This window comes from Shewanella sp. KT0246, assembly GCF_019654955.1.
GTDB classification, from domain to species: domain Bacteria; phylum Pseudomonadota; class Gammaproteobacteria; order Enterobacterales; family Shewanellaceae; genus Shewanella; species Shewanella goraebulensis.
The window spans coordinates 1-57,671 of the sequence record NZ_BPEV01000018.1 but is presented as its reverse complement, the minus strand read 5'-3'; the positions used below and the strand labels follow the sequence as shown (position 1 = coordinate 57,671).

General features: G+C 40.9%; 41 protein-coding genes and 1 riboswitch (1 of these 42 running past the window's edge). Of the genes, 25 read left to right on the top strand and 16 right to left on the bottom strand.

The genetic code is table 11. The annotated features are described in order from the left end of the window. The 3 genes from K5Q58_RS10665 to K5Q58_RS10655 all read right to left on the bottom strand — a co-directional run. Positions 1 to 363 carry the 5' end (the start) of an L-serine ammonia-lyase gene (locus tag K5Q58_RS10665; RefSeq protein ID WP_220753913.1) on the bottom strand. The gene continues 1,005 nt to the left of window position 1, outside the view, so only the first 363 of its 1,368 coding nucleotides appear in the window; it begins with the start codon at positions 361 to 363; its stop codon lies off the left edge, out of view. 130 nt (positions 364 to 493) lie between these two features. Then, positions 494 to 1,786: a serine/threonine transporter gene (locus tag K5Q58_RS10660; protein WP_220753912.1), complete on the bottom strand. Its 1,293-nt coding sequence runs from the start codon at positions 1,784 to 1,786 to the stop codon at positions 494 to 496. 323 nt (positions 1,787 to 2,109) lie between these two features. Beyond that, on the bottom strand, positions 2,110 to 2,898 hold the full coding sequence (locus tag K5Q58_RS10655) for a ribonuclease H family protein (protein ID WP_220753911.1): 789 nt from the start codon (positions 2,896 to 2,898) through the stop codon (positions 2,110 to 2,112). Positions 2,899 to 3,018: 120 nt separating this feature from the next. Here K5Q58_RS10655 and yjjX point away from each other — a divergent pair, with 120 nt between their 5' ends. The 5 genes from yjjX to K5Q58_RS10630 all read left to right on the top strand — a co-directional run bounded on the left by yjjX (position 3,019) and on the right by K5Q58_RS10630 (position 7,879). Next, positions 3,019 to 3,561, top strand: coding sequence for an inosine/xanthosine triphosphatase (gene yjjX / locus K5Q58_RS10650; RefSeq protein WP_374758496.1), 543 nt, complete (start codon positions 3,019 to 3,021; stop codon positions 3,559 to 3,561). A gap of 81 nt (positions 3,562 to 3,642) precedes the next feature. After that, complete coding sequence (locus K5Q58_RS10645; protein WP_220753909.1) at positions 3,643 to 4,683, top strand: NADP(H)-dependent aldo-keto reductase; 1,041 nt, start codon at positions 3,643 to 3,645, stop codon at positions 4,681 to 4,683. Between the two features lie 131 nt (positions 4,684 to 4,814). Beyond that, positions 4,815 to 6,038 (top strand): cysteine desulfurase, encoded by a 1,224-nt coding sequence (locus K5Q58_RS10640; protein WP_220753908.1) that lies wholly within the window; start codon positions 4,815 to 4,817, stop codon positions 6,036 to 6,038. A gap of 145 nt (positions 6,039 to 6,183) precedes the next feature. Beyond that, positions 6,184 to 6,648 carry a SufE family protein gene (locus K5Q58_RS10635; RefSeq protein ID WP_374758495.1) on the top strand — a complete coding sequence of 155 codons (465 nt, stop codon included), beginning with the start codon at positions 6,184 to 6,186 and terminating at the stop codon, positions 6,646 to 6,648. 40 nt (positions 6,649 to 6,688) lie between these two features. Then, the gene (locus K5Q58_RS10630; protein ID WP_220753907.1) at positions 6,689 to 7,879 is read left to right on the top strand and encodes a membrane dipeptidase; all 1,191 of its coding nucleotides are present in this window, start codon (positions 6,689 to 6,691) and stop codon (positions 7,877 to 7,879) included. A 227-nt stretch (positions 7,880 to 8,106) separates the two neighbouring features. On the opposite strand, the gene katB is transcribed toward K5Q58_RS10630, so the two are convergent. The 4 genes from katB to K5Q58_RS10610 form a co-directional block, all read right to left on the bottom strand. Next, positions 8,107 to 9,570 carry a catalase KatB gene (katB, locus tag K5Q58_RS10625; RefSeq protein ID WP_220753906.1) on the bottom strand — a complete coding sequence of 488 codons (1,464 nt, stop codon included), beginning with the start codon at positions 9,568 to 9,570 and terminating at the stop codon, positions 8,107 to 8,109. A gap of 520 nt (positions 9,571 to 10,090) precedes the next feature. Next, on the bottom strand, positions 10,091 to 10,333 hold the full coding sequence (locus K5Q58_RS10620) for a YgjV family protein (protein ID WP_220753905.1): 243 nt from the start codon (positions 10,331 to 10,333) through the stop codon (positions 10,091 to 10,093). Positions 10,334 to 10,416: 83 nt separating this feature from the next. Beyond that, positions 10,417 to 10,866, bottom strand: coding sequence for a PaaI family thioesterase (locus K5Q58_RS10615; RefSeq protein WP_220753904.1), 450 nt, complete (start codon positions 10,864 to 10,866; stop codon positions 10,417 to 10,419). A gap of 144 nt (positions 10,867 to 11,010) precedes the next feature. Next, positions 11,011 to 13,512: a S8 family serine peptidase gene (locus K5Q58_RS10610; RefSeq protein WP_220753903.1), complete on the bottom strand. Its 2,502-nt coding sequence runs from the start codon at positions 13,510 to 13,512 to the stop codon at positions 11,011 to 11,013. A gap of 520 nt (positions 13,513 to 14,032) precedes the next feature. Here K5Q58_RS10610 and K5Q58_RS21145 point away from each other — a divergent pair. Together K5Q58_RS21145 and K5Q58_RS10605 are read left to right on the top strand one after the other, a co-directional pair. After that, a complete protein-coding gene (locus K5Q58_RS21145) occupies positions 14,033 to 14,158 on the top strand; it encodes a hypothetical protein (protein WP_259651315.1) in 126 nt (41 codons plus the stop codon). Positions 14,159 to 14,172: 14 nt separating this feature from the next. Further along, positions 14,173 to 15,711: a curlin gene (locus K5Q58_RS10605; RefSeq protein WP_220753902.1), complete on the top strand. Its 1,539-nt coding sequence runs from the start codon at positions 14,173 to 14,175 to the stop codon at positions 15,709 to 15,711. An 85-nt stretch (positions 15,712 to 15,796) separates the two neighbouring features. On the opposite strand, the gene K5Q58_RS10600 is transcribed toward K5Q58_RS10605, so the two are convergent. Both K5Q58_RS10600 and K5Q58_RS10595 read right to left on the bottom strand, forming a co-directional pair. Continuing rightward, positions 15,797 to 16,462 carry a response regulator transcription factor gene (locus tag K5Q58_RS10600; protein WP_153912682.1) on the bottom strand — a complete coding sequence of 222 codons (666 nt, stop codon included), beginning with the start codon at positions 16,460 to 16,462 and terminating at the stop codon, positions 15,797 to 15,799. A gap of 229 nt (positions 16,463 to 16,691) precedes the next feature. Further along, positions 16,692 to 17,297 carry a DUF2238 domain-containing protein gene (locus K5Q58_RS10595; RefSeq protein WP_220753901.1) on the bottom strand — a complete coding sequence of 202 codons (606 nt, stop codon included), beginning with the start codon at positions 17,295 to 17,297 and terminating at the stop codon, positions 16,692 to 16,694. 151 nt (positions 17,298 to 17,448) lie between these two features. Between K5Q58_RS10595 and serA the strand changes: the two genes are divergently transcribed. Next, positions 17,449 to 18,678 carry a phosphoglycerate dehydrogenase gene (gene serA / locus K5Q58_RS10590; RefSeq protein WP_220753900.1) on the top strand — a complete coding sequence of 410 codons (1,230 nt, stop codon included), beginning with the start codon at positions 17,449 to 17,451 and terminating at the stop codon, positions 18,676 to 18,678. A gap of 152 nt (positions 18,679 to 18,830) precedes the next feature. Continuing rightward, a complete protein-coding gene (ygfZ, locus tag K5Q58_RS10585; RefSeq protein ID WP_220753899.1) occupies positions 18,831 to 19,790 on the top strand; it encodes a tRNA-modifying protein YgfZ in 960 nt (319 codons plus the stop codon). Between the two features lie 164 nt (positions 19,791 to 19,954). On the opposite strand, the gene K5Q58_RS10580 is transcribed toward ygfZ, so the two are convergent. Both K5Q58_RS10580 and K5Q58_RS10575 read right to left on the bottom strand, forming a co-directional pair. Beyond that, entirely contained in the window at positions 19,955 to 20,974 is a 1,020-nt protein-coding gene (locus K5Q58_RS10580) for a two-component system response regulator (RefSeq protein ID WP_220753898.1), read from the bottom strand. A 27-nt stretch (positions 20,975 to 21,001) separates the two neighbouring features. Next, positions 21,002 to 26,293, bottom strand: coding sequence for a PAS domain S-box protein (locus K5Q58_RS10575; protein ID WP_220753897.1), 5,292 nt, complete (start codon positions 26,291 to 26,293; stop codon positions 21,002 to 21,004). A gap of 390 nt (positions 26,294 to 26,683) precedes the next feature. Between K5Q58_RS10575 and K5Q58_RS10570 the strand changes: the two genes are divergently transcribed. From K5Q58_RS10570 to K5Q58_RS10550, 5 genes are all read left to right on the top strand, one after another. Beyond that, on the top strand, positions 26,684 to 27,364 hold the full coding sequence (locus K5Q58_RS10570; RefSeq protein ID WP_220753896.1) for an ABC transporter ATP-binding protein: 681 nt from the start codon (positions 26,684 to 26,686) through the stop codon (positions 27,362 to 27,364). Then, the gene (locus tag K5Q58_RS10565; protein ID WP_259651314.1) at positions 27,357 to 29,993 is read left to right on the top strand and encodes an ABC transporter permease; all 2,637 of its coding nucleotides are present in this window, start codon (positions 27,357 to 27,359) and stop codon (positions 29,991 to 29,993) included. The genes K5Q58_RS10570 and K5Q58_RS10565 overlap by 8 nt, the downstream gene beginning before the upstream one ends. Continuing rightward, positions 29,990 to 31,153, top strand: a complete 1,164-nt coding sequence (locus K5Q58_RS10560) for a lipocalin-like domain-containing protein (RefSeq protein ID WP_220753895.1) — start codon at positions 29,990 to 29,992, stop codon at positions 31,151 to 31,153. The genes K5Q58_RS10565 and K5Q58_RS10560 overlap by 4 nt, the downstream gene beginning before the upstream one ends. 429 nt (positions 31,154 to 31,582) lie before the next feature. Further along, positions 31,583 to 34,066 (top strand): nitrate reductase catalytic subunit NapA, encoded by a 2,484-nt coding sequence (gene napA / locus K5Q58_RS10555; RefSeq protein WP_220753894.1) that lies wholly within the window; start codon positions 31,583 to 31,585, stop codon positions 34,064 to 34,066. 101 nt (positions 34,067 to 34,167) lie between these two features. Continuing rightward, positions 34,168 to 34,593: a nitrate reductase cytochrome c-type subunit gene (locus tag K5Q58_RS10550; RefSeq protein WP_220753893.1), complete on the top strand. Its 426-nt coding sequence runs from the start codon at positions 34,168 to 34,170 to the stop codon at positions 34,591 to 34,593. A 101-nt stretch (positions 34,594 to 34,694) separates the two neighbouring features. On the opposite strand, the gene K5Q58_RS10545 is transcribed toward K5Q58_RS10550, so the two are convergent. From K5Q58_RS10545 to K5Q58_RS10535, 3 genes are all read right to left on the bottom strand, one after another. After that, positions 34,695 to 35,159: a GNAT family N-acetyltransferase gene (locus K5Q58_RS10545; RefSeq protein WP_220753892.1), complete on the bottom strand. Its 465-nt coding sequence runs from the start codon at positions 35,157 to 35,159 to the stop codon at positions 34,695 to 34,697. Positions 35,160 to 35,358: 199 nt separating this feature from the next. Then, positions 35,359 to 37,443, bottom strand: a complete 2,085-nt coding sequence (gene fusA / locus K5Q58_RS10540; RefSeq protein ID WP_220753891.1) for an elongation factor G — start codon at positions 37,441 to 37,443, stop codon at positions 35,359 to 35,361. Positions 37,444 to 37,897: 454 nt separating this feature from the next. Further along, positions 37,898 to 42,454 (bottom strand): biotin carboxylase N-terminal domain-containing protein, encoded by a 4,557-nt coding sequence (locus K5Q58_RS10535; RefSeq protein ID WP_220753890.1) that lies wholly within the window; start codon positions 42,452 to 42,454, stop codon positions 37,898 to 37,900. A gap of 124 nt (positions 42,455 to 42,578) precedes the next feature. Between K5Q58_RS10535 and K5Q58_RS10530 the strand changes: the two genes are divergently transcribed. The 11 genes from K5Q58_RS10530 to K5Q58_RS10480 all read left to right on the top strand — a co-directional run bounded on the left by K5Q58_RS10530 (position 42,579) and on the right by K5Q58_RS10480 (position 54,537). Further along, positions 42,579 to 43,490, top strand: coding sequence for a LysR family transcriptional regulator (locus K5Q58_RS10530; RefSeq protein WP_220753889.1), 912 nt, complete (start codon positions 42,579 to 42,581; stop codon positions 43,488 to 43,490). Between the two features lie 57 nt (positions 43,491 to 43,547). Then, the gene (locus K5Q58_RS10525) at positions 43,548 to 44,717 is read left to right on the top strand and encodes a hypothetical protein (RefSeq protein WP_220753888.1); all 1,170 of its coding nucleotides are present in this window, start codon (positions 43,548 to 43,550) and stop codon (positions 44,715 to 44,717) included. 159 nt (positions 44,718 to 44,876) lie between these two features. Beyond that, positions 44,877 to 45,464: a SprT family zinc-dependent metalloprotease gene (locus tag K5Q58_RS10520; protein WP_220753887.1), complete on the top strand. Its 588-nt coding sequence runs from the start codon at positions 44,877 to 44,879 to the stop codon at positions 45,462 to 45,464. A gap of 191 nt (positions 45,465 to 45,655) precedes the next feature. Then, entirely contained in the window at positions 45,656 to 46,408 is a 753-nt protein-coding gene (locus tag K5Q58_RS10515) for an endonuclease (protein WP_374758494.1), read from the top strand. 9 nt (positions 46,409 to 46,417) lie between these two features. Then, positions 46,418 to 47,152 carry a 16S rRNA (uracil(1498)-N(3))-methyltransferase gene (gene rsmE, locus K5Q58_RS10510; RefSeq protein ID WP_220753885.1) on the top strand — a complete coding sequence of 245 codons (735 nt, stop codon included), beginning with the start codon at positions 46,418 to 46,420 and terminating at the stop codon, positions 47,150 to 47,152. A 37-nt stretch (positions 47,153 to 47,189) separates the two neighbouring features. Next, on the top strand, positions 47,190 to 48,143 hold the full coding sequence (gshB, locus tag K5Q58_RS10505) for a glutathione synthase (protein WP_220753884.1): 954 nt from the start codon (positions 47,190 to 47,192) through the stop codon (positions 48,141 to 48,143). A 79-nt stretch (positions 48,144 to 48,222) separates the two neighbouring features. Further along, positions 48,223 to 49,731 (top strand): alkaline phosphatase, encoded by a 1,509-nt coding sequence (locus tag K5Q58_RS10500; RefSeq protein WP_259651313.1) that lies wholly within the window; start codon positions 48,223 to 48,225, stop codon positions 49,729 to 49,731. A 192-nt stretch (positions 49,732 to 49,923) separates the two neighbouring features. Beyond that, positions 49,924 to 50,958 (top strand): methyltransferase, encoded by a 1,035-nt coding sequence (locus tag K5Q58_RS10495; protein WP_220753883.1) that lies wholly within the window; start codon positions 49,924 to 49,926, stop codon positions 50,956 to 50,958. A gap of 175 nt (positions 50,959 to 51,133) precedes the next feature. Then, positions 51,134 to 52,801 (top strand): DUF342 domain-containing protein, encoded by a 1,668-nt coding sequence (locus tag K5Q58_RS10490; protein ID WP_220753882.1) that lies wholly within the window; start codon positions 51,134 to 51,136, stop codon positions 52,799 to 52,801. A gap of 54 nt (positions 52,802 to 52,855) precedes the next feature. Beyond that, positions 52,856 to 53,233 (top strand): DUF4144 domain-containing protein, encoded by a 378-nt coding sequence (locus K5Q58_RS10485; RefSeq protein ID WP_220753881.1) that lies wholly within the window; start codon positions 52,856 to 52,858, stop codon positions 53,231 to 53,233. A gap of 173 nt (positions 53,234 to 53,406) precedes the next feature. Next, positions 53,407 to 54,537 (top strand): site-2 protease family protein, encoded by a 1,131-nt coding sequence (locus K5Q58_RS10480; protein ID WP_220753880.1) that lies wholly within the window; start codon positions 53,407 to 53,409, stop codon positions 54,535 to 54,537. Between the two features lie 64 nt (positions 54,538 to 54,601). Here K5Q58_RS10480 and K5Q58_RS10475 read toward each other — a convergent pair whose 3' ends face one another. Continuing rightward, positions 54,602 to 55,738: a succinylglutamate desuccinylase/aspartoacylase family protein gene (locus K5Q58_RS10475; RefSeq protein WP_220753879.1), complete on the bottom strand. Its 1,137-nt coding sequence runs from the start codon at positions 55,736 to 55,738 to the stop codon at positions 54,602 to 54,604. 40 nt (positions 55,739 to 55,778) lie between these two features. Then, on the bottom strand, positions 55,779 to 57,128 hold the full coding sequence (gene lysC / locus K5Q58_RS10470) for a lysine-sensitive aspartokinase 3 (RefSeq protein WP_220753878.1): 1,350 nt from the start codon (positions 57,126 to 57,128) through the stop codon (positions 55,779 to 55,781). Between the two features lie 140 nt (positions 57,129 to 57,268). Next, positions 57,269 to 57,445: riboswitch (Lysine riboswitch) on the bottom strand. Positions 57,446 to 57,671 lie beyond the last annotated feature (226 nt).

Here is a 57,671-nt window from a genome sequence, read left to right as displayed (position 1 = left end):
CAAAGGTAACGTATCGCTATGGAAAATAAGCGCATCATGTGGAAAATCAACGTGATGAATCGCATCACCAATTATAATTTCCTGAGTTTTCTCAACCTGAGCAATAAAAGGTTCAATACTGTCGATTTCAACCGTTTCAGGCTCGTTACCAGCAAGGCCCATAATAATCGCAATATCAGTATGGTGACCTTTACCAGTCAAAGACAGTGAACCGTATACATCGACGGTAAACTTAGTGATTTGTGTTAGTTGACCTTGCTCGATTAAATCATTAATAAAACAATTTGCCGCTTTCATAGGCCCAACGGTATGAGAACTAGAAGGACCAATACCAATCTTAAAGATTTCAAATGCACTAAACATAAATAAACCTCAATGCTTTACTGCTCAAAACAACAAAGCTAAAAACAAGAAAAAGAGGAGCACGCACTGCACTCCTCGAATCACCACTCACTTGAGTGAGTGGTTTAACTTTATCGACGAATACGAGCGATTAGCTCATTAAACCGAATAGAATTGCTGTCATGGCCAGTAAACCAGCAATCACAACAAACACATTGCTGATACGACCACGGTAAGCTTTTAAAGCAGGCACTTTATGTACAGCGTACATAGGCATAAGGTAAAGAATAGCAGCGATAATTGGACCGCCTAAGGCTTCAATCATACCTAGGATGCTTGGGTTAATTACCGCGACAATCCAGATACTGAAGAACATGAAGGCTAGGATGAACTTGTTCAATTTAGCATCAGAGACTTCTTTATTGCTGCTACGTAATTGCTTAGTGATCATGCCTTTCAAGCCTTCAGTCGCACCTAAGTAGTGGCCAAAGAAAGAAGAGATAATCGCAATGAATGCAATGATAGGACCGAAGTAGCTCACAAAGCCGCTTGAATGTACGTTGGCTAAGTAAGATAAAATCGCTAAATTTTCACTTTTTGCTTCAGCAAGTTGCGCAGGGCTTAAAGACAATACACAAGAGAAAACGAATAACATAACGAAGCCAACCAGCATCATCGATGTATTACGTAAAATCACGTCCGCTTTTTTAGCAGCATTGTTGCCATGTTCACGTTTAAGTGACACAGAGAACTGTGAAATAGCAGGAGAATGGTTAAATGCGAACACTAATACCGGAATAGTTAACCATACAGTACCTAAGAATTCACCCGTTGAAGGAACCACTTGCAATGCATCCATCTTCCAATCTGGAATTAAATAGAAAGACATAAAAGCAAGGATTGCTACTAATGGGTAAACCAAGAATTGAGTCACTTTCAACATGAATTTTTCACCCGCTACCATTACTGACATCATGCCAATAATAAGAACCGCAGATAAAAGAATACGTGGAGGTGAAGCAAAACCAAGTTGGTTAACAATGAAGCTGTCTACCGTGTTAGTAATACCAACACCATAAATAAGCACAATAGGGAAAATAGCAAAGAAATATAGAACTGTGATTGCTTTACCCGCACTAACGCCAAAATGCTCTTCAACCACTTGAGTGATGTCACTACCAGGATTTTTAGAAGAACAAACAAAGCGAGATAGACCACGGTGAGCAAGATAAGTCATAGGGCCAATGATGATTGCCATTAATACTAACGGCCAAAATCCACCCATACCTGCATTGATAGGTAAAAACAAAATACCTGCACCAACAGCAGTACCGAATAAACTAAGCATCCAAGTGGTATCTTGACGTGACCAGCCTTTTACTGAGGTTTGCTCTTCTTGAGCTGAAATTGCAACATCCTGCGCACTGATTGAATCTCTTTGCATAAAAATGACCTTAAATGAGGTAACTAATTTCACAGCGAAGAATATAGAATTCTAAATAGTGAAATATGATCTAGATCATTTTTAATTCCGACTTTTAATAAATCCAATCAATTTGAGAGCGGCGCACGCAACTGGTACGATGAGTGGTTAAAATGATTAACAGAGTTAAACAATTCGATTAACAATTAAACTAATAAAGCAACACCTAATAAACCGACAGTACCTAATATGAGTGGATTTGAAGTGGTAATATCAGGTGTTAATACAACTACCACTTTATCTTGAACAATCACTAAATAGGGACATTTGTACAGGAGGTAGGGTTAGCCGGTTCGAAGGGCTAAAATAGCTTGTAGATCGATCGGTTTATCGTAACGGGCAAATTCAACAGTCTTTTGATCAATAGCATAAATAGACATGCGATCAGCGAGTTCATTGCCCTCAATACCAATATGAGCTGCAACATGAGCGATATCCAGCTTATCTTTCATTGCATCGTATAATTCATGAGCTTGTTGAATCACTTCCAAGTTAGCAATATCTCCAGCCACTTTGCGCTTCCAACCTTTGGTTTTCCAACCATAAGCCCAATTGGTAATGCAGTTAATCGAATACTGTGAATCGCTCATGATTTTGGCAGTTTGTTTGGCTTTTACCGCTTTTTCAGCCACTAATAACGCTTGATATAAGGCATTTAACTCTGCGCTATTATTGGTGCCATTAGGATTAAATAAGCCATACCAAAGTTCACTGATTTCACCTTTATGGTAAACCGCCATACCAGATCCTGCTTTGCCAGGGTTTGGTTCGCAGCCACCATCAGTAAAGACGATAATATCGTGAGTACTCAGATCCACATTTTTGGTTTTGATTGACTCAATACCACTACTACTTGTCGATTTCTTGCTGCCTGATGAAGAGGTTGATTTAGTAGCGCTCTTGCCAATGCTACTTGAGGCAGTCCCCGCAAATGCCGCTTTAGCAGCAGCTTCAGTTGGGAAAGATTTATATTTTGCTTGCGGGAATTTGTCCACTAGCTTCTTGGTGTAATCCCAGCTGGTAAAAATACCAGTCTCTCGCCCTGCCCACACCACATAAAACTTCTTTGCCATGATGACTCTCTATATAAATCGGGTAATATATTCAATGTGCATCAGTGTAGCCTATGGCGCTATTAAAAATAACTCACTGAGACAAAAACAACGTCTGAACCTACTCAAGCTAAAAAAGAAATCACCATGAAACCATTAACGATCCTTGTCGGCTCAAAAAATCCTGTAAAAGTGAGTGCAGCAAAACACGCTTTCAGCCAATACTTTCCTGATTGCAATATCATTTGTGAGGGCATTCATGCCCCATCGTTAGTGGCTGATCAGCCAATGACCGAAGCAGAAACAAAACTGGGCGCCATTAATCGCGCCGAGTATTGCCAGTCACAGCAAACTGCTGACTTTTATATTGCAATGGAAGGCGGCGTGGATTGTTTTGATCACGGCCCTGCAACTTTTGCTTATATGGCGATCCTCCATAATCAGCAGCTATCTGTCGGTCGTAGCGCTTTACTGCCATTGCCTTTAAAGGTGTTTCAAGCTCTTGAGCAAGGTGAGGAGTTAGGACATGTCATGGACAGACTATTTAATACCGATAACATCAAGCAAAAAGGTGGTGCTATAGGATTACTTACCAAAGGGTTAGCAACCCGTGAAAGTATTTATACCCAAGCCATTATTTTAGCCATGGCACCTTTTGTTAATGATGAAATATTCAACAACTAGTTCGATGATGGAAATAAGTCGCTTTGTTTTATGAATAAAGATTGTTAACTTCAAAGTAACTGCATTCCATAGGAGAATTAAATGGAATATCAACGCATACCCCATTCTAGCCTTGATGTGAGTAAGATTTGTTTAGGTACCATGACATGGGGAGAACAAAACTCCCAGCGTGAAGCATTTGAGCAAATGGATTACGCCATCGGTCGCGGTGTTAATTTTATCGATACTGCTGAAATGTATCCCGTGCCACCTAATGCTGAAAAACAGGGTGAGACTGAACGCATTATTGGTAACTACCTTTCTCAGCGTGATAACCGTGATAATTTAGTCATCGCTACCAAAGTCTCTGCAGCTGGACCTAAAAGTGATTTTATTCGCCCTAACATGGCACTCGATTGGGTTAATATTCACCAAGCAGTTGATGCCTCATTAGAACGCTTGCAGGTCGATACCATCGACTTGTATCAATTACACTGGCCTGACAGACACTGCAATTATTTTGGTGAGTTTCTTTATGATCATATAGAGGATGAACACCAAACGCCTATTTTAGAAACCCTAGAAGCACTCGCTGAAGTCATTCGCCAAGGTAAAGTCCGTTATATCGGCGTTTCTAACGAAACCCCATGGGGCTTAATGCAATATCTGCGATTAGCAGAGAAACACGATTTACCCCGAATCATCAGTGTGCAAAATCCCTATAACTTACTTAACCGTAGCTATGAATTAGGCATGTCTGAAATCAGTCACCGTGAAGAGCTACCATTACTGGCTTATTCACCACTGGCATTTGGCGTGCTCACTGGTAAATATGAAAACGATCAATGGCCAGAAGCGGCGCGATTAACGCTGTTTAAACGCTTTGCCCGTTATAACGCAACTCCAATGGCGCTTGAAGCCACTCAAGCTTACGTCAATTTGGCTCGTGAATTTAATTTGAGCCCTGCGCAAATGTCGTTAGCTTTTGTTAACTCAAGAGGCTTTGTCGCTTCAAACATCATAGGCGCCACAAACCTTGAGCAATTAAAAGAGAATATCGATAGCTTAAATGTCAGCTTATCACCAGAGTTACTTGAGCGAATAAACCAATTATCCAATCTATATCGCATTCCCTGCCCATAAGGCAAACAAGTAAAAGCAAATGTATGCTTGCAATAAGCGTCACTTTCTATGAAGATCGTGGCGCTTTCTTTTTGAGTTAACTATCTAGCCATACTTAATCAATAAAACACTTCGTCGATAATGAGCCTTTAATGACTATAGCCTTTGAACATGATGCGATCAGAGCCCAATTTCCTACATTAGCCCAGCAGTTGGAAGACCAACCTCTGTGTTACTTGGATACCGCCGCCACCAGTCAAAAACCGCAATCAGTCATTGATGCCATGAACCACTATTATCAACTTGATAATGCCAATGTTCACCGAGCAGCCCATCAGCTTTCAGCCCGAGCAACGCTAAATTACGAAAAGGTACGCGAACAAGTACAAGGGTTTATCAACAGCGCGAGACTCGATGAAGTCATTTTTACTCACGGCACCACTGAGTCCATCAATATGGTGGCTTATGGTATTAGTCAGCAAGTTAACGCCAATGACATCATTTTAGTCGATAACGCGGCGCACCATGCCAATATTGTTCCTTGGCAACAACTCGCTAAAAAAACTGGCGCTATAATTAAGCCAATCCCCCTCAATGATGAGTTATCTATCGATCATGCTGCATTTGATGAATTACTGAAATTAAGCCCGAAGTTAGTTGCTTTTAGCCATGTAACTAATGCATTAGGCACAGTAAATGACGTTGAAATACTAGTACAAAAAGCAAAATCTGCTGGGGCGATTACCCTTGTTGATGGCGCTCAAGCGATCGCCCACTTTGACATTGATGTCCAAGCAATTGATTGTGACTTTTACGTATTTTCAGGCCATAAAATGTATGGGCCTACTGGTGTTGGTATTCTTTATGGTCGGTTTGATCAACTCGATCAATTAGCGCCTATGCTAACGGGTGGCGAGATGATCAAAACCGTCAGTTTTGCAGGCACTGAATTTGGCGATTTGCCGAATAAGTTAGAAGCGGGAACGCCCGCAATTTCTGCAGTTATTGGATTAGGTGCTGCCATCAGTTTCATCAATGCCTTGCCAAAAGAACAAGTCAGGCAACACGAACAATCACTGCTAACATATTTACAGCAGCAGCTCATCCAATTAGGTGACATTAGGCTTTATGGTGCCAATAAACATAATTGCGGCGTAGTAGCATTTAACGTTAGCAGTGAGCATCATCAAGACGTCGGTATTTTGCTCGATCAGCAAGGTATTGCAGTTAGATGCGGGCATCATTGTGCGATGCCGTTAATGCAACAACTTGCGATTAAAGGCTGCTGCCGTGCATCTATCGGCATTTACAATAATAAGCAGGATATTGACCAATTTATAACTGCACTGCGTAATGTGAAAGAGTTACTGTTATAAGCACCCTTTATAAGAGTAGCTGCGATAACTGTAAGCTGTCTGGCAGACTAGCTGTAACATAGGTCCATTTATAGTAAGTGAAACAATCATTCTAAAACATTGAATGACTCGCCATTGTAATTAGCCCATTTTTTAGAGGTGACTCTTGAGTCAAAACATCACGTCTCAATCTGAAACACTGCAACCTGACAATAGTTACTTTTCACCATTAAGTGAAAAAATATCAGATGCCGTTACCACCATTGAACAAGCTAAAAACTGGCAAGATAAATACCGTCAGATCATGTTGATAGGTAAAGTGCTTGCACCCTTAGCAGAAGCCTATAAAGTAGAAACGGCTCAAGTAAAAGGTTGTGAAAGCCAAGCCTGGCTATATCACCACCAAGTTGAGTCACAGCACTTTTTTTGTGCCGACAGCGATTCACGTATAGTTAAGGGTCTTATTGCTATACTGCTAAATGCAACCCATGGAAAGACCACGACTGAGATTGCCAATTTCGATTTAGATCATTATTTCCAGCAATTAGGATTAAGTGGTCAACTCAGTCCATCTCGTACCAATGGGTTAACCGCACTAGCCAATGCTATAAAGCAATTTGCCGCAGCATAATCATGCAACATTGATTACAAGCGTCTAAAAAGGAAACCATATGACACCTAGCGCTTGTAACCAAAGCCGCCGACAATTATTAAAAGGCATTGCCGCTGCCAGTATTCTTTGCCCGCTATACGCCTCATCAGCCATGGCAAAACCTAAATCACGTCTCTATATTGATGGATTAAGTTTCTTACCAGAAAACCTCGCAGATGTTCGCGCATCAAAACTTGATGCCTACATTTGCGATATCTCTGATATTGAAGCCATTACCCAAGCAGATGGTACAACCAATTACAAACGTAGTTACAAAGCTTGTATCGCCAGCATTAAAAAGGCACAAAAAATCGTTAGTGATAACCCAACGATTTTAATGCAAGGCTTAAGTGGTCGCGATATTGCCGTTGCTCGCGAAGAGCAGCGCACTGCCGTTTACTTTCAAATCCAAGGTGCGGATTGTGTTGAAGAGGACACTTTTGAAGGCGATAGCCTAAAAGGAGAAGGTGAACATTGGCAACATCTAAATGAATTCCATCAGCACGGGCTTCGCGTACTGCAACTTACTCATCATTACGGAAACCGTTTTGCCGGCGGCGCATTAGATAATGACGGAACCCAAGGGTTAAATAAGCCACTTACCGCCGATGGCCATCAACTTATAAATGCCCTCAATCAACGTAACATTCTGATTGATGTTAGCCACTCAAGTCCGCAAACGGCGCTTGATACAGCTAAAGTTAGCAACATGCCGATAGTGCAAAGCCATGGCGCTGTGCGCTCTATTGTGAATAATGCTCGCTGCTCACCAGATGAAGTTATTCGTGCGATTGCCGATACTGGAGGTGTATTTGGTGTATTCATGATGAGCTTTTGGCTCACTAATGAACCAGTTCCAACAATAGAGGACTATGTGCGTCAACTTGATAGAGTCGCAAGAATTGGTGGCGTTAACGCCGTAGCAATTGCCAACGATTACCCTCTAAGAGGCCAAGAAAACCTTTTAGCGTTAGACAATAATAATGCCGAAGGCGTGAAACAATACCATGAGTGGTGGCAAAGCCTAGCAGCAAAGAATGTATTAGGTTTTGAAACCCTACCGCAGCATGTGGTTATTCCTGAGCTTAATCATATAGATAGAATGAGCCGTATTGATGATGCTTTAGCAAAAGCCCGCTATAAATCGAGCGATCGAGACCGCTTCTTAGGTGGCAACTGGCAAAGAGTGTTAAACCAAGTCTTGGTATAAGTTTTTCAACTTTCATCTACTTTTAAAGCTTATTGTTTAGAACAATAAGCCTCGCTCGTCATGTAACAAATACCTATTCAATAATCGAAATAACAAACACAAAAAAGGAAGGCATCTGCCTTCCTTTTATTTTATCGTATTGTTAACTTTTAAATTGCTCAAGCGAGCTAAACTTGCTTCACATCGCTTTCATCAATCTTAACGGGTTGTAATACGCTTTTTGATAGTCAAGCTTCTAAAAGCGCTTTAATTCTTTGGCCGTAGTCAGCATCAGCTTGGCTGAAATGAGCAACCATTTTTTGCTGAACATCAGCAGTCACTTGGCTAAGTGTACCTGCAATCGTTTCAACTAAACGTTGTTTCTCTTCTTCGCTGAAGATGCGGTAAAGGTTACCCGCTTGAGTATAGTCATCTTGGTCATAACGGCTGTATCTATCCGCTTCACCGTCTAGTCTTAGCGGTGGCTCAGCAAATTGACTCGTATCTTTAAGGCCGCCATCGACAGTATTTGGGCCATAGTTTGTACTTGAGTCAGCACCTGTTTGACTACCATTGTATGGACATTGAGTGCCAGCCATCGCTCCTGCACGCTGATGATGGTTAGCTTTAGCAGCATGTGGGCAGTTAACTGGCAGTTGATTGTAATTAGTGCCAATACGGTAACGCTGAGCATCTGCATATGAAAATAAACGTGCTTGCAGCATTTTGTCTGGCGATGCGCCAACACCTGGCACAAAGTTACTTGGCGCTAATGCAACCTGCTCAACTTCCGCAAAGTAGTTTTCCGGCATACGGTTTAATTCAAGCTCACCGATTTCAATTAGTGGGTAATCTGAATGAGGCCAAACTTTGGTTAGATCAAATGGGTTAATAGCATAAGTGTTGGCTTCTGCTTCCGGCATAATTTGAACATTGACAGTCCATTTCGGGAAGTTTTTATCAGCAATTGCTGCAACCATATCACGCTGTGATGAATCAGGATCAATCCCTTTTAGCACATCAGCTTGCTCACCAGTTAAGTTCACCACACCTTGCTGTGATTTAAAATGAAACTTAACCCAAAAACGCTCGCCTTTAGCATTCCAGAAAGAAAAAGTATGCGAACCATAGCCATGCATTTGGCGATAGTTAGCTGGAATACCACGGTCTGACATTAAAATAGTAACCTGATGCATGGCTTCTGGATTAAGTGACCAGAAATCCCACATTGCTTGAGGATCTTTTAAATTGGTTTGCGGATTACGCTTTTGAGTATGAATAAAATCTGGGAACTTAATACCGTCTCTTAAAAAGAAAGTTGGGGTATTGTTACCTACAATATCGTGGTTACCTTGCTTAGTATAAAAACGTAAGCCAAACCCTCGAGGGTCACGCTCTGCATCAGCCGATCCCATTTCGCCGCCAACTGTCGAGAAACGAATGAAAGTTTCAGTTTCTTTGCCAACCCCATTAAAGTGTTCTGCAATTGTATAGTCGCTAAGATCTTTAGTTAAAGTGAACTTACCGTAAACACCAGTACCTTTAGCATGTACGATACGCTCAGGTATTCTTTCGCGATTAAAATGAGCAAGTTTTTCAATTAAATGCCAATCTTGAAGTAGTAAAGGACCTCTCTCCCCCGCAGATAATGAATTTTGATCATCTGCGATAGGTGCACCATTTTGACTCGTTAGATATTGTGACTGACTCATAATTTATTCCTTTTAGTGATCCTGTAACCACAGTTCAATTAAATCGTGGATGGTAGCCATAATGCTCTCTCCTGGCTCATTCATATTTCGATAAATCAATAATAGCCAAACACAAAAACCATTAAAAACGATTAAAACAGATAATAACAATCTAAATTAACGATTCAACATTAGCAGTTGGCTATTGGATATTAGCTGTTGGCTGTTGGCTGTTGGCTGTTGGCTGTTGGCTGTTGGCTGTTGGCTGTTGGCTGTTGGTCACTGAATTTATGAGGAAAAACTTGTAAGTTATCTAGTAAATTAATAGGTTTTATTTTAAAAGGAAGGATTTAAATTTTAAGATAAAAAAAGAAAAGCAAAACGCACACTGACGAGATATTGGATATTGAATAAATACCAAGCCATTCAAACTACTTGTTGCAAATAAAAAGAGCAGCTCACCGACACTAAGGCTAACCACTCTTATACATATAAGCTAAGTTTGAAAATTAAGCTAAATAGATACTAACTAAGAAGAGCTTTAGCTAGGTGGAGATTCAGGCTCTTTATAAAGTTTCACAAGGTAGTAAATATCAATCAGTACAATAAAGAAATTAACTAATGCGACTGGAATGGCTCCAATAGCAAGGCCATACGCTACAAACAAAGCAGCACCAATTAAGTTCCACCAGCGAAGTTTTTTAATATTGGACATCATTAATGAAATTGCTACCACTACCGAAGCAAGATAACCTACCCATTCCCAAATTGTTGCAGCTTCCATTCATATATCCTTCTAAAAAGCGTTATACCATCAGTGTAGTTAATTTTGGCGGCTTACACAGTCTCATGCTAAGACAATTAGCATTATGAAACAGCTTTACGCGCAACCACTGCTGCAGTCATTCTTGAAATACAACATAACTCACCAGCACTATTAGTTATCAACACTTCCCATACCGAACTTCGTTTACCAATATGTACTGGTTTTGTAGTGGCAATTAACTCGCCTTTTCGCGACGCTTTTAAATGGTTCGCGTTAATTTCTTGGCCTACACAATAAAAATGTTCAAAGTCGACGACAAAATTTGCAGCATAACTGGCTACGGTTTCAGCTAAAGCAACATTAGCACCACCATGAACAATGCCCAGAGGATTATGAACAGATGGATCTGCAGGCATGGTTGCCACCATATAGTCATCACCAATTTCGGTCACTTTTATGCCTAATGTTTTCATTAAGGTGCCTTTTCCATGCATCCCGACATCCATTTTGGCACAATCTTCTAATGTAACTTCTCTAAACCAAATGCTCATGACATCCATCCATAGTATAAAATTATCTTTAGTCTACTGATTAGCCTTTTAATATCAAAGCATTTACCAATAAAGTTTGAACATAATAAAAGGGATGGCAAGCCATCCCTTTTTTACTTAATTAAGATTACAATCTAATAACCGTTAAAAAGCGGCAACGATAGGATCTGAACATAAGCTTGTTGCTGTCTCACAGATTTTATACGTTACTTCTGCAGGTGCATTAGTAAAGCGATCACGATATCGACCATCATTCGGCGTTGTAGCAACCATGACATCATCACGGTAAATTGCCACATCATCACCGACTGCACCGCTCCAGGTTAAATCAACCAGAGCACTGCCTCGACGCGATTTCATGGTACGAGTCACCGCTGCATCAATTGAATACTCAAACACTTCGATATCCATAGATACGGTATCGGTTTGACCTTCTGCATCAGTCACTAACAACGACACATTATAAGTGCCACCAGTTGCGTACATATAAGCTGGCGACTCATCTGTTGCCGTACTGCCATCACCAAAGTCCCAAGCATAACTAACAATATCGTCATTAATATCAGAACTGGTGTTTGTAAATGTGACCATCAGTCCGTCAACATCATAGTCAAACCCAGCCACAGGTGCTGCAGGAGCTGCTTCACCTAGTGCAGAAATATCTAATCCCCAACTATTAAGTGAACCAGTATCACCGCCGACATTATCTGAAACAGATAATGTCCAAATACCTGCTGCAATCTCACCATCGAAATCAGATAAACTCCAAGTTTTAACGATATCGTCCGCGCTTCCACCTTCACGATCATGCAAAACAACTTCTGTTCCATCCGGTGAGGTCAAGCTAACGACTAAATCACCAATCCATGTATGAGTAATGTCGACACTAACAGCCAAATCAAAAATTTGTACTGGGTCAGCAATCTCAATTGTGCTTGTGATTAAGGTATTATCAGTGATATCTACAGGTGTATCATTACCATAACTAAAGTCAGTTAGCCCTGCAGGGTAAACCGTTAGCGCAACAGCTTTATCTTTAACTGTTACACCATCGTCTGCAGAAACGGTAATCACATAATCGCCCCAAGCTGCATCATCTAACGTAGCAACATCTAAGGTAAAGTCGTCACCAGCCATAGCACTATTGGTTGATAAACTCACACCGTCAAGTGCTGGTGATGAAGCCACAGTTAAGCTAACTTGATCGTCCCAACCAGCAATGCTACCTACAGAGAAGTCATAACTTACTGCACTACCCGCTTCAACCGATTGTGAGCCTGGTGTCACTGATAGCTTAAACGAAGGGTCCGGATCTGCAGCAGCAATAGCATTTGCAACATTCAATCTTGTTCCTGCAACCGTCAATCCAGTTAGATCACCGTTAACATCACCTGAAGTCATCAGTAACTGTTTCATATCCACAGCAGTAATATCTGGCTCAACAGACCAAACTAATGCTGCTGCACCAGTTACATGAGGGGTTGCCATTGAGGTACCCGAAATCGTGCCATATGAATCATTAGGGAATGTTGACAGAATTGAGCTGCCTGGTGCGCCCATATCCACACTTGTTAAGCCCCACTGTGAGAAACTAGACATGTTATCGTTTCTATCTGTACTTGCGATAGAGAGTACGACGTCTGACTCGTAACTTGATGGGTAGTGTGGGTTAACATCATTATCAATGGCATCGTTACCTGCAGCAGCAACAAAGAGAATACCTTGATCGCCAGCAGATTCTATTGAGTCTTTTAACGCTTGGCTAAATCCACCGCCACCCCATGAGTTATTGGTCGCTTTAACATCAACACCATGATTAATTTTAAGGTTGGTGAAATAATCGATACATGCAATCGCATCTTCAGTGGTACCAGTGCCGCTGTCTGACAAGAATTTACAACCAATCATGGTCACATCCCAGTTAACACCTACAACACCGACACCATTGTTACCTGTAGCACCAATTGTTCCGGCAACGTGGGTACCATGACCATTGCCATCCATAGGATCACCGCTGCCAGTTATAGGGTTATAACCATGGATATCATCAATAACACCATTAGCATCATCATCAATGCCGTTTCCTGCAATTTCTCCAGGGTTAACCCACATGTTGCTAACAAGGTCAGGGTGGTTGTAATCAACACCTGTATCGATAACACCAATGACAACATTATCGCTACCAGTGGTGATATCCCAAGCTGCAACAGCGTCAATATCAGCACCTGCAGTGCCTGCTGATTGACCGGTATTATGTAACCCCCATAATTCAACAAAACTAGGATCGTCGGGCATTCCTAATGCTCTGTATGTATAGTTTGGTTCTGCATATTTAACAGCTGGATGCTGACTGATTATCTTAATTGCAGCATCAATATCACTGCCATTTTTGAGCTGTAATCTTGCTAATCTACCAGACAACAAGTGCTGAAATTTATCATCAACACCGTCTAAATTTTTGTCCGTTAAGGTACCACTCACTAGACGCTGAGCTGAGAGTTTCTCAAACTTAGTGACATTGTCTTTATAAACAACAAGCAGTTGATCTTGCTTATATTCTACTTTGTTTTTTGCGATAGCAGGAGCGACATTCATCGCCATTACTGAGGCAATTGCAATTGCAATTGGAGACATTTTCTTGATCATTTTCTGGCTTCCTATATTCCATTATTAATTCCCAGAACCGGTACTTCAACACTGGTAGCGTATCCATTTGCTTGAAAGCGAGCTGGTTTTCCACAAAGTGAAATCCGGAAATGTTGTAGCCATTTGATTGTTGTCATATTCAAATCAGAATAATAGTGGTCAGAAGCTAAATAGTAATAAACTACTAATCCTATTAGTGTAGGCAATTTACCACCGCACCATCAAAACTTAATAAAAACGCATTAAATCAAAAGGTTGAAACTAACTAATACGAAAGTTCTGTTGTTTATTTTCTTCTAAAAAGTAGCCATTCTTCCGATTGAGCTATCAGACCTCAATCCGTAAGTTAATCGTGTAACTTGCCTAAATAAGCTAAAGGATGCGGTTTAATAAAATCAAGAGTATCGATCTCACTCAAACCTAACCAAAGCATTAGTTTTAAGCTTACTTAGGTTTACTTCTTGATGATTAATGCCCTAGCTATGTCTTATTAGTAAAAAGTTAGTGGCAAGATTACTTAATGTTCGCTTATTCCACTCGTCAATTATTGGTTGATATCTTCAGCCGAATTGATGAGTGTTTACTGAAAGTGAATTTAATCATTGAAGAGATGACTGTACGAGCGAATAAGTCACTCAATATTTAAACAGGGAGCGTCAAATGAAGTCGCAAACAAAATTATCTTTAATTTCTCTTGCCATAACAGCCAGTCTAGCCTTACCCGTTTCTGCTACAGGGTTTTCACTTCCTGAAGCAGCATCAACTGAAAAGTCAGCTGCGGTAATCGCTGCTGTTAATAACCAAACAACTGTTGAACAGACTGGTGTAGGACAAGACGCACTTGTTTCTCAATCAGGTACACGCCATGTAGCAGAAGTCACTCAAATTGGTAATGATCAAATTGCCGAAGTGACCCAGTTAGGTGATTGGCAAGAGTCATATATTACTTCAGAAGGTGATGGAAACTTTGTAACGACTAACCAAGTAGATGACTGGCATATTTCGAATGTCGGTATTGAAGGTAACGATAACCAAATCACTGTTGATCAGTCAGGTTTTTGGAATACTAGCGAAACCACAGCTATTGGTAATAATAATATCGCAGATACTTTACAGGATGGCGCTCAGAACAATAGCATTATCCAACATGTAGGTAATGATAACCTGACCCAAACCACTCAATATGGAGGTGCTAACTTGGCAGTTTTCCGTGTTGAAGGTAATGGTAATGAAGGGGTCATTACTCAAGATGGCAATAATAACCAAGCTGGACTTGTCGCTTCTGGTGGTACTGCCAATGTTGGTGATGGCAATAGCTTATTCGTTGATCAAATAGGCGATGATAATTTTGGTGCAGTCATCGGTGTAAATGGTAATGACAATAGTTTTGAAATTAACCAGAATGGTTTTGCCAATACTGGTGTTGTAGCAAGCCTTACAGGATCTAACAATGATATTGTTATTGACCAGACCGGCGATTTGAATGGTGCAGTGATTGAGTTCGCAACTGGGGATAATAACCAAGTATTTATTTACCAAGATGGCACAGATAACCAAGTCGGTGATACTAACGTGGCGGTAATATCAGGAAACGACAATATCATCGATATTGACCAATCTGGTATTTCAAATCTGACTGAGTTCGAAACTATTGGTGACGGAAACTTAGTAACAGTGCTACAAGATGGTGAGTCTAACTATGTTGCATCAGGTACGTATGGTTTTGATAATGAAGTGACTATTAGCTCTGAAGGTATGAATAACGAAGCTGCTGTGTTCGTGGAGTTAGATCAGAACATGGTTACGGTGGAACAATCTGGTGAAACCAATTTGGCATATGTTGACACCTTCGGTTTTGAAAATGAAGTATCAATGGAGCAAATTGGTTCAGATAATGAAGCAACGCTAACTAATGTCGGTATTGCTCAAGTCATTGATATAGCTCAAGACGGTGAATTTAACCTGACAGACGTAGCGTCATTTGGTGATGAACATGCCATTGATATCGTTCAAGAAGGTACTGGAAACTGGATTGGTGGTGACGATGGTTACTTCTTGGTTGAAGGTTACAGCAATAACTTGACCATATCTCAAATGGGTAACGATAACTTAGTGATTGGTGCACAAACTGGTGATAACGGTATGATTAATGTCTCGCAAACGGGTGACTTCAATACCGCTACTGTTTACCAAAATTAATCTTAGGTAATTTACAATAAAAAGGGAGCCTTATCGGAAGGCTCCCTTTTATATTTTTGCTAAAAAATTAAATCAAGCACCTGATTTAAGCAAACTCGAAATGGGCTTGATAAGTTTGCGCCCAACGTAATAACTCTACGCGATTTCTAGATTGAGTTTTACGGAAAATTGAAGATATGTGCGCTTTAACGGTATGCTCACTGATACATAAACGATGCGCAATTTCTTTATTTCTTGCCCCACTTGACACTAATTGGATAATTGTTCTTTCGCGACTTGTCAGCATCTGCAACATAGCCACAGTATCTGGTGGTATTTCGGTATTTGCATCTAATTTTTGTACTAACCTGCGGAATATTTTACTGATTAATGGTCTGTCATACCACAATTCATCAGCAACCATTTTACGTAAACCTGTTAGCATTAAATCCATACGTTGATCCGAGTACAGTAAACCTCTCACTCCGAGTAATAACGCAGACTCTTGATCTAAAGAGCCTCGTTCAACTTGATAAAGTGCTACAGGAACGTGATTAACTAAACGTGAAACAAGTAAAGGTATCCCTTTGCTGTCTAATGCTGCTCCTTTTTGAGCAACTAAATAGAAACTATTGGTATTTTTGTCGACTTCCAAATCACTTGCGTGTTTAACAATTCTGGTTTTAAGACCTATTGATTCCGCAAGAATGGCAAGATTACATGGCGCCGCAACTTGGTGTAGGAAAACTAATTCATCAATATTTGAGCTCATCACTTTTCTCCCTGAAAAGCACACCTAACATCTCGACTTAACGAGTTTCTTCCTGAAATGTTGATAACAAAATCACAACAATACTCTATATTAGTACATTTTACCTAGTTCATAAGATATTTTTGTCATACGAAGGCATTAAATCAGTATATAAGTTGTTATAAAACACTCTATTAATAGCATACATAACCATTATTAACGCTAATAAATTAGCATTAGTCACTATTTTTTACTTATTAAATAGTGATGCTAACTGCTTATTATGCCAATGGGTGAGCAACACTAATGCACTAATACCTCCTAATAAGGCCATAAACATATCTGATTGAGTATCCCAAACATAACCTTGGGTCCCTAAAAAGGCCTCTGCGTTTTCGCCTGTACCAACGGCGACCCACCACTCGATTAGCTCGTAAAAAGCAGAAAAAGCTAACACAAAGCACACCGATAAAAATTGGCACCAGTAACCGGGTTGTAAAACTCGATTTCTTAAGAAAACTTCACGAGCTAGAATCGCGGGAATAAAGCCTTGGGCTAAATGGCCAATTTTATCATAGTTATTTCTGTCACTTCCCATCCACTCAGCAATCCAGTCAAACAAAGGCACTTCAGCGTAGGTATATTTCGCACCGACCAGTAACACACAGCAATGAACCAGAATTAATACATAAGAAAGTGACGTTAAGGGAAATCGCTTGCGAGTGAAAAATAAGATAGGAATAGCCAATAAAGCAGGAAGTGCTTCTAACCACCAAGTGAACATATCTTTAGGCGAAGTCACCGACCAAATTAACACTGCACAATAAATTACTATCCATATAACTTTCTTATTCAAACTAAATCCCTCTTAGATGATATTGTTCTAGAATTAGAATATTAACTTTAGCCATCTAGCCCTCTACAAGTGTTAAAAAAAGTGCTATTTTGGTCGAGCGTTTATATCAGCATAACATAAGCATAACTATTGATAAGAGGGTACCCATATCATGGCGAAACACTCGCTTGACAAGGATAAAATAAAAATCCTGCTGTTGGAGGGCGTCCACCAAACTGCGGTCGATGTACTTGAGCGTGCAGGTTACACAAATATTGAATACCACAAAGCATCTTTACCAGAAGATGAGCTGCTGCAATCCATTAAAGATGCACACTTTGTCGGTTTACGTTCCCGCACTCAATTAACTGCAGACGTGTTAAACCATGCTGAGAAATTAGTCGCCATTGGCTGTTTTTGTATTGGTACTAACCAAGTCGATATTGCTGCAGCAGAAAAGCTCGGTGTACCTGTATTTAATGCACCGTTTTCAAATACTCGCTCGGTCGCAGAACTCGTATTAGGTGAGATCATCATGCTAATGCGTGGGATCCCACAACGAAATGCCCATGCTCATCGTGGCGGTTGGTTAAAAAGTGCAAGTGGCAGTTATGAAGTCCGTGGTAAAACTCTTGGGGTGATTGGGTATGGGCATATTGGTACACAGTTAGGCATTCTTGCTGAAACCCTAGGTATGCGAGTCGTATTTTACGATATCGAAGATAAGTTACCTTTAGGTAATGCTAACCAAATCCACTCTTTGGAACAATTATTGGGCGAGGCTGATGTTATCAGCTTACATGTTCCAGAAACTCCGCAAACAAAAGATATGTTTGGCGAGAAAGAGTTCTCTCAAATGCGAGAAAAAAGCATTTTCATTAATGCTTCTCGTGGCACCGTTGTTGATATTGATGCACTTTCAAACGCATTAAAATCAGAACACCTTGCTGGCGCAGCAATTGACGTATTCCCAGTTGAGCCTAAATCAAATGATGATGAGTTTATTAGCCCATTACGTGGTCAAGACAACGTCATAATTACCCCGCATATTGGTGGTAGCACAGCTGAAGCCCAAGAGAATATTGGGATTGAAGTCGCTGGGAAACTAGCCAAATATTCTGATAACGGCTCTACAGTGTCTGCGGTTAACTTCCCAGAAGTCTCTTTACCTCAGCACAAAGGCACATCGCGTTTACTGCATATTCACCATAACCGTCCTGGTGTACTGATTAAGATTAACCAAGCCTTTTCAGAAAAAGGCATCAACATCGCGGCCCAATACCTGCAAACAACTGCAGAAATTGGTTACGTTGTTATGGAGGTTGATTCTAATCAAGCAGAACAAGCTCTTGGCGAATTAAAAGCGATTGAAGGCACGATTCGAACTCGTGTTTTATTTTAAAATCGAGCATTGAAAAATTGCCATTTAACTAGGCATATAAAGTGTGAAATAAAGCTATCTTCATTCAATTGAAGATAGCTTTTTCTTTTGAGCGTAACTGAATTCCGTTACACTCAAGCCATATCTTTGTTGGTCATCTTAGGAATTAGTTTATGACACTTGCAACTGCGCAGCCTGATTGGGATTTTTTAAACACTTCCCCAGACTTATTAGTCGCCAATCTCACTCATTTAGGCTTAATTGAAATTACCGGTGAACAAGGTAAAACTTTTATTCACGGTCAAGTGACAACTGACATAGTATCTTTAAAAGATGATCAATGGCGCTGGGGCGCACATTGTGATGCTAAAGGTAAAATGCTTTCAAGCTTTAGAACTTTTGCCAATGAAGATCAACTCATGGTACTGCTGCCTGTTTCTGTACTGCCTCTAAGCCTTGCCCAGTGGCAAAAGTATGCGGTTTTCAGTAAAGCTGAGTTAACAGATGTCAGTGCAGAAAAAGTCATTCTTGGCTTTGCTGGAGCAAATGCTGAAACATTTATCACTCAACAATTCGGTGATGTCACCGCTGAATTAAGCAGGTTTGATAATGCGACTATCGTTAAAGATAATGAACGCTTTATCGTCATCACTAACAATGAAACAGCTATTGAACTGGTTACAGCTTCAAATCAAACGTTACAAAATTCATCGACTTGGCAAGCTCTTGAGATAAAGTCAGGCTACGCCAATATTGATGCTAACCACAGTGGTGAATTTGTGCCTCAAATGTGTAACGTACAAGCCGTCAATGGCATTAGCTTTGAAAAAGGCTGTTACATGGGCCAAGAAACGATCGCAAGAATGAAATATCGTGGCGGCAATAAACGTGCGTTATACATTCTTACAGGTACCACTTCAGAAACTGTCACCAGTGAATCTCAGATAGAAATCGCTGATGAAGATGGATTTAGACGTGCAGGTAAAGTGATTGAATCCGTGCAGCAAGATGGCAAAGTGTTGCTGACTGCAGTGCTTGCCAACGACACCGAAAATAATGCCAAGCTGCGTATTAAAGAAGATGCAGCAAGCGAGCTAAGTGTTATTCCATTACCATACTCTTTAGAAGACTAATGGTTATCTAGGCCGCTTATTTAGTTAAACGCTAGTAAGTTAAGTGCTAGTAAGTTAAGTGCTTAGCAAAATATGTTTTAGGCGCTTTAGCAAAAAAGGATAAATACCTTAAGTATTTATCCTTTTTACATTTCTAAATCACGTAATGGTTTATTTGAACCAAATCAAAATGTTTCTTCATGTTGTGCTTTAATCGTTTTCACATCATCTAATACCGACTTAAACTTCTCCACCAGCTCTGGATCAAAATGTTTACCGGACTCTTTTTCGATTAAACCCATAGTATCTTCAACCGTCCACGCTTTTTTGTAAGGCCGCGCTGATGTTAACGCATCAAATACATCCGCAATAGCAATTATTCTCCCTTCAATAGGGATTTCCTCTCCACTAAGTCCATTGGGATAACCGCTACCATCCCATTTCTCATGATGACTTAGGGCAATACGTTTAGCCATTTGCAATAACGGATCGTCATGATCGCCAATAATCTCAGCGCCTATAGCCGCATGAGCTTGCATTTCTTTCCACTCATCCGCATCAAGCTTCCCCGGTTTTCTTAAAATGGCATCAGGAGTGCCTATTTTGCCAATATCATGCATAGGCGCTGCGTTATATAACAACTCACAAAAGCGCGAAGAGTGGCCTGCTGCGATGGCAAGTAATCTGGCATAATGGCTCATACGTATTACATGCAAACCTGTTTCATTATCTTTATATTCTGCAGCTCGCCCTAGCCTTCGAATAATTTCAAAGCGTGTTTCTCTAAGCTCTTTAGTTCTAAGCTCAACTTCTGATTCTAATAGCCGCTTTTGGTCATACAAACTTAAATGAGTTTTTACCCTTGCCTTAACAACAGCTGGACTTACAGGTTTAGTAATATAATCAACAGCACCGAGAGCGAAACCTTGGGTCTCATCTTCAGTATCAGCGAGGGCGGTAACAAAAATCACGGGAATGTGACAGGTTAATGGCTCACTTTTCAATTTTTGACAGACTTCGTAACCATTCATTCCTGGCATCATTACATCTAGCAATATCAAATCAGGAGAGGATTTTTGTGCCAATGCAAGGGCTTTAGGCCCATCAATAGCGACTTTAATTTTGTAATCGGCTCCCAGAATCCCCACTAAGATATCAATATTCTCAGGAGTATCATCAACTATCAGCACGGTCGCTTTTTCCATGTTAATTACCTATATTCCTTGTTTATATTAATCTGTCGATGAATTAAGATTCTGCCGTAATTGCTTTATCTGCTCTAACGCATCTTCAAATTGATAACCTTTAATCATTAACCCAACTGGTTTTAACTGTTGCCAAGTTTGCTGACTCACTTGTTGCTGTAAGCTATCAATCATATCTGTTGCACTAGCATCGCCTTCATCTAGTAACTCTAAAAGCTTATCTAATAACTCAACAAAGGCGTCATTGCTAATGAGTTCAATCGATTCAACACTTTCCTTTAGCTCATTATTATTCAGCCATAAATCTATCGCGTCACATAATGATTGAACCAATTCGTCTGTGGCATTAAGTTCAACTGAAAACTCAACTTCGTCAATCAAGTTCTTTTCAAGTTCCTGAGCAAGTTCAGAGAGTTTATTGCTTGCTAAATTTCCAGATACTCCCTTTAGCGTATGGGCAAAACGAATAGCGTCATCTCGATTATTAGTTTCTACAGCTGTAGATATTTGCGATGCAATATTGCGTTTCCCTTCGACAAAACGGGTCAAAATCTTTCGATACAATCTCGCTGAGTTTTGTACTAACTGTAACCCACGGTCGACATCAATATCAGGATGCTGTGGCCATGTTTCCACTATATCTACAGATGCTTTTTGTGGGCTGGCTAACTCGATAGCGACATTATTTTCGCCCAAATATTTAATTAAAGTTTGATACAGTAAAGAAACTTCTATGGGTTTTGCCACATGATCATTCATGCCAACGTTTAAGCACTTTTCTTTATCACCCGCCATCGCATTTGCGGTCATGGCAATAATAGGTAATAGCTCGTAAGCCGCATTTTTACGAATATGCTCTGTTGCTGTATAACCATCCATCACAGGCATCTGGCAATCCATCAATACTAAGTCAAAGTCTTGCTGGTTAAGTTTGTCTAATGCAATTTGGCCATTGTCAGCAATGGTGAGTTCAATCCCCACTTGCTCTAAAAACTCAGTGGCGACTTCTTGGTTCATATCGTTATCTTCAACTAACAATATTTTCTTGCCTTTGAGCTGGTCTAACAAAGCTTCATTAAGCTCAGTGGCTTTCGCTCTCACAGGCATATGCCCCTGCTTGCCTAGAGCTGACATAATGGCATCAAGCAAACGTGAAGCACTCACTGGTTTGGTTATGTAGCCATTAATGCCCAAGCGATTAATTGAATCAGTAAACTCAGCAGTTGCATGCGCCGATACCATAATCGTCAATGGCGGATTAGCGCTTTGATTGATAATCGTCTCAGCAGATTTTAATCCATCAAGACCCGGCATTTTCCAATCTATTAAGGCTAGTTGATAATCGTTAGAATGGCACTTGGATATAGCCTCTGTACCATCTTTGGCTAGCGCCACATTAAAGCCCATACTGGTAAGCATAGTTTGCAAAATATCTCGGGCGGTTTGATTGTCATCAACAACCAATATCTCCATTCCTTCCAACTCTTGAGTGACCTTCAGTTGTAAGTCGTCAGCCTGACTCACATTAGCAGTGAAGTAGAATGTACTACCTATACCACGCTTGCTTTCAACTCCAATTTCACCGCCCATGAGCTCAACCAGTTGCTTACAAATCGCTAAGCCTAAGCCAGTACCACCATATTTTCTGGTGGTTGAACTATCAGCTTGGCTAAATGACTTAAACAGTTTATTGCACTGCTCAGGAGTGAGGCCAATACCGCTATCTCTAACACTAAACTTAAGTTCGAGTTCATCACCTTGCTGAGTGATAGATTCAATCGCGAGGATCACTTCGCCCCGCTCAGTAAACTTGATGGCATTATTCATCAAATTAATCAGCACTTGACTCAATCTCAACGGATCGCCCATTAAGTGACTAGGGATATTGGGCGCAACAGAGAACAACAACTCCAATTGTTTATCGGCGGCTTTTGCGGCAAACATATCGCTGAGATCTTCCAGCATGGTATCAAGCTGAAACGGCACTATCTCAATTTCCATTTTGCCGGCTTCAATTTTTGAAAAGTCCAGAATATCGTTAATGATCCCAAGCAAGGATTTTGATGCACGCTCAATTTTTTCAACGAAATTATGCTGTTTTTTGTCTAAGTCCGTTTGTAAACACAGATGAGACATACCAATAATCGCATTCATAGGTGTTCTAATTTCGTGTGACATGTTAGCTAAAAAGTCACTCTTGGCTTTACTTGCCGCATCCGCATCATCTTTCGCTTGTTTTAACTCGTTCGAGACCGTCATTAAGCTGGTAATATCAGCCATAGAAACTACAGATGAAGTCACTTCACCTTGATCGCTCTTAAGCGCAGCAAAGGTCATGTCCATCCAAATAGCTTCACCGCTTTGGCTGAGCACTCTCGGTTCAATATTAAAATTATCAAAAGCGCCACTGACTAACAGTTCAAATCTTTCTCTGGCGAGTTTTTTATCCTCGACGGCCATAAACTCGAAAAAGAGCTTACCTTCTAAATCATTTGAGTTAATGCCGATATTACGACCAAAGTGTTCATTACAATTAATGATCACACCATGAATATCGATATTCACAATGCCCATTTCCGCGGTGTTAAGCAGGGTTCGTAAATGCTTTTCTCGGTCTGCAAGGCGATTTTCGGCATTTTTCCTGTCAGTGACATCCATTAAGTAGCCATTCCAGAGCACTGCATCATTGGCTAACGCCTGACCTTTCGCCCCAGCTTGCAGCCAGATAATTTCACCTGAAGGATGTCGATATCTAAATTCTGTGACCCAATGAAGGCCCTGTGTACTTTTACCCGATAGATCATCAATGACGGTTTGTCTTTCGCTATCAATAATTCGACCAATCAATAAATCAAAATCTTGCATTAACATGTCACGTGGAAATCCAATGATGCTTATGCAGGCTTCTGATAAAAAGCTAAACTCCCGCTCAGTCTCTGAATGCCATATCATTTGGTAAACTAAATTAGGTAAGGATTCTGTGATATTCTCTAATTGTTTTTGAGAGTTTTGGATGGTTTCAAGGGCACTTTTTCTTTCAGTAACATCATTGATGCTGCCGTCAAACCATAAAGGTGTGCCCTGCTCGTCATAGCTGGCTTTACCTTTTTCTTGTATCCATTTGATACTGCCATCACGGTGATAAATACGGTACTCAACATCGAAACTTTGCTGAGTGTTAATTGCCTCAGATATTGCAGCAAAACAAGCTGCATCATCATCAGGATGAATAATGGTATTAAATTGCAGCTTGTTACTTTCAATAATGTCAGATGCTGGATAACCAGTAATATCAGCAATATTGTTACTGACATACTCCATAATCCAATGATCACCAATTCGAGTTCGGTAAATTGCCCCTGGAATATTTGCTACCAAGCCTCTAAATCGACTTTCGCTATCTTTGATCTTTCTTTCTATTGCCATTTGATTCGTTAAATCACGGATGGTTGCCGCTATTTGTTTTTTGCCGTCATGTGCAATAGGCAATAAGGCTAAATTAATTTCCACCTGCATTTCAGATGTATCAGACTTTAATGCAACCCAGCCTTCTTTAGGTGTAGTGAAACGTGTTAGTCCTTGCTCTAAAAACACTGCTCTTACAGCATCATGTTTGCTCCTATATCGCTCAGGAAATAACAACTCCACATTAAGCTTTAATAGTGCATCAGCTGAATATCCGAATAACTCTTGGCAGCGGGTATTGGTAAAAATAATCCCCCCCTGCTCATCCACAATTAACATCGCTTGTGGTGATGACTCGATTACTGCATTTGACCATACTGCAGCAGAGAATTGCTCGGTGACATCGGTAAAAAGCATTTCTACAGAAATTAGCTCACCAGAGTCGGCAACTAAAGGTTGCATGAAAACATCTAAGCGTCTTATTTCACTATCACCAGCGAGCATTTCAACTTGATGGGCTGGCACCGATTTGCCCTCAAGTGCTTGTTCCATGTAATTCCAATTAGCTTCATTAATTGGATCACTGGTAAACATACGTTGGTACTTGCGTTTTAGTGTGTCGGCATCGACTTGCAACACCTTTTTAACCCCATCACTCACTTGAGCTAATTGCCCATTAGCATCTAATGAACAATAAAATGATTTATCACTCATACCATCGATTAAGCTTGCGAAACGACTACCGGTAGAGTCCTTTAATGCCAACTCTCTTTCTTCAAGCAAAGCAGCTAGTTGGTTAAATTTTTGGGTTAATGTTGATACCTCGGAAATATTAGAACGATCGGCAGTTAGGCGATCTATCCTACCTTCCCCAAAATCCATAATGCCATTTTCGAGATTTTCTAAGGGTCGACTTAGACGCTTGGAAGCAAGAATACTCGTTAATAACAGCGCAATAGATAAGAGTAATAATATGAATGCTAATCTTGAAAAATTAGACAAAAAGTATTGTCTAAGTTCACTATCACTGGTAGCAATAACCACTTGCCATTTTAACGACGAAACATTGGCAACACTAACAAGAAAACGGTCACCAGAAACGGTTACCGCTTCAGTTTGCCCTGCTATATTATTGGTTAAAAGTGATTTTAATTGGTCATTTTGAGGGTTGTCAGATAGCCACCTATCACTGCTACCTTTTAAGTCACTATTCTTTTCATCGTAAAAAATAATCTGATCATTACTGTCAAGAATCACGAGATTTTTACTGGGGATTTTCATCAAACTTGGTAAGTTGTTTAATGCAAGATCGGCGGTAACAACACCATATCGAGCATCAACAGCTCCAAAGGCTTTAGAGTAAGTCATCATTAAGATGTTACCAGCGCCTTCATCAAAATAAGGCTCTGACCATACTCCGGTTTTGCTTGCCATCGCGTCAGTCCACCAACTCCAACTTCCATCAGTGTAGTCATACGCTTCTGCCCCAATATCCATAATATGGATCTTGTTACCTTCACGGTAAGCAAACGGAGCATAACGCAGCTTTTGAGTTAAAAAGTTGGGACGGTAAGCAATTGCGCTACCAAAAATACTAGGATTACGTTCGAGTCGGTTGATAAGTAAGTTTTCAACTTTATCGATATCATCATATAAATCATCACTATCGATATAAGTTAAGTAATCAGATAAACCACGAGTGGTATTTTGAACTGAGTCCAGAACAAAATTAAGATGATTGGCTGAAAGAACAGCTTGTTGCTCTAAACGATCATAGACATCATTTTCATGTTCTTGGTAATTAATCCAGCCATTAAACCCATATACTAATGCCATGATTAAAATCAATGGCAAGGCAATATAAGCCAAAATTCGACTTCGAAAACTATGAAGCTTTTGCTTATTTTTATCCATAAATACAAGTCTCATTAACAAGTCGAAATTAGGTTGTCGTCAAGTTAACCCTGCTGATATCCATAACTTGGCTTACTACAGCAACATTCACATTACGTTATGGTTTGATAATTACCAATACATCATAAGAAGGATTAAACTGCTCAAAAAACACTCTTACCACTATAAACCTTAAGCCTATGATTGCAATTACAAATACATCTAAACAATCCACACTCAGTATAAGCTTACTCCCTTTAAAGGCTAGTCATCGTCGCCATTAGATACAACTAAAGTCGCAATATATTTTCTGAACTATTTTTAATGAATTTAAAATTCCCTTTTAAGATCGATCCTTAAGATCGAAACTATCGTATGATGATGTAATTAATTGATTTACTGGATCTTGTTATGCGAAGCGATGTGAGCCAAGTTGTCAGCCAACTAACGCAGGTATCAAAAGGGTTTACTGATGGTGACCAATATCATCAAGTACTCGATTGCGTCGATTTAACATTGAACATCGGAGACACCATTGCACTAACAGGGCCAAGTGGAACTGGGAAAAGCACCCTACTTAATATTATTGCAGGTTTTGAAAGAATCGATTCTGGTGCACTGCAGCTATTAGGTCAACAAGCTGAGCAATGGCAGGACAATCATTGGAGTGACTTTCGTCGTCAGCAACTCGGTATTGTATTTCAGCAATTTAATCTACTTACCCCATTAAATGTCATCGATAATATCCGCTTTCCATTACAATTGAATCAGTTGAAATGGAGCCCTTGGTGCGATGAACTGATTGATAAACTTGCACTCACTGAGGTGCTATCAAGACCCGTCGAAACCTTATCCGGTGGCCAACAACAACGTGTTGCCATTGCTAGAGCACTCGTACATCAACCTGCATTACTACTCGCAGATGAACCAACGGGCAACCTTGATGAAAAAGCCGGCCAACAAGTCATGCAATTGCTATGTGAATTAGCACAAATGGCTAACACAACAGTTTTGATGGTGACTCATAGTAATACTTGCGCCAATTACATGCACAGACGTTGGCATTTAGAGCAAGGTAAAATCCATGAGTAATATTCGTGCTCAAACTGACGATGCTAACAAACCAATTGTGTCCAAGATAAATACATTATCTGAGATAGGTTTTAGTTTACGTGTTTTCTTTGCCCATTACCGGCATGCGCCTTTGCAAGCTGGCGCTATTTTACTTGGCATAATCTTAGCTGTGACCTTACTTATTGGGGTTAAATCAACTAACGAGAATGCTGTTCGAAGTTATAGTGAAGCAACTGAACTCCTAAGCCAAAGAGCCAGTTTACTTATTACACCTACAGCCGGAGAGCGTTACCTTAATGAGCAAGTTTATTTTAGATTACGTCAATCTGGCATAAGCAACGCCTTAGCCATTGTGAATGGCCTTGTAGTCGACTCACAAGGAAGACGCTGGCAAATTCAAGGCAGTGATTTATTTGCAGCAATCAATTTACAAGTTAACCAGACAACATCAAGTGACAACAATGCAGATGATAACGCCAGTCAAAATAACGCCTTTGTTAACCCTAATATCCCTATAGCTAGATTACTCGCGGCTGAAAACATTCTATTAATGAGTGAGTCCTTGGCAGATAAAATCGCCCCTAATGGTGAGTTTTATTTGCAAGATTCCAGCAAGGAGAATGCTGCCACTATCAAACTAGACGTCATCGGATTAAATGATGATTTTGGTCTAGGTAACGCCATCGTGGCTGATATTTCACTGGCACAAAAACTATTACATCAGCCAAACCAGCTCTCTTACATTGCGTTATTTGATAATCCTGAGTTATTGATTAAACGTATTAATCAGCAAAACCTGCTTCAAGAACAAGCTAATATTACCGAACAAGATCAAGGCCAAGCTCTACAAGAGCTCACTCGTAGTTTTCATTTGAATCTCAATGCCATGAGTATGTTGGCATTTGTAGTTGGACTTTTCATCGCCTATAACGGGGTGCGCTACAGTTTAATGAAGCGGCAAAAATTACTGGTGCAATTGCTTCAGTTGGGCATTCAAAAAAAACGTTTAATGCTGGCATTAATTTGCGAACTAATGCTACTGGTTATAATTGGTTCAATAATCGGTTTTATCCTTGGACTGCAACTAAGTTTGTGGCTACAACCTATGGTGGCAATGACCTTAGAGCAACTCTACGGTGCTAGACTTATGCCGGGTTCATGGCAATGGCAATGGTTAGCGCAAGCAATTGGGCTGACTTTATTTGCCGGACTATTAGCTTGCTTACCTCTATATAGACAACTCACCAATCAACCCCTTGCACGAATAAGTACTAAAACTAACCAGGTTCGCCACCTCGTTCGAACCCATAAGGTTCAATTTATCCTTGCAGTACTGAGTCTAATTGCTTGCGCGATTGCCTTTCCTTTTGCCAAGCAGTACCAAGTCAGTTTAGGGTTAATGGGCGTGGTGATTATCGCAATCCCTCTTTTGCTGCCGCTTACCATATACAAAATAAGCCAATGGCTCGCACATATCTTCCCAGCGGGTATATGGCATTACATGATTGCTGAAACCAAAGAGTTAATCGGGCCTTTATCGCTTGCCATGATGGCAATGCTATTAGCGTTAACGGCCAATATCTCTATGAATACCTTAGTGGGAAGCTTTGAAGTCACCCTAAAAACATGGCTCGAAAGCCGTCTACATGCTGACTTATACATGCGCCCTTCAGGCGATAAAATTCTCGATATACAAGACTTTTTAAGCGATAAAGAAAAAGTCAGTGGTGTTTATACCCAGTGGACTGTTCAGTCACAGTATCAAAATATGCCAGTTGAATTGGTAACCCGTGACTTATACTCAACCAAAGTCACCAGCTCATTAAAATCTCAAACCAGTGATTTATGGCAAGAATTTCAATTAGGCAATCAAATCCTCATCAGTGAGCCTATCGCCATAAAATACGGTTTAAACCTTGGTGACACTTTTGAAATAGAAGCTTTTATACAAACCTCGAGCTCACAATTATCTCGAAATACCTTGGGATCTAGTGACACATTACCCACCATTGGCGGAATATTTTTTGATTATGGTAATCCTAAAGGCCAAGTCGTCATTGACCAGGAATTATGGAAAAAAGTAGGTTTACCCGAAAAACCCAAAAGTATTGCAGCCAGTTACCAAGGTGACATCAGCGAACTTGAGCAATTGTTAGTCGACAGTAAACTAATCTCTAACGCGCAAATGTACAACCAAGCCAAGATAAAGCAACAAGCCATCGCCATGTTCAAACAAACGTTTTCTATTACCATGGTGCTCAACAGCTTAACCTTGATGGTTGCGGCCATTGGCTTGTTCAGCGCTTGTTTAATGTTAACCCAAGCTAGGCAAGCACCACTGGCTAAGCTTTATGCTTTAGGAATAAGCAAAGGCAAGTTAAGAATCATGACATTTGTGCAGATGCAGCTCATTGTGCTTCTCACATGCTTGGTAGCATTACCTACTGGCGCCGTTTTGGGGTACTTACTAATTAACAAAGTGACCTTACAAGCCTTCGGCTGGAGTATCGCCATGTTATGGGACTGGCAAGCTTATATTCGAGTGGTGTTTATAGCTTTAACCACTAGCGCTGTCGCCATTGCAATTCCACTTTACTGGCAAACAAGAAAGCCGCTGATTAATAGTTTGCAGCAGGAGGCCTTATGAAACCGATAATCTGTCCATCATTTGTTGTATCTGTTAAAGCCAAGCTTGAAAGAACCATTTCATGGCTACTGTTGCCAGCTTTATTGATGTTAGTGGCTTGTCAGCCTGAGCCCGCTACAACTATTAGTATGGGCGGTTTATTGGGTGAGTCACCTTCACAAATGGAAGATTACGACAGTGTCACACCTGATTATCAATTTTCTTTTCCTGCCGATCACCAAAGCCATGACAATTTCCGTCAAGAATGGTGGTATTTAACCGCCAACATGCAAACACAAACAGGTGAGCAACTTGGTATTCAATGGACACAATTTAGAATTGCACTTGCAACTAATAGCTCAAGCGATGATAAAAAAACTAATTGGGCAACATCACAGATGTATATGGCTCATGCCGCGTTAACCTCAAAAAGTAATCATCAAGCAGCCGAAAAATGGTCTCGAGGCCATCCAAACCTTGCCACTATTAGTGCCCAGCCATTCACTGCAAAATTAGATAACTGGCAATGGATTAGTGAATCGGATGGGCTTTTTCCTGCGACATTATCTGTAGCAAACGACGATTTTAGTTATCAGTTGTCTTTAATAAGTCACGCTCCAATGCAACTGCAAGGTAATAAGGGTTACAGCATTAAAAGTGCTGATGCTGCCGTCGCCTCCTATTACTATAGCCAACCATTTATAGATCTAACTGGCACGATTACACGCAACGGAAAACAAGAATTGGTTTCTGGTAAAGCTTGGTTAGATAGAGAGTGGAGTTCACAATTTCTCACCAAAGCCCAACAAGGTTGGGACTGGTTTTCCATCAGATTAAATGATGGCTCTGCATTAATGGTGTTTCAGCTTCGCGGCGCAAATGAAGATACGCCCGATTTTTATAGTGCTAGACGAATGTTTTCTGACGGCTCAGGACGAAATATCAATAGTTCGCAATCACCTGATGATATTTCAATGACGCCTATTAATTGGCAGCAAACCGACAGTGGCAACTACCCCACTAGTTGGCAGCTAGCAATAAATAGTGAGCAAATCGATGTCACTATCAGTGCGCTAAACCCTGATAGCAATATGCCATTATCCATTGCTTATTGGGAAGGTCCCATTAACGTTATTGGCAGCCATAATGGCAATGGTTATATGGAGTTAACTGGATATTAGTGTGCGTTACTCCCTATGTGATACACACTAAACAATCCGCACAGAAAGCACTAAGGTAAATGGTAAGAGAATAAAGAGTGAATGATTAAATTAAAACCAACTTATGAACAAAATAAAAACAATCAATAAAACCATTTAAATCTACTACTTCCCCTTCATTTTCTCCCATCTTCACCTAGAATCAATGTATCGCTTAAATTAACACCAGCTAAATAAGTGACTGAGTAACTTCTAAAATGTGTTATAGATCACATGATAAAATGTGATCTACGACAATAAATCCCCAGTATACTCATTGCGAGGTATACCCATGATAAATGTGAGGTTTAAACTCAACATTATAGAGATGAATAAAGCCATTATTTGGCATATAAAACGATGATTAACCTTTCAAGGTTATCAACTAACAGCAAAGAGTGAGGAAACACCATGAGCATAAGCCGTCGCGAGTTTCTAAAAGCCAATGCCGCTACTGCAGCCGCGTCGGCTGTTGGGCTTGCCTTACCAATCAAAATGGTTCAAGCAGAAGAAAAATCTGCAGAAATTAAATGGGATAAAGCCCCATGTCGTTTCTGTGGTGTAGGTTGTAGTGTATTAGTCGGAACAAAAGGCGGTAAAGTTGTTGCGACTCAAGGTGACCCAGAAAGCCCTGTAAACAAAGGTCTTAACTGTGTTAAAGGCTACTTCCTTTCTAAGATCATGTACGGTAAGGACCGTTTAACTTCGCCATTATTAAGAATGAAAGATGGCAAGTATGACAAAGAAGGCGAATTCACTCCTGTTAGTTGGGATGTTGCTCTAGACACTATGGCTGACAAGTGGAAAGAAAGCATCGCTAAAAAAGGCCCGACTTCAGTTGGTATGTTTGGTTCTGGTCAATGGACCATTTGGGAAGGCTACGCTGCATCTAAATTGCATAAAGCTGGCTTCTTAACCAACAACATCGATCCTAACGCTCGTCACTGTATGGCATCGGCGGTAGGTGGTTTCATGCGTACTTTTGGCATTGATGAGCCAATGGGTAGTTATGACGACTTCGAAGCGGCAGATCACTTCGTGCTTTGGGGCGCGAACATGGCAGAAATGCATCCAATTCTATGGTCACGCTTAACTGACCGTCGCTTAAGCCATGCTGGCAGCAAGGTTCACGTGCTTTCTACTTTCGAAAACCGTAGCTTTGAATTAGCTGATAACGCGATGGTGTTTAAGCCACAGTCTGACCTAGTTATCTTGAACTACATTGCTAACTACATCATTCAAAACGATGCGGTTAATAAAGACTTCGTTAGCAAACACACAAACTTCGCAGAAGGTGTGACTGATATCGGTTACGGCCTTCGCCCTGAGCACCCTCTTGAGAAGAAAGCGAAAAACCCTGGTAATGGTAAGTCTAAGCCTATCTCTTTTGAAGAATACGCAAAGTTTGTCAGTACTTATACTGCTGAATACGCATCTGAGATGAGTGGCGTGCCTGTTGAGAATCTTGAAGAAATGGCTAAAGCATATGCTGATCCTAACATCAAGATCATGAGCTTATGGACTATGGGTATTAACCAACATACTCGTGGTGTTTGGGCAAATAACATGCTTTATAACATTCACTTGTTAACCGGTAAAATTGCCACTCCAGGTAACAGCCCGTTCTCATTAACTGGCCAACCATCAGCTTGTGGTACTGCTCGTGAAGTCGGTACATTCGCTCACCGTCTCCCTGCTGATATGGTAGTGGCAAATCCTAAGCATCGTGCAATGACTGAAGATTTATGGCAATTACCAGAAGGCACTATTCCGCCTAAACCTGGTTACCATGCTGTTCTTCAAAGCCGTATGCTTAAAGATGGCAAACTAAACTGTTACTGGACTATGTGTACCAATAACATGCAAGCCGGTCCAAACATTAACGATGAAATTTACCCAGGCTTCCGCAACCCTGAAAACTTCATTGTGGTGTCTGATCCATATCCTACAGTAACGGCAACAGCAGCTGACTTGATTCTTCCTACTGCGATGTGGGTTGAGAAAGAAGGTGCATATGGTAATGCAGAACGTCGTACTCATATGTGGCATCAGCAAGTTAAAGCACCTGAAGGCGCTAAGTCTGACTTATGGCAGCTTGTTGAGTTCTCTAAGCGCTTTAAGGTTTCAGAAGTTTGGCCTGCAGAGTTAATTGCTAAAAAGCCTGAATACGCTGAAAAGACTTTATATGACATCTTGTTTGCGAACGGCGTAGTGGATAAATTCCCTACTTCTGAATGTAAAGGCGACTACAACGACGAAAACGATGCATTCGGATTCTACCTTCAAAAAGGTCTGTTTGAAGAATATGCTCAGTTTGGTCGTGGACACGGTCACGATTTAGATGCATTTGACAACTATCATGAAAACCGCGGTAAACGTTGGCCTGTAGTCAATGGTACCGAAACGGTTCGTCGTTTTGTTGAAGGCAGTGACCCATACGTTAAAGCGGGTGAAGGTTATAACTTCTACGGCAAGCCTGATGGTCGCGCAGTGATTTTTGCTCTGCCATTCGAGCCTGCTGCTGAAGAGCCAAATGAAGAGTTTGACCTATGGATGTCAACCGGTCGCGTACTTGAGCATTGGCATACCGCCAGTATGACAGCCCGTGTACCTGAACTACATAAGTCATACCCTGATGCACAAGTATTCATGCATCCTAAAGATGCGAGCAATCGCGGTCTTAAAAATGGTGATGAAGTGAAAGTGATTTCTCCACGCGGTGAAGTTAAAACTCGTGTTGAAACCAAAGGCCGTAACAAGCCACCTGTCGGCGTGGTATTTATGCCATTCTTTGATGCTAGACAGCTGGTAAACAAACTATTACTTGATGCAACGGATCCATTATCGAAAGAAACGGATTTCAAGAAGTGTCCTGTGAAGATTGTTAAAGCCTAACTTGACTGAAGCGATGTCTTATCAAACGGAATATAGGCATCGCAATCACTAATTTTCTCTATCCATTTACAAAAAATAATGGATATGACGGAGTGTAAACCATGAAGAAAATACTCAGCCTTGCTGCGATAGTGCTCAGTCTTAGCGCATGCTCAGGTCAACAAGCACCAGAAACAGCAGCTCCTGTGACTGTTAAATCACTAGCTGGCGATGTAGCCATTACAGCAACAATGCCAGCAGACGCTAAAGCGACTTACCCAAGCCGTGGTAAATCATTAGAAAGAACATTTGTGCATATGCCACCACTCATCCCGCACAAAGACTCTTATAAAATTACCATGAAGAAAAATGGTTGTTTATCGTGTCACAGCACAGAGAAAGCAGCGCGTATGAAAGCTACGCCTGTTGATGCATCTCACGTGAAAGCTGATGGCGAATTTGACGATAAGTACTACTTCTGCGTCCAGTGTCACGTTGCTCAAGCTGACAACAAAGAAGCCATTGTTGGTAACACTCACACTAACTAAGCTTTATTGAGTCTGTATAGTGCAAGCAATAAAATGCCACCGTCCTATGACAGTGGCATTTTTGATGGCTGTTAATTTTCTAAAGCACTTTATAAAGTATTTTACAGTACTTTGCGCATGACAAAGTTATTAATCTTCTGACCTCTAACTTCCACTCTTTGAGCCTCTTCTTCCACAAAGCCATATCTGCTGAAAAATGGTTTTGCGGTAATACTCACTTCAGCATACAAACTGTTAAGCTTTAACTTTGAAGCCTGATTGAAGATGGCTTGCATTAATGCAGCACCCACACCTTGTCTCTGAAAGTCTGCGCTACAGTAGAAATGATCGATATAACCATCATCTTGAAGATCTGCAAAACCTGCAATCACATGATTAACCTCAGCCACAAACGGATTAATTTTTGTCACTCTTTCTACCCAAGCGCTTTCATTGTACTCATGAGGCGCCCACGCGGTCACCTCAGCTAACGAATAGTGCTGACGGTTAACATTGTGAATAGTGTTCAGCTTTAGCTGCCATAAAGGCTTTACGTCGCTTTTGGTAAAGCGCCTTACTTTAATCATCACTCTTCCTTGGTACTATTTTCCAACACTCTACATCTTGATACATAAGCAGCAAGGCGCTAAAGACACCCGATCTTGAAAAGACACTTGTTGCTTACTATTAACAATAACCAAAAAGATAAATTGTCAGCTTTGAATTTTGAGCATAAAAAAACCGCTGCAAAGGCAGCGGTTTTTAATTATAGAGTTTAGTTAAGAATTACTTCTTAGCTTCACGCTCTTTAACTTCAGCAATTACTTTTTCAGCAACACTGTTTGGACATGGTGCGTAGTGAGCGAATTCCATAGAGAATTGGCCACGACCAGATGTCATAGTACGTAGTGAACCGATGTAACCGAACATTTCTGATAACGGTACGTCAGCTTTAATACGAACACCAGTAACACCAGCCATTTGGTCTTTGATCATACCACGACGACGGTTAAGGTCACCAATTACGTCACCTACGTTGTCTTCTGGGCTGAATACATCAACGTTCATGATTGGCTCAAGAAGTTGTGCACCGGCTTTAGGCATAGACTGACGGAATGCGCCTTTAGCTGCGATTTCGAACGCGATTGCTGACGAATCAACTGCGTGGAAAGCACCATCAGTAAGTTCTAGTTCAACGTCTAACACAGGGAAACCAGCAACAGTACCGGTGTTCATCATGCTAGCGAAACCTTTCTCAACTGCAGGCCAGAATTCTTTAGGTACGTTACCACCAACAACTGAAGAGCTGAAAGTGAAACCAGTGTTTTGCTCACCAGGCTTAATGATGTAGTCAATTTTACCAAACTGACCAGAACCACCAGACTGTTTCTTATGCGTGTAGCTATCTTCAGTTACCTTAGTGATAGTTTCACGGTAAGCAACTTGAGGCTCACCAACAATTAAGTCAACGCCGTAAGTACGCTTAAGGATGTCAACTTTAATGTCTAAGTGAAGCTCACCCATACCTTTAAGGATGGTTTCGCCTGAATCTTCATCAGTTTCTACACGGAAAGATGGATCTTCTGCAATCATTTTACCGATAGCGATACCCATTTTCTCTGAACCGCCTTTGTCTTTAGGCGCTACAGCGATAGAGATAACTGGCTCTGGGAATACCATTGCTTCAAGAGTACAAGGATGTTTAACATCACATAAAGTGTGACCAGTTTGAACATTCTTCATACCAACGATAGCGATAATGTCACCAGCTTGAGCTGAATCTAATTCGTTACGCTCATCAGCTTGCATCTCAACCATACGACCAACACGCTCAGTTTTACCTGTAGCAGAGTTAAGGATGGTGTCACCTTTCTTGATCTTACCTGAGTAGATACGAACGAAAGTTAGGGCACCAAAGCGGTCATCCATGATTTTGAATGCTAATGCTTTGAAAGGCTCGTCAACAGAAACTAAAGCGTGCTCGCCAGTTTCGTTACCTTCTTCATCAGTAAGAGGCTGTGGATCAACTTCAACTGGATCTGGTAGGTAGTCAACAACAGCATCAAGAAGAAGCTGCATACCTTTGTTCTTGAATGCAGAACCACAGTAAGTAGGGAAGAATGCCATTGTACGAGTACCAGCACGGATACAACGCTTAATGTCTTCCATAGATGGCTCTTCGCCTTCCATGTAAGCTTCCATTAGATCGTCGTCTTGCTCAACAGCAGTTTCGATTAGCATTTCACGGTATTCTTCTACCATGTCAACCATATCAGCTGGAACGTCTTCGATCTTGTAGTTTTCTGCTTGTCCAGTTTCATCCCATATCCACGCTTTGCGGGTTAGAAGGTCAACTACACCAGTAAATTCGTCTTCGATACCAATCGGTAAAACCATAACCAATGGGTTAGCAGCTAGAACGTCTTGAGTTTGCTTAACAACGCGTAAGAAATCAGCACCCATACGGTCTAATTTGTTTACGAAGATGATACGAGCAACTTCTGATTCGTTAGCATAACGCCAGTTAGTTTCTGACTGAGGCTCAACACCACCAGAACCACAGAATACACCTACACCGCCATCAAGAACTTTAAGCGAACGATATACTTCAACAGTGAAGTCAACGTGGCCTGGAGTGTCGATAACGTTAAAACGGTGGTCATTCCAGAAACAGCTTACTGCTGCTGACTGAATAGTAATACCGCGCTCAGCTTCCTGTTCCATGAAGTCAGTAGTAGATTCACCATCATGTACTTCACCGATCTTGTGGATCTTACCGGTTAGCTTAAGGATACGCTCGGTGGTCGTGGTTTTACCCGCGTCAACGTGAGCGAAGATACCAATGTTTCTGTATTTGGATAATTCGGTCATGATTCAACTTTAATGATTAGTTAAGAGGTAAACGGAGTATGTAAAAAAGCTAGACACACCGCACATCTGGTTATTTAAGGCGCATATTGTAAGTGGGAACCTTCAAATGCGCAAATAGGACTTGCAAAAATTATCACATTTTGCAAAAAAAAATTGCCTTTAATTTCATTATTCCTAAATAAAACAATAAAATAAAAGTTATTGTTTATTTTTCAAACAACTTAATTTTTCAGACCCAAATCGGGTATTTTTTATGGCGACTAGGTTGAGTAAGACATTTTTTCTGCAATCGGCAACAAAAAAGCGAATTTGTATCAATTAATTCAATCTTAATTACGTTAATTTGTGTCGAGTTCAATCTTGCATAGCGATAAAAAATCCCCAGTTTTTCAACTGAGGATTTATTCAAGCAATTTAGTTAGCGTAATAGCTTTGCAATTACGCTAACTGATTGTTACTCACCATCGATAGGTAAAATAACAAACAATAAATCGCCTTGAGAAACCTGTTGGCCATTACCGTTTAGAATACGTTCAATACGGTATTTCTGATTTTCAGGATAAAGCACAGCGTTTTGACGGTTAAACCCAGCTAGAGTCACTTGCGAGAACATCTTCATCGCTTCTGTAAGCGCCAAATTCTGATCCACAGTAACAATGTCACCTTCTTTAACGAAGTCAGGCTCACCTGGTGCTGGTGACGTATAGAAGATACCTGCACCTTGTGCCAATACTTTAAGCTCATTACTTTCAGCAACACGCAGTGATTCAGTATCTAAACCTACTGTTTCAGCAGCCGCTTCCATTTCAGCAACCAATGCAGGCACGTCTAGCTCTGCCATTAAGCGTGGTAAGTAATTAGTATCGTAAACCCCTTCATTGAACGTCGCATCCTTAAGGATAAGCTTCAATAATGGAATGTTTGTTGCGATACCTTTAATCACTACACTATCAAGGTAAGCTGACATCTTAGTGACGACATCTTCACGTGACTCACCGCGAATAATAATTTGTGCAATCAAGCTATCGTAGTATGGCGATACTTCTTTACCAGTTTCAGCAATAGAGATGATTTCAATACCTTCACCTTCAGGCATGATGCACTCAGTGATCATGCCAGGGTTTGGTAATAACTGAAGAATACCATCACTATCAAGCGCAGCTTTTTCAGCAGTCACACGAACTTCCATCGCGTAACCTTGATCAACAGGCTCTAAATCTTCAATTGAGCGGCCCGCAGCAATATCAAACTGCGCACTAACAATATCAATACCTGAGGTTGCTTCAGTAACAGGATGCTCTACTTGAAGACGTGTGTTCATTTCCATGAAGTACACTTCGTTAGCATCAAGGTTGTAAATAAACTCAACGGTACCAGCGCCCATGTAATCAGTCGCATCACCTAAGTCTCGAGTGTATTCAAGAACTCGTTGCTTAAGCTCTTCTGGCAGCATTGTCGAACCAGATTCTTCAATCACTTTCTGGTTGTTACGTTGCACTGAACAGTCACGAATACCCAATACTTTGGTGTTACCAAATTTATCACGTAATAACTGTACTTCGATGTGGCGTAAAGACGTTACATACTTCTCTAAGTACAAATCGCCGTTACCGAATGCTGCTGCAGCTTCAGTAGATGTTTTTTGGAATAAACCAATCATATCTTCAGGTTTAGTTACAACTTGAATACCTTTACCACCACCGCCTTGTACCGCTTTAAGCAATACTGGGTAGCCAATTTCAAGTGCAACATTCACCGCTTGTTCAGCATTAGTCAAAATACCATGCGAACCAGGTACTACAGGTACGTTTTGGTCTTGTGAAGTCTTAATAGCGTTCGACTTGTTACCCATAGTTGTCATTGAGTGTACGCTTGGGCCAACAAAGTTAACGCCATTGTTCACACATAAAGCAGCAAACTGCGGGCTTTCTGATAAGAAACCAATACCTGGGTGAAGTGCATCAACATTTTCGTAGTCAGCAACTTTTAGTACAGAATATGCATTTAAGTAACTTTCGTCAGATGTATTACCACCAATACAAACCAGCTTATCGTTCACCTTAAGCATGTCTGCTGGGACTGAAGTCATATCAGGATCAGATGCCACTAACACAACGTTAATGTTGTTATCGTGTGCTTTACGGATCAATTTAACCGCTGTACAGCCTCGAGCATGTACTAAAACTTTATCGATAGGCTTCATTAACTCACGAGGATCGTCTTGAACAATCTTCTCTTCAATGGCTTTAACTTCAGGCACTAGGCTTGATAATGCTTTAGCAATAATCTCATTTGCGTGCAGCGTTGGTAGTGGCATTAATGGATCAATACTTGATAAATGACTATCTAAGGTATCGCTGAACGGGTTGTGTACTAGGCCTGTCATTGCACCAGGAACTTTCGACAAGTAGTTCGATAAGGTCGCTGTTGATGGTAAGTACGCAGGAACAACCATTTGACCTGCAAACGGCATGTTAGTACCCGATAGGTAATAAGTTTGCACTAACGGATGGGTCACGAAACTTGCTTGTGCACCACCAGTACAATCACCAAAACCAAACATTAATACTGGTAATTCGTTATCACGGACAAAGCGCGTGATACGGTCGTTTACTACGGCCATTGAGAATAGTGCAGCAGCACCTTCTTTGGTTTGCATACCACCAGAACTGATGAAACACACCACTGGTAATTTACGTTTAGCACATTCAATCAATAGCGCACTGAATTTCTCAGCACTTGCCATATCGAACGCACCCGCTTGGAAAGCGATGTTAGACACAGCCACACCAACACGATGCTTACTGTCACCATGTTCAAAGTCAGCAACACCAGTAATCAAACCACAAGGGCGAATACCTTTATCTAATGCATCTTCAATTGATAAACGGAAACCAGGGAAGTTAAGTAAGTTAGCTGACATTTTGTCGCCATTTAACTCTTCAAATTCGCTGAAGAACTTACCAATGACATTCTCCCAACCCATTTTTCCTTGGCGTTTTTCATCGCGAAGTACTTTTTGGATAAGTAGATCTTGGTAACCCATGGTTAGACGGTTCCAGAAATCTTTACGACGACCAATACGTACAGGGTTAATTGCACCAGTATATTTGCTTTGGTCTTCTTCACTATCAAAGTATTCTGGTAATAAGCGCTCAAAGAAGTAGGTCAGGATTACAAATAAGCTGTCATTCAGCTGTGGGTTACCGACACTCTTCCATTGCTCAACACGCGTTAGCAATTCTGCACGGTTAGATTGATCCATGAAGAATTTAAGCCACTTGTAGAACTTGTTCTTATCGTTCGCATCATCATTTTTCGACAAAGCGATATCGATAGATGTATGAAGTAACTTGTCTACAGACTCACGTGAAAGGCTCTTAGACATCATCGCTTCTTTCGAAATCGATGCTAAGTTCTGCACAACATTGTCGTATAAAGCATTAAAGATAAGGACGTTATGACATTGCCAAATAAAATCTTCACGTAGCTCGTCATTAACCACAATATCAAGAACAGTTAATTGGTTTAATTCAGGCCAAGGCGCTTGAGTTTTTGATGCAGGCAATGATTCAAGATGCTTAATTAAGCCTTTGAAGTTATTGGCCGCATTACTCTTCCAGCGGTGGTATAAAGACCAACCAATATTGAACAATAACGCCTTACGGGCTTTTTTATAGTTCTCTTTTGGCTCACCTAAGATGAAACGTGTGATCACGTTACGTTCAGTTGAGATCTCATTACGCTTGCTATCAAACGTACCCCAAAGCTTATTCAGCTCTTCGTCATAAACAAGCTTATCAGGTGTTGATAACCAAGCTTGGAAGACACTGTCTTGCTCTTGTTGGATACGTTCAAGTAAATCACCTTCTGGCACACTCACTTTAGATAAACGACCGTACTGCTCAACCGAAATTGAATGAATACGACTACGCAGCGTTAGGTAACGTAAATAACGGTATGCACTACCAAATAAGTTGTGGTGCATGGTTGGGCTGCTAGCCACAGCTAAACCTTGGTTATTTTCTAGTGCAACGAGGTTCTTAGAAGGATCTAAATAACGAGTCAGACTGCGGTCGTAATGCTCACGTAAATCAGCAGAATCACGAACAAAGTTAATCGCTGCAGTTTCGACAGCTTCGATACTGCTGATAATTGCGCGGCGTAAATTATGTTGGCGCTCATCTTTATCATATGGAGAGAAATCAACAATACCGTCGATACAACCTGCAGTCAGTAGCTCTTCAGGGGAAACACCCACTGATTTAGCACATTCCTGCCAAGATAAGTTGTATTTACGCGCAATAGATTGCAGACCTTGTGGCTGAATCGTATTGAAAATACCATCACGCAGTGACAATAAGATGTTGGCCGCAGCTAATGGAATCGCTCCGCCAGAGTAACCTGCACCAATAACGATACCGACAGTTGGTACGTCAACGTTGGCACTTTCAGCAATCGCTTTAGAAATCGTGTGAGCTTGGTTTTGGCTGTTAGCGACTTCACCCGCATCGGCACCAGGAGTATCAATTAAGTAAACGATTGGCATTGATAGTTCTGAAAAATGACGAATCGCTTTACATGCAGCTAGGTGATGCTCAGGCATCCAAGCGCCATTGCCAGTTGTTCTTTCTTGGGCAATAAAACCAACACGGCGAGTACGAGAACCAAAGTTTAACTCGATTTCTGCACTGTAAAACGAGCCAAGATGATTTTCGGCAATTAACTTACCTTTTAAATCAGCAATAACACGTTTTGCACTTGGGCGGTTTTTATCTTGAGTCGGTTGAATAACTTTCGTTACGTAGGTATCGACATCGAGTGTCGCTAACTCTTTTAAGTTTGATTGGATTGCATCTTCAGACAACAATCCTTTGATTTCTTCGGCCAAAGATTGCTTGCTATGAGCAGGAAATAATGAAAAATCTTTAGCTAAATGTTCCGCTTGTAAAAATAGCGGATCAGCCGCTTGAGCTGTTGTCTTGTTTACGGGCTGCTTTTTGCTAGTCATCAAAAGATCCTCTGCTTATATAGCCTCTAAAATTTTTAGACGGTAAATATAACTTTGTTCCCTGTCAAATTACCATTAAACTATCGGAGACGCTTTGTTCCATTTTTGAGACAGTGAGGCTAAGGTGCCTGATTTAAACGGTATGATGCTGTTTGCAGCAGTAGTTAGAGCAAAAGGTTTTTCACAAGCGGCCCGAGACATCGGACAACCAAAATCAACCATTAGTCGCAAGGTTGCTCAACTAGAAGAGCAGCTAGGCGTGCGGTTACTGCAACGTGACACCCGTAATTTAAGCCTCACTCAAGTTGGTTCGTTATTCTTTCAGCATTGTGATTCTATCAGTCAAGAAATCGATGCGGCAAAAGCCATTATTGAAAATACCCACAGTGATATTTCAGGTTCATTGCGAGTGGCCATACCAGTCTCATTCTCCCAAGAAGTGATTGCTAACTTATGTAGTAGCTTTATGCGCCTTTATCCTAATATCGAACTGGATGTTCAATTTACCGACAGCAATGTTGGCTTAGTAGGCGAAGGCTACGATATTGCTATTAAATATGGTCCGTTAGAATCTTCTGATTTAGTCGCAAAACTGCTATTTGAACGCCAACCTATTTTAGTCGCAAGTCCTGGATATCTCAAAAAATCAGGCACACCTGCGACGCCACAAGAGTTAGCCCAGCACAGTGGTATATTATTAGGCACCAGCTTATCCGCGCCAATTTGGCCTGTAGGTAAAGGAAGTCGAAAAACCATGGCCAGCTTTAAGCGTAAAGTCAGGGTCAATAGTGCCAGTATGGTTAAGCGGTTAGCGCAAGATGATTTTGGTATTGCTATGCTATCCAATAACAGCTGTAAGCAAGAGCTTGCTGCGGGAAGCTTAGTCCCGATTTTACAAGAGTGGCCAATGGAATCATTTAAAGTTTATGGTGTGTATTCTAGCCGTAAGCAATTAGCCAATAATATCAGCGCTTTTCTAGACTTTTTTGCCAAACGATACAGTAGCCAAGAGTCTTTGCAATCAATAATGAATTAGTATCAAAGCCGTGGTAAATTAACCATAACAACGAAAAGACATCCTAAAGGAATAGCCATGTTCAAGCCCCTAATCACCGGCACTTTGTTTGCTGCAGTACTTCTATGTAGCCACTCTGCTTATGCACAAGACTCAAGCAAACTAGACGTAGAAGAACTTCGCCTACCGCAAGTGATGGATGTCATGGCCGATGTAGCTAACCGTTTTGATAACCTCAATACTCAGCTAGACAACCAACTTATTGCTTCCACAGACGAGCTTGCCATTACTCAAATGGTAGCATCTCAAGGCACCAAACTCTGGCAGCAGGCTGTTGCAGATGTCAAAGCGGGTAACTATGATGATCGCGCTCTGTATTGGAGCCGTTTAGCCATGCGAAAAACCTTAAAAACCGCTGATGCCGGATATAATATCGTCCCTTGGCAACGAGACATTCTTGTTAAAGCATTCGAAAAATCTTCTCGTGGTTTAAGCGATATTCATTTTATGCCTGAAACTCGCATCAAAATTTTGCTAACAGGTTTTGACCCATTCTTTTTAGATAAAGATATTACCCAAAGTAATCCATCAGGATTGACAGCATTAGCTCTCGACGGAATGACCTTCGATGTTGACGGTAAGCAAGCGCAAATTGAAACCGTGATGATTCCAGTCCGATTTGCAGACTTCGATAATGGCATTATCGAATCACTGCTCACGCCTATGTATCGAGATAACAGTATTGATATGATTTTCACAGTCAGCATGGGCCGTGATGATTTTGATATTGAACGATTCCCTGCTCGTGGACGAAGCGCTGCAGCGCCAGATAACTTAAACGTTTATACTGGTGCAAACAAAACTACACCTAAAGCACCGTTATTTAATGGCGGCACCTTAAATGGGCCAGAGTTTGTTGAGTTCTCACTCCCTGTCAAAGCAATGCAACAAACTGAAGGTCAATGGCAGGTCAATGATAACCACCAAGTCACTACCGTTAGTCGTGGCCAGTTTGACGCTAAATCGCTTTATGAGTTAGTTAATGAAACCTCAGTTGAAGGTTCAGGTGGTGGGTATTTATCTAATGAAATTTCCTATCGCAGCATATTACTGAAAGAGCAGTTTAAACGTGATATCCCAGTTGGGCACATCCATACCCCAAAAGTCACTGGCTATAACGCTGATACTGAATGGGCTATCGTGCAACAAATTGTCGAGATGGTGAAACTTGCTGCAGCGCAAAGATAAGTTTTACCAGTAAAAGGTTTGCCGTATAGCTGTTGTTCAAGATTGCGGCAAACCAGTTCAACACGATATACTCAAATGCGTTTTTTAACCCATGATATGATGTGATTCTCATAGCCAAACACTCATTCCAATCATTTTAAGCCTTAACAATCACCTCTTATGTTTAAATCACTATTTAGTCGAAATACACAAACCAAAACTACTAAGACGACAGGTGTACGTTCACCCAAATCACTCATTTCCGCTCCAAGCTGCCTTGCTAAAACTGAAGCACAACAGCAAGTACTTCAAAAAATAGAAACCGATTATCAGCAAGCAGAAGCCATTTTAAAGCGCCAATTTCCAAGACCCGTTGTGCAATTTACGTTAAGAGGAAAAAGTGCAGGAACAGCTCATTTACAAATGAATAAGTTACGTTTTAATCCTGTATTATTGGAAGAGAACAGCGCCGAATTTATTGAACAAGTCGTGCCCCACGAAATCAGCCATTTATTGAGTTTTCAATTATATGGCCGAGTAAAACCTCATGGACTTGAATGGCAGCGCATTATGCATCATGTTTTCAACGTTCCAGCAGATACGACTCACCAACTGAATACTCAATCGGTTGCAGGAAAGCAATTTGAGTATTTCTGTGCTTGCGGCCCAGTGATGCTATCCATTCGACGCCACAATAAAGTCGTTCGCAATCAAACTCAGTACCGCTGTAAAAACTGCGCACAAGTGCTCTCATCAGTATCTAAATAGCTAAAATATATGATAAAAACGTACAAAGGTTTATTTAATACATTACAAGTTAATTGAAAGCATAATAAATAGCATATTCGATTGTTAAAGCCCATTGCATCCGCAGTTTCAATCCCTTACCATCCTTCACAAATATCAGGTGATACTAACCCGTATCCCCTGTGCCGTATTGAATGAAGTTAGGGTTTATTTTGTCGTATCAACACGTAAGAAAAAGTTACCAAATTATCGCTGTATTAGTCATCGCTATTATCGCCATTATATCCAGTTATAGCGTAGAAGCAGCAAAGCACCCAACCAGCTTTAGAAGTGCTAAAAAAATCGCGCAGAAAATATATAGTAAGTCATTACCTATGAGCAGTTTCTATTGTGGTTGTGATATTAATGTCATTGGTAAACAATGGAAACCTGATTTAGAAAGCTGTGGTTACCAAGTTAGAAAACAAATTCCACGCGCCAACAGAATTGAATGGGAACATGTGGTACCCGCTTGGGAGTTCGGTCATCAACTACAATGTTGGCAAGACGGTGGTCGTAAAAATTGTGGTAGAAATAGCCCTGAATTTAAAAAAATGGAATCTGACTTACACAACCTCACACCAGCAGTAGGTGAAGTAAACGGTGATAGAAGTAACTATCGTTTCAGTGAATGGAATGGACAAGCTACTCAATATGGCCAATGTGCTATGGTAGTCGACTTTAAAGGTCGAAAAGCGCAGCCTCCTAAACAAAGCCGCGGCGCAATTTCTCGTACATACTTTTACATGCAACAAACTTATGGGTTATCTATCTCTTCAAGCCAGAGACGATTATTCGAAGCATGGAACAAAACTTATCCAGTTGATAGCGTAGAATGTTTACGAAATGAACTAATTGCAAAAAACCAAGGCAATCATAATAATTTTGTCTTAAAACAATGTCAGAATCTCGGCCTCATTGATTAAGGATTTACTATGCGCGTCCCAAGAATTTACCAACCTATCAATGAGCTTACTGTGAATCAGCAAGTAAAATTAGATGAAGATGGCGCTGCTCATATTGGCCGCGTTTTACGTATGAGCGAAGGTGAAAACATCAGCCTGTTTAGTGGTGATGGCTGTGATTACCTTGCAACGATCATAAGTGCCAATAAAAAAAATGTCACCGTTGAAATTATCAACAAAACAGAAAATAACTCAGAGTCGCCACTCGACTTGCATCTAGGACAAGTTATTTCTCGCGGTGACAGAATGGATTTCACCATTCAAAAGTCTGTTGAATTAGGTGTTACCACCATAACACCGTTATTTTCTGACCGCTGCGGTGTCAAACTTAATGGCGAACGTTTAGAGAAGAAAATTAACCAATGGCAAAAAATTGTTATCAGTGCCTGTGAGCAATCAGGTCGCAGTTTTGTACCAACAGTTAGACCTGCAATGACTTTAAGCCAATGGTGCGCAGAACAAACAGATGCATTGAAGCTAAACCTGCATCCTCGCGCAGCTCACGGTATTAATGGTTTAGCATTAGAAAATACCAAAGTACGGTTATTAATTGGCCCTGAAGGCGGTCTATCAGAAGAAGAGATAGCAATGACAGAAACACATCTCTTCACCGACGTATTACTTGGCCCACGAGTATTGCGTACAGAAACAGCTTCACTAACTGCAATTACCGCTTTGCAATTACGATTCGGTGATATCGGTTAATCAATGATATAAGCATTGAGAAAATAAGGATAAAAGTATGATAAAGCTCGGCATAGTAATGGACCCAATCAGCGAAATTAACATTAGAAAAGACTCTAGTTTTGCGATGTTAATGGCAGCTCAATCACGCGGTTACGAACTGTATTACATGGAAATGCAAGATCTCGCTATGGTCAATGGCAAGGCTATGGCAAACATGCGTTCGTTAACTGTTGAAGATAATGCCAGCAAATGGTTTGAACTAGGTGAAAGCATAGACACCCCACTTGCCGATCTTGACGTCATCTTAATGCGCAAAGACCCGCCATTTGATACTGAGTTCATTTACGCCACTTACATGCTAGAGCGCGCTGAAGAAGAAGGCGTATTAATCGTCAATAAGCCGCAAAGCTTACGTGATGCTAATGAAAAGCTATTTACAGCTTGGTTCCCTGAGTTCACGCCTGAAGCCGTGGTCACCCGTGACGCAAAGCGTATTCGCGCTTTCTTAGCAGAAAAAGGCGATATCATTCTAAAACCACTTGACGGTATGGGTGGTGCATCGATTTTCCGCGTAAAACAAGATGATCCCAATATTGGGGTGATTTTAGAAACCTTAACCGAGCACGGTACCCGCTATGCTATGGCTCAAGGTTTTATTCCGGCAATCAAGCAAGGCGATAAACGCATTTTGGTCGTTGATGGTGAACCTGTTCCTTATTCATTGGCGCGTATCCCAATGAAAGGCGAAACTCGCGGTAATTTAGCTGCTGGCGGTAGCGGTGTTCCTCAGCCTTTATCTGAAAGTGATTTTCATATCGCCCGCACTTTAGGTCCAGAGCTTAAAAAGCGTGGACTGATTTTTGTAGGATTAGATGTCATCGGTGACAAGCTAACTGAAATTAACGTCACTAGCCCTACGTGTATAAAAGAAATTGAAGCCGCATTTGATGTGGATATTACCGGCATGCTGATGGATGCCATTGAGGTACGGATTAATAAACAAGCTTAATCTTCGTTTCTGCCTATCATCTTACCTTGATAGGCAGACATGTTAAGCCTTTAACCCCTTTGTATTTTCAGGACTAAAAATGCCAATAAAAACAACACTGAGCTTAATACTCGGGATGTTCCTGTGTTTTTCAACTAGTACATTTGCTAATGCACCATTAGCCAATACTTCAACAACTGAAACGACTCAATCACAAGCAGAACAAACAGCCTCACAGATCCAAGTTCAAATATCTAGTGTGTCTGACACTTCAATCACTAGTACGTCAAAAGCGGCAGAATTAACAAATACTGACCCAGCAAAATTACCAGCAAACATTGTGGCACCAATAACTAATGTTACAGGTAAAAAAACTATTGTTTCGTCTGCGCCTTCAAAACCCAAAAATATGATTATCATGATTGGCGACGGTATGGGACCAGCTTATACAACAGCCTATCGCTATTTTAAAAATAATCCTGACACTGAAGAAATAGAACAAACCGTATTTGACCGCTTGTTAGTGGGCATGGCAAGTACTTTTCCTGCATCTGTTAGTGGCTATGTAACCGACTCTGCCGCCTCAGCAACGGCTTTAGCCACCGGTTTTAAAACATACAATGGCGCTATTTCAATTGATGTAGATAAACGCCCGCTCACTACAATCATGGAAATGGCTAAAAAGGTCGGGCTATCAACTGGTGTTGCTGTTAGTAGTCAAGTTAATCACGCAACTCCTGCAGCCTTTCTTGCCCACAACGAGCACCGCCGCAACTATGTACAGATTGCCGAAGGGTATTTAGAGTCTGATGCGGATGTGATTTTAGGCGGCGGGCGAAAATACTTTTCTGATGATTTATTAGGTGAGTTTAAAGCTAAAGGCTATCAGCATATTACTGAAATTGAACAACTCGATAGCATCACCAAACCAAAAGTTTTGGGCTTATTTGCTGATGTGCAACTTCCTTGGGTAATAGACGACCAAGAAGGTTATAAGCTCAGTAGCCTAACTAAGAAATCACTCGAGTTATTATCACAAAATGAACAAGGGTTTATTTTGATGGTTGAAGGCAGCTTAATTGACTGGGCTGGTCACTCAAACGATATCGCTACAGCCATGGGTGAAATGGAGGAGTTTGCCAACGCCATTGAAGTCGTTGAACAGTTTGTACGTGAACGCCAAGACACGCTGATGGTTGTTACCGCAGACCACAACACAGGCGGACTCTCTATCGGTGCCAATGGTGAATATGAGTGGAACCCTGCAATGCTGCATGATATCAAAGCTTCACCGCAAAAGATCTCTGAAGAGTTAATCGCTGTGGATAACTGGCAACAACGTTTTAATCAACTCATTGGCTTCGAAGCTACAGTCGAAGAAATTTCCAGCCTTAACTCTGCAAGAATGCAAGGTCAAAAGCAGCTGTTTAAATCAATACTGAAAATTATTGATACTCGCACTAACACCGGTTGGACATCTGTAGGTCACACTGCTGATGATGTGCAAGTATTTGCATCCGGTCCTGGAGCGCTATTATTCAGTGGTCATCAAGACAATACCGAAATCGCGACTAAAATGATGAGCTTATTACCTAAAGCAATCAAATAATCGGAGTCAATTTATTTACCTTAAATAAACACCAAAATCGCTTTCATATTAAGAGCAACCTCATCACAATATGTGGTTTGCGCTGCTCTTTTACCTTACTGCGTCATTGTGCTCCGACAAACTGAACAGTTGACCACTTCTTTGCTATAATCCGCCGATATCTATTGCGTTAAAAATATTAAGGTCGATTCTGTGCTCACCAACACTTCTCAAGTTCTGCTACGAAACATTCAATTTATCGAAAACCAGAATGTATTGATTTTAAATCATGAAGCAGATGCATTAGCAGTTGAACTATTAGATGCCGCCTCTTCTGTTACCGCTTTAGCGTTAGACTTTAATCATCACCAACTATTAGCAATGCACACTAAACCTAATTTGCATGGCTACTTTGGTCATGAATTGCCCGTTGATGCAAAACTGCAAACGTTCGATGCTGTGGTCATTTACTTCCCGAAAGCCAAAGCACTCGCGCCTTATCTTTTCCAACTTGCAGCTAAGCACCTTAGTATTGGTGGCACTTTAATTGTGATTGGAGAAAATAAAGGCGGAGTTAAGTCACTTGCCAAACTATTACCCAATTACTACTCCACGGCCTTAAAGCGTGACAATGCACGACATTGCTTACTCTTTGTTGCTGAATTAATTCAAGATGCACCACAGTTAAACATTAACGATTGGGTCAGCAAGTACCAACTTGCTACACCACAAGGTGAGATTACAATTTGTAATTTAGTTGGGGTATTTAGCGAGAAAAGGCTAGATCAAGGTACAGAACTACTACTATCACATTTACCAGTTCTTTCTGGTCGAGTGCTTGATTTCGGCTGTGGTGCAGGTGTCATCAGTGCAGCAATGCTTAAAGCGAATACCAGCCTAAAGATTGATTGCATAGATATTAATGCCATGGCATTAAAAGCCTGTGAGCTAACCCTTACCGCAAATAATATGACCGCAAACGTGTATGCTTCAGATGGATTTAAACAAATATCAGGTCAATTTGATGGGATTATCTCCAACCCGCCATTTCATGATGGTTTAGCCGCTACAACTCAAATTGCTAAAGACTTCGTTAAGTCGAGCGCAAACAGCCTATCTAACAATGGGGTATGGCAAATCGTTGCAAATAGAAACCTACCTTATGCCGACACTATTGCGGCTGAATTTGGGCAAGTGAACGTCCCAGCTGAAAACAATAAATATAAATTATACTTTTTCCATAAGTAACAAATAATTAACACTCAGCGTTCTTCATCACGTAATCTGTCAAATAGTCTGGAATCATCAAATAATTGACTAGTTTTTATCACAAAAAACCGCTACATTTTATTAATTAATAATAAAAAATCGCCATAAAGGCGCGTGGCTCGTCTTTAAAAACGGCCTGATAATAAGAGGTTTTATGCTGGATTGGAGCTTAGCGGTTTTTAATGAAAACCAAACTCAGGTTGAGTTTCGTGTTATTCCTAACACTCATGGTCCAGTGTCAGAAGACGATGTCAACCAACTGCTAACGCAGCCAGAGTTTGCCATGTTGCGCCCTATGCAGCACAACATTCATAAAGCCGTAGCAGAAATTAACGCACTAAGTGGCCAAGATAATGGTCAGCATGAATTATATTTTGTTATCGCTGAACGTGCTGATGGCAAAGTCACTATTGAAATCAGTGAAGATAAAATGTCTGCCTCAATGACATTAGAAGCAGCTTGGGGTGGGAAAGACCCTTCACTTCCTATGATCCTCAACGCCCTCAAATCTCACAAAGTAAAAATGGGCTTAAGCAAACCTAAAATTCAGTCTTTAATCCAACAATTATCTATCTTACCTCCAGGGGAATCTTGCGAAGGCCCTATTGCGATAGGCAAACTTGCTGTCAACGGTGTGAATGCGACGCTAGACAGAAAAGTCCCTCTTGCGCGCGAGCGATTATTACAGCCCCAAGAGCGCGAAGATGGCTCAGTCGACATGCGAAACTTGGGCGCCATGATAATGGTAAAACCTGGTGACGTACTTATGGTAAAAACACCTGCAACACTTGGTACTGCAGGTTATAACGTTCATGGTGAAGCGATATTACAAGTTGAAGGAAAAGATCTTTCAATGCAGCCAGGAGCGGGGACTGAAATCTCAGCTGAAGATCCTTATAAATTGATCGCCAATGTAGCTGGCCAGCCAGTGGAAAACCGCAAAGGTATGCAAGTTGATGATGTCCTGCAAATCAAAGATGTGGATGTAAAATATGGCCATGTTGATTTTGAAGGAAGTATTTTAATAACGGGTGACGTTCAAGAAGGCATGCAGGTTAAAAGCAGTGGTGATATTACTGTTATGGGGTTTGTTGAATCGGCTACCCTAGAAGCTGCTGGTGATGTCATTGTCAGTAAAGGCATTATTGGAAGACAAATAAAAGAAAACGAATTAAGTAATAATATCACTGCTCAAGGGCAGATTTGTGCTCAGTTTGTCCAGTATTCAAATTTAACGGCTCACGGTGACATTCTAGTTACTAAGCAACTGCTACATAGCCATTCACAATCAGACAATGCCATTATCGTCAGCGATCCCAATGCTAAGCGGGGCGATCTTGTTGGCGGTATAGCAACAGCCAAAAAAGGCATCAAAGCCGTAGCTTTTGGCGCTACAGCAGGTACGAAAACTGAATTATTTTGTGCTATGCATCAAGCAGAGATTAGAGCCGAAGTGAAGAGCTGTGATGCAAAAGCTAAACAGTTGGTGGTTGCAGGGCTTGATATTGAAGCTAGATTAAGAAAGCTGCCTCCAAAAACTGAATGGCAAACTGATGCCGGCATGATTGAGCAAGTTAAAATGATGCTCGATGAAAAAAAACAGGTTGCAAGTAACCGCGCCAAAGCAGAATCCGAATGTAAGCAACTACAGCAAGAGGCCGAAGGGTATTACAACAAAAACTTTATCCAAGCAGAAAAGCATATTTTCGCAAATGTCGAAATTCATATTGGTCCAGCTCAAAATCGCACCCAAAGAGAACACGGTCCGTGCCATATCAAAAACCTCCACAATGAAATAAGTTTTGATTACGGTAGTCACTAAGCCTTAGCTGTAATAAATTACCCTTAGACAGTCAAACCAATAGTGATGGGTTTCATGTATACGATTTATTGGCCTGCAATCATAAAACAGCAACACAGTGAAGAACTCATATACTTAGCCAGCGACAGAGACTGGTTAGAGTTTTGCTGTTTACAACCCCATATAGATGGTAGCCAAGATAAACTATTAGATAGTGCAGGCGTGACATTTGATATTGTTATCCAACCACTGCAGAAGTTTAATTCAACGCCGTCATCAGCAACAGCTGATTTACCGCAACTCATTATTAGTCAACGCCCTATCGATTTAGTCAGCTTTATTCATTATGTTCGTGAACATGCCGTGCTTAATGGTCATTGCTGCACCGCTAAGTTAGTTTTCAGCGATATAAAACAAGGGATCGAAACCGTCGCATACCTTGAGTCTAATTAACAGAAGACGACTTAGTTAGGGCTGTATTTAAATTCACTTGAGTCACCTACCCCTATCAGGCAAAATGCCTAACGTTTTGAATAATAGATTCATCTTTAGTAAGTCACTAAAACAAGCAAGTCAAAACAAGCAACTTCACTTTTATCAAACACGACAATGGAACAGCTAAATTTATGGAACTGCTGAATATAGAATGCCTTGGCAAACGATTACGATTAGAAGGCTCTATGGCGGGTTGGCAACAGCTTTACTGGGACAATCAAATTGTTTCGCAAAAATCTGCCTCAGTGGATAATCAAGCCTTTAATATTCATGAATTTGAGCTGTCTCGTCCCGCTTCAATGCAAGCTCCAACTGCCGATGATGTGATCACTGAAGCCAGCAAAACTATTATTAAAGTTCGCCTTGAAACCGATGTTCAGTGGCAACCTTTTTTAATTAATTATGTGCTTCTTGTTGATAACAAAACCATTGCTGAAGGGCAACGAAATACTAAAGATATCGAGCAACAAGTGCCTGAAGTGGCTCCGGTAAAAAACCAAAAGTTCAGTATGATTGGTCTTGCTTCTTTAGGTTTTAAACTACTTAAAAGTGCCAAAGTCATTAAAGCAATGTTAGCTGCTGCGAGTGTTGCCGCTTATTCGTGGCTGTTTTCAATTGAATTTGCCCTAGCTTTAATTGCCTGCTTAGTTATCCATGAATACGGCCACATTAAAGCAATGAAACACTTTGGTATGAAGACCAAAGGTATTTACCTTATTCCTTTTATGGGCGGCTTAGCGGTCAGCGACGAAAGAATCAATACCCGCTGGCAGAATGTCGTCATTTCCATCATGGGACCGACATTCGGTTTATTGATGTCCTTAGGCTGTATGCTGGCATATTGGATAACAGGCAATATCTTTTTTGCAGGACTCGCCAGCTTTAATGCCCTATTAAACCTGTTTAATCTACTGCCTATTTTACCCTTAGATGGGGGACATATTCTTAAAAGCATCACCTTCTCCATGAACAGCATGGTCGGGCTTATCGCCTGTATTGCAGGTGCGGCGGTTGGGGTATTTATCAGTTATAGCTTAGGATTAGCTCTACTTGGATTTTTACTGCTTATTGGTAGCTTAGAAATAGTCTTCGAGTGGAAAACCCGCCATCAAAGTCATTTATTACCATTAGATAGATACGGCCAAATCTTCTCAACCATTTGGTACTTTTTAACAGTGGGAATTTTGATTGCAATAATCTGGTACTTTGCCGGCTCAGGTGATGAGATGCTCGCAATGCCGCTCGAGATTTTGAAAAGCTAAAGAATCAAAATTAAAACTTTGACCAGTTGAGCTTTGAAAAACTATGATTGGTAATAATAGATTTTTAAAGCTCAAATAAGTCCGTCATAACTTTATAAAGTTCAGTGCCTTGATGCACCGATGCTGACGCAAAATGTAAAATAGGGACACAATCACAAGGTAAACTTACTGGTAATAACGCTTGTTCAGAGCCATATTGATCAAGCCTTAATAAGTTAACTAAAGGCTCACCTGCAGCTAATGGTTTACCGACTTCAGCACAATACTCAACTAAGCCAGCTTTAGGTGCATGGAATTTCTTATAATTAGCTAGGTAACAGCCCCAACGAGGCATTTCTGCGGGTTTAATCTGCTCTTTTATCACACCGCGATGGCTCAAGTAGGCCAAAATCCCCAACGCATCTTCTTTAGCATCAGCCATATCAATTCGTTCTTGGCTTGCAAGCTCTAAAGTAAACGCTGCTACAGGTACCGCAAATTCACGCCCTTGAGCTGCGCAGTGTTGCTGCAATTTCCACCACGGATAAAACGCTGCTTCATCCATGGCACCGCCAAACTCATTAGGGATAATCAACGAAAACGGAATCGAAAATAACGCTGCTGATCCCATATCATATTCGGGGCAATAGAGATGTTTCGCAGATTTTGGACCAGTATGTAAATCCAACACAATATCGGCATCATGGGCCATCGACTGCAAAGTCACCGCTAAACGATGGCCAGTGCTTATGCCCCAACCATTATTCAACCGAATTTGACAGCTGCTTAATAGCAACTGTCTAAATGCACTAAATAACTCAACGTCATTCAACTGTTTATTTGCTTCAAACCAGCTAGGGATATCAGCAACGATGGCGGCATGTTCATAATACTCACGATTCCAATTAACCCCGGTGATGGGATCAAATCGGCCTAAAGTAAACTCACCGCTTTTTTGGTTTATCCCCAAAGGATTCGCTAATGGGACACAATGGATATCACCAAGCACAGTGTAGCCTTCAAGCATTGTCATCAACTGATGTATTACTGCATTGCCCTGTACTTCTGCTCCATGGACATTGGCTTGAATATAAACTGACGCAGCATTTGCATCACTTCCCTTATAAGTATAAATCGGCGCCGTTAGTGTTTGGCCTGTTGCCAACTCACCTAACGCCACACTTGATACTATTGCTTTTGAAGTGAAACTTGCTGCAGTCATATTATTAGCCACCGGCACTCATGATAAATAGTGATTTACATTATTCGAATAAATTCTGATGCAGTGAATTCACCACATCAGCAGCTTCTGACTCTGCCACTAAAACACATAAATTATGCGGGCTAGCGCCCTGACAAATCATCCGTACATTATGGTTTTCAAGCACAGAGAACACGCGACTACAGATACCCGCAGTTGACGCAATTTTATTACCAATAATTGCTACCAATGCCAACTTGTCTTCGACTCGAACACGGCAATGTTGTGACAGCTCTTGCAACAATGACTCGCTTAATAAGCCCTGACCACTTGAATCAGAACCTGTTTTATCCAAAGTCAGTGATACATTCACTTCTGAGGTCGTAATCAAGTCTACCGAGATTTTATGTTTTGCAAGCGTTGCAAACGTTTCAGCTAAAAAGCCCTGAGCATGTAACATTTGTAGGCTATGTAAATTCAATAGTGTTTGATCGCGTCTTAGCGCTACTGCTCGAAACACGGGCACTTCTTCAACTTGATGGCGGATCCAGGTTCCGCCCTGTTCTGGTGCTTTACTTGAACCGACAAACACTTGAATTTTTTGACGAACAGCCGGAAGAATAGTTGCTGGGTGTAATACTTTTGCCCCGAAAGTAGCCATTTCAGCCGCTTCGTTAAAGCTAATTTCTGGAATAGGTCGGGCATTCGGTGCTAGACGTGGATCTGTGGTATAAATCCCAGCAACATCAGTCCAAATCTCAACTGCATCCGCCTTTAACGCTTCAGCTAATAATGCTGCAGAGTAATCACTACCACCACGACCTAATGTCGTCGTGCGACCTTCACTGTCAGCACCAATAAAACCTTGAGTCACTATAACCTGCTCAGTTAAAAGCGGTGCTAAATACGCCGCCCCCAATTCAGCAATCTGTTCGATTTGCGGTTCAGCACGACCAAAGTGGCTATCAGTTCTTAGTACTTGCCTGACATCAAATGCGCTTGAGGGTGTGCCTTTTTGACGAATAACCGCCGAAAATAATAACGATGAGCATTGCTCACCCATAGATAAAAGTTCATCAATAATGGCTTTACTTCTATCAAGTACTAATGCATCGCTGAGTGCTGACATACGGCTTAAGAGTTTATCAATCGTAGCCGCAACATCTTGAGGACGATCTAACTTATCTACAATGCCATATTGCACTTGTGCTATTTGAGTCAACAATGTCATGCGGCGCTGATCATTGACGTTTGCTTGAGTCAGTTCGACTAAAAGGTTAGTTACACCACTCGAAGCACTAACGACAACAACACGGGTATGCGGGTTTGCAAGAATGATATCTGCGCAGCGGTTCATTGCAGCATAATCAGCAACTGATGTGCCTCCAAATTTAGCAACAACTAAACTCATGACAACACCTCTACGGCAAACGGATTAGAACATACAGATAGAAAAACAAGATTTAAAAACATGATTACACTCCGAACTTACTTCGTTCGAAGAGCCTGGTGCAGTGATAACGCATCCTTAAAGAAGGGAAACAGCAATCTTTCACCAGAAGCTCTCCACCAATTAATAGGTGACAATCGTTAGGATTCAGCCTAAACGACCGATATGAAGTGAAACCAATCACTTGCAATATCTCGGCGCTAATCTCCCTCATAAGTCGTCATTGGAATTGGTTTTCCTCAAACTTACTACCTAGCTAACGCTCCTCTTCTGTTTCTTCCCTAAGGAAGAAAACGAAAAATACCAATAAACACACATCTAAGTCAATTCAGATCTGTACTAAATTTACCAAATAACAGAATATTGAAAACAGGACACTTATTTACTTATTAAGGCAAAGGTGGATATTTACTAAAAATAAAAGCTAAAAGTCTTTAAATACAGCGACAAAGAAAGCAATAAAAAACAGTTTAACGGGTATTTTAACCGATAATGATTCGAGTT

Excerpts from the sequence above, each read along its gene's own strand:
- K5Q58_RS10660 (WP_220753912.1), bottom strand. The coding sequence starts at position 1,786 with ATGCAAAGAGATTCAATCAGTGCGCAGGATGTTGCAATTTCAGCTCAA.
- K5Q58_RS10655 (WP_220753911.1), bottom strand. The coding sequence starts at position 2,898 with ATGGCAAAGAAGTTTTATGTGGTGTGGGCAGGGCGAGAGACTGGTATT.
- K5Q58_RS10645 (WP_220753909.1), top strand. The coding sequence starts at position 3,643 with ATGGAATATCAACGCATACCCCATTCTAGCCTTGATGTGAGTAAGATT.
- K5Q58_RS10640 (WP_220753908.1), top strand. The coding sequence starts at position 4,815 with ATGACTATAGCCTTTGAACATGATGCGATCAGAGCCCAATTTCCTACA.
- K5Q58_RS10630 (WP_220753907.1), top strand. The coding sequence starts at position 6,689 with ATGACACCTAGCGCTTGTAACCAAAGCCGCCGACAATTATTAAAAGGC.
- katB (WP_220753906.1), bottom strand. The coding sequence starts at position 9,570 with ATGAGTCAGTCACAATATCTAACGAGTCAAAATGGTGCACCTATCGCA.
- K5Q58_RS10620 (WP_220753905.1), bottom strand. The coding sequence starts at position 10,333 with ATGGAAGCTGCAACAATTTGGGAATGGGTAGGTTATCTTGCTTCGGTA.
- K5Q58_RS10615 (WP_220753904.1), bottom strand. The coding sequence starts at position 10,866 with ATGAGCATTTGGTTTAGAGAAGTTACATTAGAAGATTGTGCCAAAATG.
- K5Q58_RS10610 (WP_220753903.1), bottom strand. The coding sequence starts at position 13,512 with ATGATCAAGAAAATGTCTCCAATTGCAATTGCAATTGCCTCAGTAATG.
- K5Q58_RS21145 (WP_259651315.1), top strand. The coding sequence starts at position 14,033 with ATGTTCGCTTATTCCACTCGTCAATTATTGGTTGATATCTTCAGCCGA.
- K5Q58_RS10605 (WP_220753902.1), top strand. The coding sequence starts at position 14,173 with ATGAAGTCGCAAACAAAATTATCTTTAATTTCTCTTGCCATAACAGCC.
- K5Q58_RS10600 (WP_153912682.1), bottom strand. The coding sequence starts at position 16,462 with ATGAGCTCAAATATTGATGAATTAGTTTTCCTACACCAAGTTGCGGCG.
- serA (WP_220753900.1), top strand. The coding sequence starts at position 17,449 with ATGGCGAAACACTCGCTTGACAAGGATAAAATAAAAATCCTGCTGTTG.
- ygfZ (WP_220753899.1), top strand. The coding sequence starts at position 18,831 with ATGACACTTGCAACTGCGCAGCCTGATTGGGATTTTTTAAACACTTCC.
- K5Q58_RS10580 (WP_220753898.1), bottom strand. The coding sequence starts at position 20,974 with ATGGAAAAAGCGACCGTGCTGATAGTTGATGATACTCCTGAGAATATT.
- K5Q58_RS10575 (WP_220753897.1), bottom strand. The coding sequence starts at position 26,293 with ATGGATAAAAATAAGCAAAAGCTTCATAGTTTTCGAAGTCGAATTTTG.
- K5Q58_RS10570 (WP_220753896.1), top strand. The coding sequence starts at position 26,684 with ATGCGAAGCGATGTGAGCCAAGTTGTCAGCCAACTAACGCAGGTATCA.
- K5Q58_RS10565 (WP_259651314.1), top strand. The coding sequence starts at position 27,357 with ATGAGTAATATTCGTGCTCAAACTGACGATGCTAACAAACCAATTGTG.
- K5Q58_RS10560 (WP_220753895.1), top strand. The coding sequence starts at position 29,990 with ATGAAACCGATAATCTGTCCATCATTTGTTGTATCTGTTAAAGCCAAG.
- napA (WP_220753894.1), top strand. The coding sequence starts at position 31,583 with ATGAGCATAAGCCGTCGCGAGTTTCTAAAAGCCAATGCCGCTACTGCA.
- K5Q58_RS10550 (WP_220753893.1), top strand. The coding sequence starts at position 34,168 with ATGAAGAAAATACTCAGCCTTGCTGCGATAGTGCTCAGTCTTAGCGCA.
- K5Q58_RS10545 (WP_220753892.1), bottom strand. The coding sequence starts at position 35,159 with ATGATTAAAGTAAGGCGCTTTACCAAAAGCGACGTAAAGCCTTTATGG.
- fusA (WP_220753891.1), bottom strand. The coding sequence starts at position 37,443 with ATGACCGAATTATCCAAATACAGAAACATTGGTATCTTCGCTCACGTT.
- K5Q58_RS10535 (WP_220753890.1), bottom strand. The coding sequence starts at position 42,454 with ATGACTAGCAAAAAGCAGCCCGTAAACAAGACAACAGCTCAAGCGGCT.
- K5Q58_RS10525 (WP_220753888.1), top strand. The coding sequence starts at position 43,548 with ATGTTCAAGCCCCTAATCACCGGCACTTTGTTTGCTGCAGTACTTCTA.
- K5Q58_RS10520 (WP_220753887.1), top strand. The coding sequence starts at position 44,877 with ATGTTTAAATCACTATTTAGTCGAAATACACAAACCAAAACTACTAAG.
- rsmE (WP_220753885.1), top strand. The coding sequence starts at position 46,418 with ATGCGCGTCCCAAGAATTTACCAACCTATCAATGAGCTTACTGTGAAT.
- gshB (WP_220753884.1), top strand. The coding sequence starts at position 47,190 with ATGATAAAGCTCGGCATAGTAATGGACCCAATCAGCGAAATTAACATT.
- K5Q58_RS10500 (WP_259651313.1), top strand. The coding sequence starts at position 48,223 with ATGCCAATAAAAACAACACTGAGCTTAATACTCGGGATGTTCCTGTGT.
- K5Q58_RS10490 (WP_220753882.1), top strand. The coding sequence starts at position 51,134 with ATGCTGGATTGGAGCTTAGCGGTTTTTAATGAAAACCAAACTCAGGTT.
- K5Q58_RS10485 (WP_220753881.1), top strand. The coding sequence starts at position 52,856 with ATGTATACGATTTATTGGCCTGCAATCATAAAACAGCAACACAGTGAA.
- K5Q58_RS10480 (WP_220753880.1), top strand. The coding sequence starts at position 53,407 with ATGGAACTGCTGAATATAGAATGCCTTGGCAAACGATTACGATTAGAA.
- K5Q58_RS10475 (WP_220753879.1), bottom strand. The coding sequence starts at position 55,738 with ATGACTGCAGCAAGTTTCACTTCAAAAGCAATAGTATCAAGTGTGGCG.
- lysC (WP_220753878.1), bottom strand. The coding sequence starts at position 57,128 with ATGAGTTTAGTTGTTGCTAAATTTGGAGGCACATCAGTTGCTGATTAT.